At 66.7% G+C, this 57671-nt stretch carries 52 protein-coding genes and 1 tRNA gene (2 of these 53 cut by a window edge); 27 read left to right on the forward strand and 26 right to left on the reverse strand.

The window, feature by feature from the left end:
• The 9 genes from purH to AC59JP_RS07275 form a co-directional block, all read right to left on the reverse strand.
• On the reverse strand, positions 1-835 hold the 5' portion of the coding sequence (gene purH / locus AC59JP_RS07235) for a bifunctional phosphoribosylaminoimidazolecarboxamide formyltransferase/IMP cyclohydrolase (RefSeq protein WP_497325053.1). It extends 722 nt beyond the left edge of the window; only the first 835 of its 1557 coding nucleotides appear in the window; its start codon is at positions 833-835; its stop codon lies beyond the left edge, outside the window.
• Positions 828-1454: a phosphoribosylglycinamide formyltransferase gene (purN, locus tag AC59JP_RS07240; protein WP_497325719.1), complete on the reverse strand. Its 627-nt coding sequence runs from the start codon at positions 1452-1454 to the stop codon at positions 828-830. Before purN ends, purH begins: the two co-directional genes overlap by 8 nt.
• Positions 1455-1510: 56 nt before the next feature.
• Positions 1511-2911, reverse strand: coding sequence for a cell division protein PerM (locus AC59JP_RS07245; protein ID WP_497325054.1), 1401 nt, complete (start codon positions 2909-2911; stop codon positions 1511-1513).
• Between the two features lie 54 nt (positions 2912-2965).
• The gene (locus AC59JP_RS07250) at positions 2966-4108 is read right to left on the reverse strand and encodes a DUF5336 domain-containing protein (RefSeq protein ID WP_497325055.1); all 1143 of its coding nucleotides are present in this window, start codon (positions 4106-4108) and stop codon (positions 2966-2968) included.
• A 50-nt stretch (positions 4109-4158) separates the two neighbouring features.
• Positions 4159-5283 (reverse strand): dimethylsulfone monooxygenase SfnG, encoded by a 1125-nt coding sequence (gene sfnG, locus AC59JP_RS07255; RefSeq protein ID WP_497325056.1) that lies wholly within the window; start codon positions 5281-5283, stop codon positions 4159-4161.
• Positions 5284-5306: 23 nt separating this feature from the next.
• Positions 5307-6527: an acyl-CoA dehydrogenase family protein gene (locus tag AC59JP_RS07260; protein WP_497325057.1), complete on the reverse strand. Its 1221-nt coding sequence runs from the start codon at positions 6525-6527 to the stop codon at positions 5307-5309.
• Between the two features lie 234 nt (positions 6528-6761).
• Entirely contained in the window at positions 6762-7667 is a 906-nt protein-coding gene (gene sucD, locus AC59JP_RS07265) for a succinate--CoA ligase subunit alpha (RefSeq protein WP_497325058.1), read from the reverse strand.
• Positions 7668-7674: 7 nt separating this feature from the next.
• Complete coding sequence (gene sucC / locus AC59JP_RS07270) at positions 7675-8838, reverse strand: ADP-forming succinate--CoA ligase subunit beta (protein ID WP_497325060.1); 1164 nt, start codon at positions 8836-8838, stop codon at positions 7675-7677.
• A gap of 137 nt (positions 8839-8975) precedes the next feature.
• Positions 8976-10802, reverse strand: a complete 1827-nt coding sequence (locus AC59JP_RS07275; RefSeq protein ID WP_497325061.1) for a hypothetical protein — start codon at positions 10800-10802, stop codon at positions 8976-8978.
• 343 nt (positions 10803-11145) lie between these two features.
• On the opposite strand from AC59JP_RS07275, the gene AC59JP_RS07280 reads away from it, so the two are divergent.
• Complete coding sequence (locus AC59JP_RS07280) at positions 11146-12210, forward strand: M23 family metallopeptidase (RefSeq protein ID WP_497325062.1); 1065 nt, start codon at positions 11146-11148, stop codon at positions 12208-12210.
• 22 nt (positions 12211-12232) lie between these two features.
• Here the strand turns inward: AC59JP_RS07280 and pcrA are convergent, their stop codons facing one another.
• Positions 12233-14674 carry a DNA helicase PcrA gene (pcrA, locus tag AC59JP_RS07285; RefSeq protein ID WP_497325063.1) on the reverse strand — a complete coding sequence of 814 codons (2442 nt, stop codon included), beginning with the start codon at positions 14672-14674 and terminating at the stop codon, positions 12233-12235.
• Between the two features lie 373 nt (positions 14675-15047).
• Between pcrA and AC59JP_RS07290 the strand changes: the two genes are divergently transcribed.
• From AC59JP_RS07290 to AC59JP_RS07310, 5 genes are all read left to right on the forward strand, one after another.
• Positions 15048-15353: a chorismate mutase gene (locus tag AC59JP_RS07290; protein WP_497325064.1), complete on the forward strand. Its 306-nt coding sequence runs from the start codon at positions 15048-15050 to the stop codon at positions 15351-15353.
• A 132-nt stretch (positions 15354-15485) separates the two neighbouring features.
• A complete protein-coding gene (pgi, locus tag AC59JP_RS07295) occupies positions 15486-17129 on the forward strand; it encodes a glucose-6-phosphate isomerase (RefSeq protein WP_497325065.1) in 1644 nt (547 codons plus the stop codon).
• A 184-nt stretch (positions 17130-17313) separates the two neighbouring features.
• Entirely contained in the window at positions 17314-18075 is a 762-nt protein-coding gene (locus tag AC59JP_RS07300; RefSeq protein WP_497325066.1) for a crotonase/enoyl-CoA hydratase family protein, read from the forward strand.
• Complete coding sequence (locus AC59JP_RS07305) at positions 18072-19328, forward strand: condensation domain-containing protein (RefSeq protein ID WP_497325067.1); 1257 nt, start codon at positions 18072-18074, stop codon at positions 19326-19328. Before AC59JP_RS07300 ends, AC59JP_RS07305 begins: the two co-directional genes overlap by 4 nt.
• Before the next feature lie 17 nt (positions 19329-19345).
• Complete coding sequence (locus tag AC59JP_RS07310) at positions 19346-19591, forward strand: DUF2630 family protein (RefSeq protein ID WP_497325068.1); 246 nt, start codon at positions 19346-19348, stop codon at positions 19589-19591.
• 47 nt (positions 19592-19638) lie between these two features.
• On the opposite strand, the gene AC59JP_RS07315 is transcribed toward AC59JP_RS07310, so the two are convergent.
• Positions 19639-20391 carry an SDR family oxidoreductase gene (locus AC59JP_RS07315; RefSeq protein ID WP_497325070.1) on the reverse strand — a complete coding sequence of 251 codons (753 nt, stop codon included), beginning with the start codon at positions 20389-20391 and terminating at the stop codon, positions 19639-19641.
• 37 nt (positions 20392-20428) lie between these two features.
• Here AC59JP_RS07315 and AC59JP_RS07320 point away from each other — a divergent pair, with 37 nt between their 5' ends.
• The gene (locus AC59JP_RS07320; RefSeq protein ID WP_497325071.1) at positions 20429-21874 is read left to right on the forward strand and encodes a dihydrolipoyl dehydrogenase family protein; all 1446 of its coding nucleotides are present in this window, start codon (positions 20429-20431) and stop codon (positions 21872-21874) included.
• 10 nt (positions 21875-21884) lie between these two features.
• Here AC59JP_RS07320 and AC59JP_RS07325 read toward each other — a convergent pair whose 3' ends face one another.
• On the reverse strand, positions 21885-22436 hold the full coding sequence (locus tag AC59JP_RS07325) for a molybdenum cofactor biosysynthesis protein (protein ID WP_497325072.1): 552 nt from the start codon (positions 22434-22436) through the stop codon (positions 21885-21887).
• 53 nt (positions 22437-22489) lie between these two features.
• Between AC59JP_RS07325 and AC59JP_RS07330 the strand changes: the two genes are divergently transcribed.
• Complete coding sequence (locus AC59JP_RS07330) at positions 22490-24067, forward strand: carboxylesterase/lipase family protein (RefSeq protein WP_497325073.1); 1578 nt, start codon at positions 22490-22492, stop codon at positions 24065-24067.
• Between the two features lie 6 nt (positions 24068-24073).
• On the opposite strand, the gene AC59JP_RS07335 is transcribed toward AC59JP_RS07330, so the two are convergent.
• Positions 24074-24940 carry an Fpg/Nei family DNA glycosylase gene (locus AC59JP_RS07335; RefSeq protein WP_497325074.1) on the reverse strand — a complete coding sequence of 289 codons (867 nt, stop codon included), beginning with the start codon at positions 24938-24940 and terminating at the stop codon, positions 24074-24076.
• Positions 24941-24945: 5 nt separating this feature from the next.
• On the reverse strand, positions 24946-25701 hold the full coding sequence (gene cobF / locus AC59JP_RS07340; RefSeq protein ID WP_497325075.1) for a precorrin-6A synthase (deacetylating): 756 nt from the start codon (positions 25699-25701) through the stop codon (positions 24946-24948).
• A gap of 26 nt (positions 25702-25727) precedes the next feature.
• Between cobF and AC59JP_RS07345 the strand changes: the two genes are divergently transcribed.
• The 3 genes from AC59JP_RS07345 to AC59JP_RS07355 all read left to right on the forward strand — a co-directional run bounded on the left by AC59JP_RS07345 (position 25728) and on the right by AC59JP_RS07355 (position 27436).
• A complete protein-coding gene (locus tag AC59JP_RS07345; protein WP_497325076.1) occupies positions 25728-26528 on the forward strand; it encodes a thymidylate synthase in 801 nt (266 codons plus the stop codon).
• Complete coding sequence (locus tag AC59JP_RS07350; RefSeq protein ID WP_497325077.1) at positions 26525-27004, forward strand: dihydrofolate reductase; 480 nt, start codon at positions 26525-26527, stop codon at positions 27002-27004. Before AC59JP_RS07345 ends, AC59JP_RS07350 begins: the two co-directional genes overlap by 4 nt.
• 105 nt (positions 27005-27109) lie before the next feature.
• Complete coding sequence (locus AC59JP_RS07355; protein ID WP_497325078.1) at positions 27110-27436, forward strand: cupin domain-containing protein; 327 nt, start codon at positions 27110-27112, stop codon at positions 27434-27436.
• A gap of 126 nt (positions 27437-27562) precedes the next feature.
• Here the strand turns inward: AC59JP_RS07355 and AC59JP_RS07360 are convergent, their stop codons facing one another.
• The gene (locus AC59JP_RS07360) at positions 27563-28513 is read right to left on the reverse strand and encodes an acyl-ACP desaturase (RefSeq protein ID WP_497325079.1); all 951 of its coding nucleotides are present in this window, start codon (positions 28511-28513) and stop codon (positions 27563-27565) included.
• A gap of 455 nt (positions 28514-28968) precedes the next feature.
• Here AC59JP_RS07360 and AC59JP_RS07365 point away from each other — a divergent pair, with 455 nt between their 5' ends.
• From AC59JP_RS07365 to AC59JP_RS07375, 3 genes are all read left to right on the forward strand, one after another.
• Positions 28969-30168, forward strand: a complete 1200-nt coding sequence (locus AC59JP_RS07365; RefSeq protein ID WP_497325720.1) for a PucR family transcriptional regulator — start codon at positions 28969-28971, stop codon at positions 30166-30168.
• Positions 30169-30213: 45 nt separating this feature from the next.
• Positions 30214-30921 (forward strand): ABC transporter ATP-binding protein, encoded by a 708-nt coding sequence (locus AC59JP_RS07370; protein ID WP_497325721.1) that lies wholly within the window; start codon positions 30214-30216, stop codon positions 30919-30921.
• A gap of 77 nt (positions 30922-30998) precedes the next feature.
• Positions 30999-33410 (forward strand): FtsX-like permease family protein, encoded by a 2412-nt coding sequence (locus AC59JP_RS07375; RefSeq protein WP_497325080.1) that lies wholly within the window; start codon positions 30999-31001, stop codon positions 33408-33410.
• A gap of 7 nt (positions 33411-33417) precedes the next feature.
• Here the strand turns inward: AC59JP_RS07375 and AC59JP_RS07380 are convergent, their stop codons facing one another.
• The gene (locus tag AC59JP_RS07380; protein WP_497325081.1) at positions 33418-33636 is read right to left on the reverse strand and encodes a winged helix DNA-binding protein; all 219 of its coding nucleotides are present in this window, start codon (positions 33634-33636) and stop codon (positions 33418-33420) included.
• Here AC59JP_RS07380 and AC59JP_RS07385 point away from each other — a divergent pair.
• From AC59JP_RS07385 to AC59JP_RS07415, 7 genes are all read left to right on the forward strand, one after another.
• Positions 33635-34513: a phosphotransferase gene (locus AC59JP_RS07385; protein ID WP_497325082.1), complete on the forward strand. Its 879-nt coding sequence runs from the start codon at positions 33635-33637 to the stop codon at positions 34511-34513. The two genes, AC59JP_RS07380 and AC59JP_RS07385, sit on opposite strands and share 2 nt — an antisense overlap.
• A gap of 130 nt (positions 34514-34643) precedes the next feature.
• Positions 34644-34716 (forward strand) — tRNA-Arg (locus AC59JP_RS07390).
• A 108-nt stretch (positions 34717-34824) separates the two neighbouring features.
• Entirely contained in the window at positions 34825-35352 is a 528-nt protein-coding gene (locus AC59JP_RS07395) for a hypothetical protein (protein ID WP_497325083.1), read from the forward strand.
• Positions 35353-35377: 25 nt separating this feature from the next.
• The gene (locus AC59JP_RS07400; protein ID WP_497325084.1) at positions 35378-36202 is read left to right on the forward strand and encodes a class I SAM-dependent methyltransferase; all 825 of its coding nucleotides are present in this window, start codon (positions 35378-35380) and stop codon (positions 36200-36202) included.
• A gap of 220 nt (positions 36203-36422) precedes the next feature.
• Positions 36423-37025: a PadR family transcriptional regulator gene (locus AC59JP_RS07405; protein WP_497325085.1), complete on the forward strand. Its 603-nt coding sequence runs from the start codon at positions 36423-36425 to the stop codon at positions 37023-37025.
• 150 nt (positions 37026-37175) lie between these two features.
• Positions 37176-38369, forward strand: a complete 1194-nt coding sequence (locus AC59JP_RS07410) for an FAD-dependent monooxygenase (RefSeq protein ID WP_497325086.1) — start codon at positions 37176-37178, stop codon at positions 38367-38369.
• Between the two features lie 83 nt (positions 38370-38452).
• Positions 38453-39982 carry an HNH endonuclease signature motif containing protein gene (locus tag AC59JP_RS07415; protein ID WP_497325087.1) on the forward strand — a complete coding sequence of 510 codons (1530 nt, stop codon included), beginning with the start codon at positions 38453-38455 and terminating at the stop codon, positions 39980-39982.
• A 75-nt stretch (positions 39983-40057) separates the two neighbouring features.
• Here AC59JP_RS07415 and AC59JP_RS07420 read toward each other — a convergent pair whose 3' ends face one another.
• Entirely contained in the window at positions 40058-40651 is a 594-nt protein-coding gene (locus AC59JP_RS07420) for a TMEM175 family protein (protein WP_497325088.1), read from the reverse strand.
• A 33-nt stretch (positions 40652-40684) separates the two neighbouring features.
• On the opposite strand from AC59JP_RS07420, the gene AC59JP_RS07425 reads away from it, so the two are divergent.
• The 3 genes from AC59JP_RS07425 to AC59JP_RS07435 all read left to right on the forward strand — a co-directional run bounded on the left by AC59JP_RS07425 (position 40685) and on the right by AC59JP_RS07435 (position 44370).
• Positions 40685-42109 (forward strand): APC family permease, encoded by a 1425-nt coding sequence (locus AC59JP_RS07425; RefSeq protein WP_497325089.1) that lies wholly within the window; start codon positions 40685-40687, stop codon positions 42107-42109.
• A 79-nt stretch (positions 42110-42188) separates the two neighbouring features.
• Positions 42189-42722: an excalibur calcium-binding domain-containing protein gene (locus AC59JP_RS07430; protein WP_497325090.1), complete on the forward strand. Its 534-nt coding sequence runs from the start codon at positions 42189-42191 to the stop codon at positions 42720-42722.
• A 238-nt stretch (positions 42723-42960) separates the two neighbouring features.
• Positions 42961-44370: a DEAD/DEAH box helicase gene (locus AC59JP_RS07435; protein ID WP_497325091.1), complete on the forward strand. Its 1410-nt coding sequence runs from the start codon at positions 42961-42963 to the stop codon at positions 44368-44370.
• Here AC59JP_RS07435 and AC59JP_RS07440 read toward each other — a convergent pair.
• Positions 44350-45642: an MFS transporter gene (locus tag AC59JP_RS07440; protein ID WP_497325092.1), complete on the reverse strand. Its 1293-nt coding sequence runs from the start codon at positions 45640-45642 to the stop codon at positions 44350-44352. The genes AC59JP_RS07435 and AC59JP_RS07440 overlap by 21 nt on opposite strands.
• A 59-nt stretch (positions 45643-45701) precedes the next feature.
• On the opposite strand from AC59JP_RS07440, the gene AC59JP_RS07445 reads away from it, so the two are divergent.
• Genes AC59JP_RS07445 through AC59JP_RS07455 form a run of 3 tightly spaced genes read left to right on the forward strand, consistent with a single transcriptional unit; the run spans position 45702 to position 48753 of the window.
• Positions 45702-47735 carry an ABC transporter ATP-binding protein gene (locus AC59JP_RS07445; RefSeq protein WP_497325093.1) on the forward strand — a complete coding sequence of 678 codons (2034 nt, stop codon included), beginning with the start codon at positions 45702-45704 and terminating at the stop codon, positions 47733-47735.
• Positions 47732-48457 (forward strand): energy-coupling factor transporter transmembrane component T family protein, encoded by a 726-nt coding sequence (locus AC59JP_RS07450; protein WP_497325094.1) that lies wholly within the window; start codon positions 47732-47734, stop codon positions 48455-48457. The genes AC59JP_RS07445 and AC59JP_RS07450 overlap by 4 nt, the downstream gene beginning before the upstream one ends.
• A 2-nt stretch (positions 48458-48459) precedes the next feature.
• The gene (locus AC59JP_RS07455; protein ID WP_497325096.1) at positions 48460-48753 is read left to right on the forward strand and encodes a hypothetical protein; all 294 of its coding nucleotides are present in this window, start codon (positions 48460-48462) and stop codon (positions 48751-48753) included.
• On the opposite strand, the gene AC59JP_RS07460 is transcribed toward AC59JP_RS07455, so the two are convergent.
• The 8 genes from AC59JP_RS07460 to AC59JP_RS07495 form a co-directional block, all read right to left on the reverse strand.
• Positions 48750-50339 carry a substrate-binding domain-containing protein gene (locus AC59JP_RS07460; protein WP_497325097.1) on the reverse strand — a complete coding sequence of 530 codons (1590 nt, stop codon included), beginning with the start codon at positions 50337-50339 and terminating at the stop codon, positions 48750-48752. The genes AC59JP_RS07455 and AC59JP_RS07460 overlap by 4 nt on opposite strands.
• A gap of 144 nt (positions 50340-50483) precedes the next feature.
• The gene (locus tag AC59JP_RS07465) at positions 50484-52106 is read right to left on the reverse strand and encodes a substrate-binding domain-containing protein (RefSeq protein WP_497325098.1); all 1623 of its coding nucleotides are present in this window, start codon (positions 52104-52106) and stop codon (positions 50484-50486) included.
• Between the two features lie 105 nt (positions 52107-52211).
• Entirely contained in the window at positions 52212-52643 is a 432-nt protein-coding gene (locus tag AC59JP_RS07470; RefSeq protein ID WP_497325100.1) for a type II toxin-antitoxin system Rv0910 family toxin, read from the reverse strand.
• Between the two features lie 70 nt (positions 52644-52713).
• Positions 52714-54351: a monocarboxylic acid transporter gene (locus tag AC59JP_RS07475; RefSeq protein ID WP_497325101.1), complete on the reverse strand. Its 1638-nt coding sequence runs from the start codon at positions 54349-54351 to the stop codon at positions 52714-52716.
• Positions 54348-54701: a DUF485 domain-containing protein gene (locus tag AC59JP_RS07480; protein ID WP_497325102.1), complete on the reverse strand. Its 354-nt coding sequence runs from the start codon at positions 54699-54701 to the stop codon at positions 54348-54350. Before AC59JP_RS07480 ends, AC59JP_RS07475 begins: the two co-directional genes overlap by 4 nt.
• Before the next feature lie 137 nt (positions 54702-54838).
• Positions 54839-56557, reverse strand: coding sequence for a sodium/solute symporter (locus tag AC59JP_RS07485; RefSeq protein WP_497325103.1), 1719 nt, complete (start codon positions 56555-56557; stop codon positions 54839-54841).
• Between the two features lie 2 nt (positions 56558-56559).
• The gene (locus tag AC59JP_RS07490) at positions 56560-56928 is read right to left on the reverse strand and encodes a hypothetical protein (protein ID WP_497325104.1); all 369 of its coding nucleotides are present in this window, start codon (positions 56926-56928) and stop codon (positions 56560-56562) included.
• On the reverse strand, positions 56928-57671 hold the 3' portion of the coding sequence (locus tag AC59JP_RS07495) for a LytR/AlgR family response regulator transcription factor (RefSeq protein WP_497325106.1). The gene runs 42 nt beyond the window's last position; the window shows 744 of its 786 coding nt (coding positions 43-786); its start codon lies beyond the right edge, outside the window — the gene reads right to left on this strand; its stop codon occupies positions 56928-56930. The genes AC59JP_RS07490 and AC59JP_RS07495 overlap by 1 nt, the downstream gene beginning before the upstream one ends.

Consider the following 57671-nt stretch of genomic DNA (forward strand, 5'->3'; position numbering starts at 1 on the left):
TGATGATCGCGACGCAGGGTTCCTCGTGGTCGTACGCGGCGCGCCATGCGGCGTCGCCGTCGGTGAAGTTGTTGTAGGACATCTCTTTTCCGTGCAGCTGCTCGGCCTGAGCGATACCCGCCTGCGCCGTCGGGTCCACGTACAGCGCGGCGCCCTGGTGCGGATTCTCGCCGTACCGGAGCACCGATTCACGCTCCCAGGTGCCGCCCATCCACCGCGGGAACGACGCGTCGGAGGTGTCGAGGACGTTGGTCATCCAAGATGCGACGGCCACGTCGTATGCGGCCGTGTGCTGGAAAGCTGTGGCGGCGAGCGCAATCCGCTGCTCGAGGGTGAACCCTCCGCCCTCGACGGCCGCGAGTACGTCGGCGTACCGGGCCGGGTCCACCACGACCGCGACGGACGGATGATTCTTCGCGGCAGCGCGCACCATCGACGGACCGCCGATGTCGATCTGCTCGACGCACTCGTCCGGGGTCGCGCCCGACGCCACGGTCTCGGTGAACGGATAGAGGTTCACCACCACGAGTTCGAACGGTGCCACGCCCAACTCGCCGAGCTGCGTGAGGTGTTCGGGCTTCCGGGTGTCCGCCAGGATCCCCGCGTGCACGCGCGGGTGCAGAGTCTTCACACGACCGTCGAGGGTCTCCGGAAAGCCCGTGAGGTCTTCGACGCGGGTCACCGGAACACCGGCGGCGGCGATGCGGCCGGCGGTCGACCCCGTCGAGACCAATTCGATTCCGGCGGCGTGCAATCCGGCCGCCAGCTCTTCGAGCCCGGTCTTGTCGTACACACTCACCAGAGCGCGGCGAATTGCCTTCGTGTTGTCACTCACTGGGAATCTGAGCCTTTCGTCCATCGGAGATCACACCTCGGGAGGCAACGGCAGCGATCACGTCGATCAGCAGCCGCCGCTCCACCGTCTTGATTCGTTCGTGCAGAGTCGACTCGTCGTCCCCCTCGAGAACGGGAACGGCCTCCTGCGCGAGTATGGGTCCGGTGTCGACGCCCGAGTCGACGAGATGGACCGTCGTTCCGGTCACCTTCACACCGTGCGCGAGCGCGTCCGGCACCGCGTGCGCGCCCGGAAACGACGGCAGCAGAGCGGGATGCGTGTTGAGGATGCGTCCGCCGAACTCGGCGAGGAACGTCGGCCCGAGAATCCTCATGAACCCGGCCGACACGATCAGGTCGGGCCGATGCGCGAGCGTTGCGGCGGTGAGAGCGGCGTCCCACGCTGCGCGGTCGGAGTAATCGGCGACGGCGACGCAGAAGGTCTCGATACCGGATCGGGCGGCAGCACAAGCACGATCGACGCCGACCGCCACGATGCGCGCTGGATAGTCGTCGGTCGCCGCCTCGGCGAGCGAGCGGAGAAGCGTTCCGGTGCCCGACGCGAGGACGACCACGCGGGCCGGGTGCGACAGCGGGGCTAACAGCGCGCTTCTCCTGATGCGATGAGGGCGGGTGGGCCGGTCCGACCCACCCGAAACCCTAGACCGGGATCAGGTCAGCGCGTTTCGTCGGGGTCGTCGATCTCCACGACCTCGGCGTCGACCACCTTGTCGTCGTCCACGACGGACTCGTCCGATTCTTCTTCCGGGACCTCGTCCTCGACGACGACGTCCTCGGCGGCCGGAGCGGCTTCGATGGCCGCGACAGGTTCGACCGACACCGCCGGCTCGTCCGGTTCGTCGTGATGGTCGAGCCAGGCATCGGTGACCTCGTGACGGTGCAGGAGATGGCCGGCGACCGCCGCGGTGGATCCGCCGACGACAAGCGTCCAGCAGAAGGTTGCAAGACCCAGGATCGGTACGTCGACGCCCAGATCGCCGAAGGTACCCATCGCGCCGCCGGCCACGTACCCGACGATCACCGAGACAACGCCCACCAGCACCGAGGCGCCGGCGGCGGCCCGGAGTGCGTCGACGGCCGAAAGCGTGCCGGATGCGCATCCCCGTCCCAGCAGGTAGGCGGCGAGAGCGGGGACCACCAGCATCACCGGCCACCACACCTGCGCCGACGACTCCGGGAGCGCGGCCAGCACGGGCACCGCCGGGAGCGGGCCGCCCGTGGTGTCGAACAACGACACGGTGGCCGCCCCGACGTGGGCGGACGAGCCCGACACCACAGCAGCCGCACCGATCACGACGTTCGGGAGATAGAGGATCGACACGACCGTGAGGCCGAGCGCGCCGATGACGCCGTCGCCCGTCTCGAGCAAGGCACCGATGGTCGACCACGACATCACCAGCGAGGCGACGACGAGCACAGCACCGCCTGCGACCAAAGTCGCGAGCGCGCGGGCAGCGGGGACGAACGTAGCAACAGCCCACGGCGGCAAGTGGACTCGCTGCAGAACTCCGGGCCATGTGCCGGCGACGAGGCCGACACCTGCGCCCGTCGCGTGCACGGCGAGCACCCAACCGAAGGCGACGAGCGCATTCGGTGTCGAGAGCGCGATGACCGACGACGCGTCCTCGATCATCGCGAGCATCACGGCCGCGAAGAGAAGTGGAACTCCCAGTGCCGCGGCCAGTACCCAGCAGACGTCACGACGGGTGCTGGTCGGGGACACAGCACCCGCGCAGCCGCGCGCCACCGACACAATCAGCACGATGGTCGGCAGCAGCGGCAGGATTCCGAGGTCGGCTCCACCGATCCCGAGGGGGACGTGGTGGACCGCCAACCACGACCCGGCGACGGCTCCGAACGTGCCCGTCAGATCGCTGTTCGCCGAGACCAGCGTGATGACGACGACAGCGGCGACGAGAGCCAGGAGAACGCCGACGGGCCTCAGTCCGACCACTACCAGCTTCTTGGCCAGTTCCGGCGACGGTCCGGGGCCGCCGGTGTGACGGTCTCGCGGTCCCTGCGCTCTCGATGACTGGGAACTCAGGAGGGAACTCACCCGTCACAGGGTTTCACCGACGCCCCGGCCCGTCGGACAGGCGCGCCGAAGGGACTAGCGATTGTGCTCGTCGTCGGCGGCTGCCTCCGGCATTGCGGTCGTCTTGTCCTCGGCCTGCTTCGGAGCACTGGGGTAACCAGCACTGGGGTAGCTCTGGGTGGGTTCGCTCGACGGACGCGGCTCGGCGTAACCGGGGGCCGAGTAGGGCTGTGGCTGACCGGAACCGGGCTGACCGGAACCGGGCTGACCGGAACCGGGCTGACCGTAAGCGGACTGGCCGGGGTTCTGCTGGCTGGGGCCTACGGGGTAGCCCTGCGCTCCGGTGTAGTTCTGGGGCGGTGCGTAGCCCTGCGGGGCGCCGTAGTTCTGGGGTTGCCCGTAGCCCTGGGGCGCGCCATAACCCTGCGGTGCGCCGTAACCCCGGGGAGCGGCGGGCTGGCCGTATCCCTGCGGCCCCTGGGAACCCTGTGGCTGATTGCCGTACCCATAGGGCTGTCCGCCGTACGGCTGGCCACTGTAATTCTGGCCGCCGTAGTTCTGACCGCCGTAGTTCTGTCCACCGTAGTTCTGACCGCCGTAATTCTGTCCGAGGCCGCCCGGCTGCTGCGGGGCCTTCGGCTTCGGGGCGGGCGGTGTCACGACTCCCGACTCGAGCAGCAACGCGGCTACGGCGGCGGCGGTCTGAACGAAGCCCAGTACGAGCACCAGGATCGTGCCGATGCCGATGCCGGCGTCGATGGTCTGGCCGAACCCGGAGACGTCGGGCGTGATGTTGAACGACTGGAACACCAACGTCAGGAACGCGGCGACCGACAGTGCGGCGGCGACGCCGAAGTTGGCGCGCTGCTTCGGAAGCAATCCGACACCGGCCACGGCCCCTGCGGCCAGGAAGAGGGCCACGGAGGTCGGGTCGCCGCCGAAGAAGTTCTGACTGAACCCCGCCACGGTGAGCTGCGGCGCGAGGCCCAACAGGAAGTTCACGACTCCCAAGCCCACCAACACCAGCGTCGCGATCCTGACGATGCGCGCGGTGGCGGCAGCCGAGTCGGCGGGTGCGGTCTCGGATCCCGACCGGGCTTCGGCCTGCCCGCTCGACTCCGATCCTCCGGCCTGCCCGCTGAACGACGGCGTCGGGTCCGGAGCGGCAGGCTTTTCGGGCGTGCTCGGCTGGTCGGGTTCCCCTGACGAGAAGGTCATGACTACATCCTTTTCCTCGGTTCGCGGTACCCGACCAGCGTACGGAACGCTCAGCTCACCCCGACCAGCTCCCGGCTGTCGGACTGCGCCGCCTCGAGCTCACGGACCAGCGGCAGGACCTTCGCTCCGAAGTACTCGATCTCCTCCTGGAAGTGAAGGAACCCACCCAGGATCAGGTCGACGCCCCGGCTTCGGTAGGCGACGATGCGCTCGGCGACCTGTTCCGGCGTACCGATGAGCTGAGACCGGAAGCCGTCGTTGTACTGCACCAGATCCTCGAACGAGGAGTCGGCCCACATCCCCTTCTTGTCCCTCGTCGAGTTTCCGGCCTGCTGCACGGCGTCCCGAAAACCCTCCACCGCAGGCTTGTTGGCCTTCTCGACGATCTCGCGGAGGGTGTCCTTGGCTTCCGCTTCGGTGTCGCGGGCGATGATGAAGCCGTTCAGCCCGAACTTGACCTCGCGTTCGTGCTCGCGCGCGACGCGCCGAATGTTGTGCAGCTGCTCGGTCACGCCGTCGAAGTCCTTGCCGTTGGAGAAGTACCAATCGGAGTACCGGCCGGCGTTCTCCTGGGCGGCCGAGGAGTTTCCACCCTGGAACAGTTCGGGATTGGGGCGATCCGGGGTGTTGAGGGGCTTCGGCTTCAGCGTGAAATCGTGAATGCGATAGAAGTCGCCGCGGAAGTCGACGTCGTCCTCGGTCCAGATCTTGCGCAGCACCTGCAGGAATTCCGCGCTGCGACGGTACCGCTCATCGTGCTCGAGCCACGGCTCGCCCAGATGGGTGAATTCATCCTTGAACCATCCGCTCACCACGTTGACCGCGAACCGGCCGTTCGACAGATGATCGGCTGTCGCACCGAGTTTGGCGAGCACGGCCGGCTGCCACAGCCCGGGATGCACCGCGGCGATGACCTTGAGCCGCTCGGTGGCGAGGAGCAGCGCCAACGAGAAACTCGTCGACTCGTGCTGATACTCGGCGCCGTAGCTCGCCTCGTATCGGACCTGGCTCAGCGCGTATTCGAAGCCGTTGTTCTCCGCGGTCCGCGCGAGCTTCTTGTTGTACTCGTACTCCCAGCTGGTGCGCTGTTCGATCGTCGACGTCACCAGTCCCCCACTGACGTTGGGCACCCAGTAGGCGAACTTGATCTCGTCGGAAATGCGTTCGGTGGTCACAGGTTGTCTCGTTTCACGGTCGGTCAGGAATACCAGGTCGGCTCGGGCAGCTCGTCCGTCAACACCCACCGTCCGACCTCGCGGCGCTTGTAGGCGACGGGGTCGTGGAGGGTGTGGGTACGGACGTTTCGCCAGAAGCGGTCGAATCCGTACTTGCTCGCGGTGGCTCGTGCACCGAGCGCTTCGAAGATCGTCGATGTGACCTCCAGCGACACCTCGGTGGCGCGCGCCTTGACCGCCGCGACGCGCACCTCGTGCTCACCGCGCTCCTGCTCGGTGACGTTCCAGGAATTGTCGTGAATCGACTTGCCCTCCAGCGCAACGGCATCCGCCAACGCTTCGACCGCCCAGAGTTTCGCGGTCAGGTCGCCGTAGATGTCGATGATGTAGGGCTCGTCGACGGCCTTGTCGAAACCGCTGTGCAGCCACGCCCGTGTCTTGTCGCGCGAGTACGTCGCCGCCTGATCGAGTGCCCCGCGGGCAATACCGAGGTAGAAATTGACGAACACGAGCTGAATGGTCGGCACGTTCAACGTGTTGTACACACGAGGTGTGAACTTCTTGTTCACGAATCCCGCTGCGTCGCTCCAGTTCACACGAACATGGTCGATACTGACGCTGCCGCTCTCGGTCTGACGCTGACCGATGTTGTCCCAGTCGTCGTGAAAGGTGAGACCGGGCGAGTTCGACGGAACGATCGCGAAAACATGCTGACCGTCGGGCAAGGCGCCTTCGAGAACGGTGACGTCGGATACGCGGCTACCGGTCGAGAACGACTTCTCTCCGGTGAACACGATCTCGTCGCCCTCGTCGGTGACCGACACGTCGTTGTCGCGCGGATTGACTGCCCCGCCGAAGAACCAACGGTTCGTCGTCGCCGCTTCCTCGACGGCGGTGATCTGCTCCGGGGTGCCGACGAGCCGGGCCGCCCAGAACCACAGCAGGTGGTATCCGAGGAGCTGACCGATGGACCCGTCGGCCGTCGACACGGTGCGGATCACTTGGTACGCGGTGGGCCAATCTTGCCCGCCGCCACCGTGTTCCACCGGGCCGAGAAGGGTGACGAGACCGGAATCCTTGAGCAGCTGCACTTCGTGGGTCGGGGCGTCGCGCCCTTTGTCACGCTCGACCGCGTCGACCGCGAGCAGGGCAGCTACATCGGACGCACGCGCAATCCATCCCTGCGAGGTGGTGGGTGCGTCGGGCCAGTTCTGGGTGAGGGGACGGTTCTCCGTGGTGGTCATGGCTGGTGTTTCTCCTGTGCGAGTGTCGAGTGGGTGTCAGACCGATCGGCACTGGCGACAGGATGTGTGGTGCGAAGTCATGACCTCAGTAGACGATGTGGGGCTGCCCCGCGACCAGACTTCGAATCACGATGATTCGTAAGGGCGGCAAGCACTACCCCCGCACACGACTCAGGGGCACATCCGGTCGAACGAGCCGACCGAATGTGCCCCTGAGTCAGAGAAAAGCTGAAACTACTTGCGCGCGTTCAGGATCTCGCGTGCGAGTGCCGCCGTCTCGGACGGCGTCTTGCCGACCTTGACTCCGGCCGCTTCGAGCGCGTCCTTCTTGGCCTGCGCGGTACCCGAGGAGCCGGAGACGATGGCGCCGGCGTGGCCCATGGTCTTGCCCTCGGGGGCGGTGAAGCCCGCGACATAGCCGACGACGGGCTTGCTGACGTTGGCCTTGATGTAGTCGGCTGCACGCTCTTCCGCGTCGCCGCCGATCTCGCCGATCATCACGATGATCTCGGTGGCCGGGTCCTTCTCGAACGCCTCGATGGCGTCGATGTGGGTGGTGCCGATGACCGGGTCGCCGCCGATGCCGATGGCGGTGGAGAAACCGAAGTCGCGGAGCTCGAACATCATCTGGTAGGTCAGCGTGCCGCTCTTGGAGACCAGGCCGATGGGGCCGGTTCCGGAGATGTTGGCCGGGGTGATGCCGACGAGCGCCTCACCGGGGGTGATGATGCCGGGGCAGTTCGGCCCGATGATGCGGGTCTTCTTGCCCTTCTCGACGTTGTAGGCCCACGCGTATGCGCTGTCCTGCACCGGGATTCCCTCGGTGATGACGACGAGCAGCGGGATCTCGGCGTCGATGGCCTCCACGATTGCGTCCTTGGAGAACGCCGGCGGGACGAACGCGATCGAGACGTCCGCTCCGGTCTTCTCCATGGCCTCGGCGACCGAGCCGAACACGGGGAGCTCGACGTCGCTGCCGTCGGCTGCCTTGTGCGACACCGTGGTTCCGGCCTTGCGTGCGTTGACGCCGCCGACGACCTGGGTGCCGGCCTTGAGCATCAGGGCGGTGTGCTTGGTGCCCTCGCCGCCGGTGATGCCCTGGACGATGACCTTGTTGTCCTTGTTCAAGAAGATAGACATGGTTCCCTTACTTCGCAGCCAGCTCGGCGGCCTTGTCGGCGCCTTCGTCCATGGTTTCGGCCAGCGTCACCAGTGGGTGCGCAGCATCGGCGAGAATCTTGCGGCCTTCGTCGACCTTGTTGCCGTCGAGGCGAACCACGAGCGGCTTGTTGGCGTCGTCGCCCAGCTTCTTCAGTGCGCCGACGATTCCGTTGGCCACCGCGTCGCAGGCGGTGATGCCGCCGAATACGTTCACGAACACGCTCTTGACCTGATCGTCGCCGAGGATGACGTCGAGTCCGGCGGCCATGACCTCGGCCGAGGCGCCGCCGCCGATGTCGAGGAAGTTGGCGGGCTTGACTCCGCCGTGCGCCTCACCGGCGTACGCGACGACGTCGAGGGTCGACATGACCAGTCCCGCACCGTTTCCGATGATGCCGACCTGTCCGTCGAGCTTGACGTAGTTGAGGTCGTTCTCCTTGGCCTTGGCCTCGAGGGGGTCGGCCGCGTCGGCGTCCTCGAACTCTGCGTGCTCGGAGTGGCGGAAGTCGGCGTTCGCGTCCAGCGTGACCTTGCCGTCGAGCGCGAGGATCTCGTCGGAGGGAGTGCGCACCAGCGGGTTCACCTCGACGAGGAGTGCGTCTTCCTTGATGAAGACTTCCCACAGCTTCTGGATCGTGTTGGCGGCCGCGTCGAGCACCTCGGCGGGCAGCTTGCCGGCTTCGGCGATTTCACGGGCGAATGCGAGGTCGACGCCCTTGACCGCGTCGACGGGGATGCGCGCGAGTGCGTCCGGGTTCTCCTCGGCCGTCACCTCGATCTCGACGCCACCTTCGACGGAGCACATTGCGAGGTACGTGCGGTTGGTGCGATCGAGCAGGAAGGAGATGTAGTACTCCTCCGCGATGTCGGAGGCTTCTGCAACGAGAAGCTTCTTCACGACGTGGCCCTTGATGTCGAGGCCGAGAATTGCTTCGGCGTTCGCCGTGGCTTCGGCAACGTCCTTGGAGTACTTGACTCCACCGGCCTTGCCGCGGCCACCGACCTTCACCTGAGCCTTGACCATCACGGGCTTGCCGATTTCTTCGGCGATCTGTGTGGCACCGGCGACCGTGTCCGTGACACGACCGGCCGACGTCGGTACTTCGTGCTTGGCGAAAAGTTCCTTCGCCTGGTATTCGAAGAGATCCATCAGCTCACCATCTCGTCTGCGTTGACGCCCGCTCGAGGGGTAGGAGCGGGTCCGACATGCGACTTTAGCCACCGGCAAAGGGGCCTAGACGACACCCCGTGCATCTTGTGGCTCATGTCACCGATCGCCCGGCGAAGCTACTGACGAGTACGTCCACGGGCGACAGCGGCGACCACGAGAACCACCATGCCGACGGCACCCGCGAGTGCTCCGACCCCGGGACCCGCCGCGCCGCCGCGGACCTCCAGGAGTGGCCAGCCGGCGACGTAGACCGCCATCCCGGCAGCGGCGCCGAAGAGCAAGGCGGCACCGCGCGACGGGCGCGCGCGAGCGGCGACGATCACCGCGACGACCACGGCGGCGGCGAACACTGCCTGCCCCCAGGCGTCCCATCCCCACGGGAACTCGCCGAAGGTGGCGGCCGTGGACTCGCCGGACGAGTACAGCGGCGACCCGAGCGCCACAACGGAGACGAGCGCGCCGACGGCGCCGACCCACACCGTCGCGCGCGACGGAGACTCGTCGATCGAGGTGTCGACGTCGTCGCGCTCGGCCGAGCCGGCCACCCACAGCAACACACCGCTCACTCCGGTGACCACCACGCCGAGGCAGACGAGCACGGCGCCGGGTCCCATGCGCACGCTGGGAACGCCGAGCGCCAGAACCAGCGCCTGCAACACGGGCGTCGCACACATCACCGCGGCGACCCAGAAGACACCGACGGCGGGCCGGATCGACGTCGCCAACTCGGAGAACAGCAGCATGACGCTCAGCAGGACGAGAACGATCGCACCGAGCACCGCGATACGAGCCCCGAGAATGTTCGGCTCGGTCACCCCGTCCGGCACACGCAGCAGCGGGAGCAGCGCACCGGTGGCAAGCAGCACTCCCGCGACCACGCCGGTGACGCCGGCGATCGCATGCCGGCGCACGGACCGTCGGCGTGCCGCTGCCGACGCCTCGGCGGCGGCGCGATTGCGCGCGGACTTGCCCATCTTGGCCGTGGGCGCCGCGGGCCTTTCCTGTTCCACGACCGCGGGCTCGGCTGATCGGCGTGCCAACACAGGAACGGCCAGTCCGATCATCAGAAGAACAACCGCTGCCGCGGTGGCAGAGATCGAGCCGACGCCGGGATCGATTCGGTCCTGCGCGGACGCCGACACCCACCGTGTCCCGACCAGTCCGAGGGCCGCGATCGCGGTACCGATCAACGCACCCGAGGCCGCCGACGTGGACACCGAGGACAGTCCCGCGCCCACGACCGTCAATGCGGCCACCGCGATCAGCGCGGAGCCCACGGCCAGCAGCGTCGGGCCGTCGACGACCGTGTCGACGAGGAACACCGGATCCGCGGAGACGAACGGGGGCGCGAACAGCGCTCCCGCAAGGACGACTGCGGCGACGGCCGCGAGCGCGGTCGCCGGTCCCCCGATGCGGCCTGCGGCCGAGCCCGCGCCACCGTATCCGTCGAGCAGTGATGCACGGCCCACCGCGACGAGCCCACCGAAGCCGGCCAGAGCGATCAGAACGTGTCCGACGAGAACGAGGTAGGCCCCGACTCCCGGTTCGAGCACGGCGGCGCTCAGCGGTCGGAAGAGCTCGAGCCGGTTCGCGTCGATCGGGTCCGCCAGCAGCTGAGCGTCGATCACCGCGAACCCCGCAGCGACGGCGCCTGCCGCCGCCAGAAGTGCGCCACCGAATCCGACCCGGCCGCGCACGAGCGCGAGGATCGCCAGTACCGGCGCCGCGAGCGCGCACACTGCCGCCCACACCATTGCCGGTGTCGAACCGCTGCCGGCTCCCGTGGTCACACCCACCACCGGTGCGGCAGCGACCGAGATGCCTCCGACCGCGGCCAGCAGCACACCGATGCGTAGGGGCGCCCGGTGGTCGCGAAGGTCGTCGACAGCGTTCATGGGAGCGATGCGCTGCGGACGCACCGAGGGCCCGGATGGACTGCTCACGTGGACCGACGTTATCGGTTTGCGGGCTTCGGACGCGTGCAGGGACACGCGAGCCGTTGTTATACCTTCGAGCCCGGAATGGCGTTTCGCCTGCTCGCGATGTGAGCCATCCCACATATTGGGTCACAAATGGCGTTTGGCTTGCGCGCCTCGCAACCGTTTCGTTACCGTCGCCCAGTCTGGATAACGAGCAGGTCACGAATCAGGAGGACGGCAGGTCTTGCAGCACCATCGCACCCCGTTCACCTCGAGTCGATTTGCCTCCGGCTTCGTCACCGATCACACGGACCCCGCATCGCGCGCTTCCGAAGCCACCGACAACGGTGACGCGACCGTTTTCACCATGACCCAATTCTTCGACGACTCGGACGACGTCTTCCGAGATCTGCTCGATTCGCCGTGGGATCGCAATCACGAGTCCGCCGACTACCCGGCCACCGCAGCTGCCCTTCCTGCCACTGCTTCTTCGCCTGCGTCGTCTCGCCGTGAGTCCCGTCGTTCGGCAGACGCCGTTCCGGCCAGCTCCTACCTTGTGACACCCGCTGCCGAGGTCGTCGGCGGCGGTGACGTTGCACCGGTGACCGTCCGACGGTCCGGAGCACACCGCATTCCTGCCCCGCCGAACGCCCTGAAGGGCCGCGTGGCCGTCGTCGCAGTCGCAGCTGGTGCCGTCGTCGCAGCCGGGCAAGCCGCAATGAACCACAGTCCGGCCCCCGAGCAGACAGTGTCCTCGGACGTCGCACTTGCCGCCGGTGAGAGCCCCGTGACCGCGGCCAGCAACGTGGCCGCCGTCGTCGCCGATCGTGTGACCACCATCCCGACCCCGGCGGGCCTCGTTCCTGCCGCCACGTCGACCGGTGCCCCCATGGTCACGGCCTCCAACTCGGCCGCGCCGCAGATCCTCAACGTTGCATCGACCGCCGACCTCGGACAGTTCGGCGAATTGCTCGCCAAGGGCCAGCGCTACATGCAGGAGCGCGCGGCCGCCGAGGCCGAGAAGCTTCGCCCCCTGTTCGCACTTCCCGCCATCGGCACCTACACCTCCGGCTTCGGCTCGCGGTGGGGCACGCTGCACGCCGGCGTGGACATCGCAAACGCCATCGGTACCCCGATTCACGCCGTTGCGGACGGTGTCGTCATCGACTCCGGCCCGGCCGCAGGCTTCGGAATGTGGGTTCGCCTGCAGCACGCCGACGGCACGATCACTGTGTACGGCCACATCGACAGCACCGAGGTCACCGTGGGCCAGAAGGTGATGGCCGGCGACGAGATCGCCAAGATGGGCAACCGCGGCCAGTCCACCGGACCGCACCTGCATTTCGAGGTGCACCTCGCGGGCGAGAACAAGATCGACCCGCTGCCGTGGCTCGCGACCCGCGGCATCAGCCTCGGCCCCGAGCGCGACTGAGCGGCTAGTACAGCTCCGCTACCTACAGCTTCGTCATCGGTACGCCACCGATCAGCATCATCTTCACGCGGCCCGACGTGCCGAAATCCACGAGCACCATCGCGCGCTGACCGGACCCTTCGGATTCGACGACCGTTCCCAGCCCGTACTTGTCGTGGTTGACACGATCCCCCACCGCCAATACAAGGGTGTTGTTGCGCGCCCGCGCCGCACCGAAACTCGGCGTGGCCTGCTGAGTGGGTCGGGATTGCCAGTTGTCGCTGCGCACGGGTTGCGTCCAGTCGCGTTGGCGGCCGGACCCGAAGCCCCCGGACCCGAAACCACCACGTCCGACGCCGGGATCTTCACGCCGCCAGTCGATGAGCGACTGCGGAATCTCCTGCAGGAAGCGCGATTCCGGGTTGTTGATGGGCTGACCCCACGCCGATCGCATGATGGCACGCGTGACGTAGAGACGGTGTCGGGCGCGGGTGATGCCCACGTACGCCAGCCGCCTCTCCTCCGACAGCTCCGCTGGGTCACCGAGGGCGCGCATGTGCGGGAACTGCCCGTCCTCCCAGCCGGTGACGAAGACGACGGGAAATTCGAGCCCCTTCGCGGTGTGCAGGGTCATCATGGTGACCACACCGTCGCCGTTGTCCGGGAGCTGGTCGGCGTCCGCGACCAGCGAGACTCGCTCCAGGAACGACGCGAGTGAACCCGGTTCGGGGGCGCCATCGAGCTCGTCCTCGTCGGTGTCCTCGCTGATGTCCGCAGCGATGTCGACGTCGGGAATGTCCTCCGCGTTGCGGGCATCGGCACTGAATTCACGTGCGACGCTGACCAATTCGTTCAGGTTGTCCAGGCGCGCGCCGTCCTGCGGATCGGAGCTGGCTTCGAGTTCCGCGCGATATCCCGTGCGGTCCAACACGGCTTCGACGACTTCGCCGATGTCGCCGACGCTGTTCCCGTCGGTGTCGGTGGTGTTCATGACCGCCCGAAGCTCGTCGATCATCTCGACGAATGCCGCAATCATCTTCTGCGACCTGGTGTTCAGCAGCGCCACTTTCCCGTCGGCGGCGTCGTAGAGCGCTTGCGTGAAGCTGACGTTCTTGCGCTCGGCGTGGACGGCGACGCACGCCTCGGCGCGATCACCGATACCGCGACGCGGTGTGTTCAGGATGCGGCGCATACTGACCGTGTCGTCCGGGTTGGCCAGAACACGAAGGTACGCAACGATGTCGCGCACTTCCTTGCGCTCGTAGAACCGCACGCCGCCGACGACCTTGTACGGCAGGCCGAGCCTGACGAAGATCTCTTCGAGCGCACGCGAGGAGTTGTTGGTGCGGTAGAACACGGCGACGTCGGAGAACTTGATGTCGCCACCGTCGACCAGTCGATCGATCTCGGAGGCGACGAAGGAGGCTTCGTCGTGCTCGTTGTCGGCGACGTAGCCGACGATGAGCTCACCGTCGCCCGAGTCGGTCCACAGCTTCTTGTCGCGGCGGCCGATGTTGCGCGAGATCACGGCGTTGGCCGCGGAGAGGATGGTCTGCGTCGACCGGTAGTTCTGCTCGAGCAGAATGGTCCGCGCGTCCGGGTAGTCCCGCTCGAACTCCTCGATGTTGCGGATGGTGGCGCCACGGAATGCATAGATGGACTGATCGGCGTCACCGACCACACACAGTTCGCCCGGACCGATACCGTCACCGCCCTCGCCGGTGCCCACCAGTTCCCGCACCAGCATGTATTGCGCGTGGTTGGTGTCCTGGTACTCGTCGACCAGCACGTGCCGGAAGCGGCGTCGGTAGTACTCGGCGACCTGCGGGAAGTTCTGCAGGAGCGAGACGGTCTCACCGATGAGGTCGTCGAAATCGAACGCGTTGGCCGCGCGCAGCCGCTGCTGATAGTGCGAGTAGACCTTGGCCACGATGGCCGGCAGCTCGGCCGGATCCTTCTCCGCATCGGCCACGGCCTGGTCGGGATCGATCAGCTCGTTCTTGAGGTTCGAGATCTGCGTCGCCAGCAGCCGCGAGGAGTACTTCTTGGGATCGAGCTGAAGATCCTTGCCGATCATGGTGAGCAACCGCCGCGAATCGTCGGCGTCGTAGATCGAGAAATTGGAGTTGAGCCCGGGGAGCAGAGTGGCCTGGCTGCGCAGAATCCGGACGCAGCTCGAGTGGAACGTGGACACCCACATGAAGTTGGCACGGGGTCCGACGAGCGAGACGACGCGCTCGCGCATCTCCGCCGCGGCCTTGTTGGTGAACGTGATCGCGAGAACTTGGCCGGGAGTGACGTTTCTCTCGGCGAGCAGGTACGCGATGCGGCGCGTGAGCACCGCCGTCTTGCCCGATCCGGCTCCGGCGACGATCAGCAACGGCGACCCGGAATGCATGACCGCTTCGCGTTGCTGCGGGTTCAGACCCTCCAATAACGCATCGGAGGACCTGGTCACGGGGGCTACGGGAAGATCGGTGTTCATCGCCTGTACAGGTTACCGGCGGGCGCCGACATCCTTCGCCGACGCGGCAGCGGTGAAGGAATCGACCATCCGAGTAATCTCCGGCAACGCCGGGTGCGAATCACGTAGTGAACTACCCTTTCGACCCGACGAGCCGCGATGGGATTCTGTTCTCGGTCCCGGTGCCACCGAACAAGTGGCACAATGCAGGCCGTGCTCTACCGCAAGGCTGGTTTGTTTCGCCGGCGAAAGACAGCTTGATCCATGATGTGAACCGATCGGTTCCACCGTTCGCGTACGGATAGTCACGAGGCTCGTGTCGGTACGCAAGCACGTGGTCGTTGTAACAGACCACATCCGACCGACGACACACCTTTTGACCCGAGGAGTAGATATGAGCACAACATTGCAGTCCGCGTCATCATCCCAGCCCGCCGACTCCGATCTGCCGACCTCCGAGGCAGAGATCGACGAGCTCCGTAAGGAGATCGACCGCCTCGACGCTGAGATCCTGGCCGCGGTCAAGCGCCGCACCGAGGTCTCGCGCATCATCGGTCGCACCCGGATGGCATCCGGTGGCCCCCGCCTGGTGCACAGCCGCGAGATGAAGGTCCTCCAGCGCTTCAGCGATCTGGGCCAGGAAGGCCACACCCTCGCTATGCTGCTGCTGCGCCTCGGTCGCGGTCGCCTCGGTCACTGACCTTCTTCCAGAACCGACATTCGGTTCCGACCGACTCCCCTGTCACGATGGCCTCGGCGGCGCGTATGCGTCCGTCCGGGGCCATCGGTCGTAGCAGGAAATCGCACCGACCGCGCACTACTGTTGGTGTTCATGAGCGTCGACATCACGGGCACCGAAGCCTGGCAGAAACTGACCGACCACCAACGCGGCATCGCCGATCGTCACCTGCGCGAGTTCTTCGCGGACGATCCGTCGCGCGGATCGGAACTCACGCTCACCGCGGGTGAGCTCTACATCGACTACAGCAAGCACCGCATCGAGCGCGAGACGATCGAGCTGCTGCTCGACGTTGCCCGCGCCGCCGACGTCACCGGGCGCCGCGACGCGATGTTCGCCGGTGAGCACATCAACACGTCCGAGGATCGGGCCGTTCTGCACACCGCCCTGCGGTTGCCTCGCGACGCCTCCCTCGAGGTCGACGGCCAGAACGTGGTCGCCGACGTCCACGAAGTCCTGGATCGAATGGGCGATTTCGCCGATCGGGTGCGCTCGGGCGAGTGGCTCGGCGCAACCGGACAGAAGATCACCACGGTGGTCAACATCGGTATCGGCGGTTCGGACCTCGGACCGGTCATGGTCTACCAGGCTCTGCGGCACTACGCGGACGCCGGCATCTCCGCCAGATTCGTCTCGAACGTCGACCCCGCCGACATGGTCGGTGCACTGGTCGGATTGGACCCCGCCACAACTCTATTCATCGTCGCATCCAAGACGTTCTCCACCCTCGAGACGCTCACCAACGCCACGGCCGCTCGCCGCTGGCTGACGGACAGCCTGGGTGACGACGCCGTGGCGCAGCATTTCGTCGCGGTGTCCACCAACGCCGAGAAGGTGTCCGACTTCGGCATCGACACGGCCAACATGTTCGGTTTCTGGGACTGGGTCGGTGGGCGCTACTCGGTCGATTCCGCGATCGGGCTCTCGGTGATGCTCGCGATCGGCCGGGACCGGTTCGCCGAGTTCCTCGACGGGTTCCACCTGATGGATCGGCATTTCGCGACGGCGCCGCTCGAGGCCAACGCTCCTGTTCTGCTGGGCGCCATCGGCGTCTGGTACTCCAACTTCTTCGATGCCCAGTCGCGCGCTGTGCTGCCCTACTCGAACGACCTGTCGCGTTTCGCCGCGTACCTGCAGCAGCTCACGATGGAATCCAACGGCAAGTCCGTGAAGGCCGACGGCACCCCGGTGACCGTTCCGACGGGTGAGATCTTCTGGGGCGAGCCGGGAACGAACGGCCAGCACGCCTTCTACCAACTCCTGCACCAGGGAACGCGGCTGGTCCCGTCGGACTTCATCGGTTTCGCCGAGCCCGTCGACGATCTCCCGACGGCCGACGGCACGGGCAGCATGCACGACCTGTTGATGAGCAACTTCTTCGCCCAGACCAAGGTTCTGGCGTTCGGCAAGACTGCCGACGAGATCGCGGCCGAGGGCACCGCGGCGGACATCGTGCCGCACAAGGTCATGCCCGGTAACAGGCCGTCGACGTCGATCCTGGCGCCGAGACTGACGCCGTCGGTGGTGGGGCAACTGATCGCGCTGTACGAGCATCAGGTTTTCGTCGAGGGCGTCATCTTCGGTATCGACTCGTTCGATCAGTGGGGTGTCGAACTCGGAAAGACGCAAGCCCAGGAATTGACTCCCGTGCTGACAGACGCGGAAAAGCCTGCGACGGAACTGGATTCGTCGACCTCGGCACTGGTGGATTGGTACCGCACACAGCGCGGTCGGTGAGAAGAGGCGAGTCCGTGCGGCACTGCCGGGTCGGGGGTCTGACAGTGCCGCACGGACTCGACCGGTATGTCGGCGGCACCCGCCAATGCGTTACACACTTCTCACGAGAAAAATCGACGGTGTATCAGGATGTTTCACAAGGGGTACTGCGAGGTACGGTCGAAGGCATGACGGAGCTCGCGACATGACTGTCCGTGTCGAGCGTTCGGGACCGGTGTTCACGGTCGTTCTGTCGAGACCGGAATCCCGAAACGCCGTCGACGGACCCACCGCTGCAGCTTTGGTATCGGCGTTCGAGGAGTTCGACGCCGATCCCGATGCTGCCGTTGCCGTTCTGTGGGGCGAGGGCGGCACCTTCTGCGCCGGCGCCGACCTGAAGGCCCTCGGCACCGATCGGTCCAACTCGGCCACCGAGCACGGCGACGGACCCATGGGTCCGACGCGCATGCAGCTCTCCAAGCCCGTCATCGCCGCGATCTCGGGTCACGCGGTAGCGGGTGGACTCGAACTCGCCCTCTGGTGCGACCTGCGAGTCGTGGACGACGACGCGGTCATGGGCGTCTTCTGTCGACGCTGGGGGGTGCCCCTGATCGACGGCGGCACCGTGCGACTCCCGCGCCTGATCGGGCTCTCGCGCGCCATGGACCTGATACTCACCGGCCGACCCGTCGACGCAGCCGAAGCGCACGCGATCGGACTCGCCAATCGAGTGGTCCCGAGCGGGTCGGCACGCACCGCGGCAGAGGAACTCGCGCTCCAACTGGCGGCGTTCCCACAGAACTGCATGCGCGGTGACCGCCTGTCCGCTCTCGAGCAAGAGGGCAAGGACGAGGAATCGGCGATCCGAAACGAGTTCCGTCACGGAAGCACCTCGATCGTCGACGCACTCGACGGCGCCGCCCGTTTCGCCGCCGGCGCCGGCAGACACGGATCGTTCGACGAGTGAGCCGCCTGTCCATTGTGGACGAGATGTTCCTGCGAACTCATCGTGGTCTGGGGACTCCCGTTGCGCTGCAAGGGTTGTGGGTCGTCGACGACGCGGTCCCACTGCAGGTGCTCGAGGACTTCCACCGCCGCCTCGCTCTGGGGACTCTCGGTCGACAGGTCGTCACTCCCCGCCTTCCGGGGGCCCGGCGACGGTGGGTGACGTCGCAGGACACCCTGCCCTTGACGGTCGACGACACCATCGCCGACGCGGACGTCATCGCGTGGGCGGATCGGCAGGGTGACCTCGAACTCGACCCCGAGTTCGGCGTCGGCTGGAGACTGTCGACCGCTCGGATGCATAGCGGCGGAACCGTCGTCTCGCTCGTCTGCTCTCACGCACTCGCCGACGCTGCCGGCCTGGTCGACGCGGCGGACGCAGCGCTCACCGGCCGACCCGCGCCGGTCACCGACGAGGCCGACGGCACCGACCGCGCGGACGCCGTCGACCAGCTTCGCATCGTGGGGGGTGGAACCGCCCGAGCTCTGGGAACGCTGATCACCGACCCGGTTCGACGCGCCGAACTGATCGCGTACGTGCGTGGGAACCGGTCCGCGCCCGCAGGGACGCCGCCGACGGCGACCTGGACTCCCCCGTCGTTCGTCGTCGATTATTCGGCAGCGCAATGGAACTCCGTCGCCAAGGCCGGCGGCGGCACCTCCAACGTCCTGTTCGCGGCCGTCGTCGCGACCGCGACGCGCATGCTTCTCGGGCGCGATCGAGTGACCCTGAGCATCCCCGTGCGGATGGTGCGGGCCGGGTCGGCGGCGAACTCGGTGTCGATGAGCGAAGTGGTGATTCGAGAGTCCGACACCCTCGCCGCCATTCGCGTGGCAGCGAAATCGGCCTACGGTGTTCCGATCGGCGGACCGGCCGGATTCCCCGAGGAACTTCTGCAGGTGGTGTCGGACCGGGTGGCGTCCAAACTTGCGCCCATGCCGGGTCAGCGAGATGCACTGTGCTCCAACATCGGACCGCTTCCCGATACGTTGAACCTGGGGCGTGGCACCCGCATTTCGACGCGTGCCATCCACCCCGGTCTCGACGCGGCCGGGGCTCTGAAGATGCGAACGACACTGTCGGCGTACATCTCTCGGTTCCACGACCGGTTCACGATGTCGATCGTCGGGACCGATCCGCTCATGCGCGCCGACCTCGAGGACGTGCTCCGCGAAGCGTCGGCGCGGTGGAGCCTCGATCCGATGTTCTGGTGAGACTAGAGTTCGTCGGTATGAGTGATTCGGACATCCACGCACGCATCAAGGACCTGATCGACCAGGAGCACGCGCTCCGGTCCAAGACCGAGGCCGGTGACCTCGATCCCGCCGAGGAACGCTCGCAGCTCAAAGCGCTGGAAGAGTCTCTGGACCAGGCGTGGGATCTGTTGCGACGCAGACGCGCTCGCCTCGACGGAGGACTCTCACCCGATGACGCGGAGACGGCCAGCGTCGATCAGGTCGAGGGCTACCTGCAGTAGGCGTTCGCGGGAAGGCCGGAGGCCGGTCGGTTCGGTACTAGGCGCAGCTAGGCGAAGCGCTTCGTCACCTCGGTGGGGAGGAAGCGCAGCGCGGCGTCGATGCCGCGCCACTTCAGTCCCGGCAACGGCACTCGCGTCGACTCCTTCTCGATCGCCGCGACCATCGCCGACACGCCCTCGTCCAGGGTGGCCAGAAGTGGTCCGGTGTCGCCCGCGCCCGCCGACATGTCGGTTGCGATGTACCCGGGAAGCAGCGTCGTGACGGCGATCTTCGTTCCCGACAACTCGATGGCGAGCGCCTCGCCGAGCGCGGAGACCCCGGCCTTCGACGCGGAATACGCCGCTTTCGAGCCCGGGAGCCCTCGGGACGCGCTCACCGAGGACACCAGCACCAGATGCCCCGACTTCTGCGCGCGGAAGATCTCCAGAGCCGCCTCCGCCTGCGAGAGCGCGCCGACGAAGTTGGTCTGCGCCGTGGCCAGATTCGCCGCGGCCTTACCGGTGCCGATCTTCGCGCCCTTGCCGAGGCCCGCGTTCACGACGACCCGATCCAGGCCGCCGAGTTCGTCGCGCAACTCACCGAACACCCGTACCACCGCGTCGTGATCGGTGACGTCGAGCGGCGCGATCGCCACGGTGATACCGGGCGCGGATGCGCGCAGGTCGTCGCGCAGGGCCTCGAGGCGGTCGACGCGTCGAGCGCACAGTGCGAGGTCACGTCCCATCGCCGCGAATCGTCGCGCCATCTCCTCGCCGAGGCCGGAACTCGCACCGGTGATCAGGATCTTCTGCCGCTTCATGCTTCAGTACCTTAGGGCGCAGGAATACCGTGGTGCGATGCGCACTGATACCCCGTCCGAATACGACGTCATCGTGATCGGCGGCGGCCCCGTCGGTGAGAACGCCGCGAGCTACGCGATCGCGGGAAGCGACCGCACCGCCGCGATCATCGAATCCGAGCTGGTGGGCGGTGAGTGCTCGTACTGGGCGTGCATGCCCAGCAAGGCGCTGCTCGTGCCCGGATCGGTACTCGAACAGGCCCGAAACATGCCGGGCGTCAAGGAGATCGTCGGAGACCGCGAACTCGACGCGGCGGCCGTGCTGGCACGGCGGGAGAGCTACACCCACGGTCTCGACGATTCGTCGCAGGTCGACTGGGCGCAGGGAGCAGGCATCGACGTGATCCGCGGGCACGGACGTCTGTCCGGAACACGGACGGTGACCGTCGGAGATCGCACGATCACCGCACGCCATGCGGTCGTCCTCGCCACCGGCACCGTCGCCTCGGTTCCGCCCACTCCCGGCCTCCGCGAGGCGTTGCCCTGGGTGTCGCGCGACGCGACCAATCTCCACGAGATTCCCGAGCGGGTGATCGTGGTGGGCGGCGGCGTGGTGGCGTGCGAATCGGTGACCTGGTTGCTGTCCCTGGGTGCGCGCGAGATCACCATGGTGGTGCGCGGCAAGTCCCTCCTGACCGGCAACGAGCCGTTCGCCGGAGAGGCCGTCTCGCAGTCGTTGCGGGACAAGGGGGTTCGCATTCTGTTCGGCGCTACCATCGACACGGTCGAGCGGCCCGACGCCCGCGACACCGGCTACGGGCACATTCATGGCGGACCGGTGACGGTGACCGTGAACGGCGAGTCCATCACGGTCGACGAGATCGTCGTGGCTGCGGGACGCCGGCCGGCGTCGTCCGACCTCGGTCTCGACTCGGTAGGACTCGAGGGAGGGCGATCGATCGAGGTCGACGATCACCTCCAGGTTCGCGGCGTCGACGGCGAGTGGCTCTACGCAGTCGGCGACGTGAACGGGCGGGCGCTGCTCACCCACATGGGCAAGTACCAGGGTCGAGTGTGCGGCGACGTGATCGCCGCCCGCGCGACGGCCCAGCCGTTGGGCGCCTCCCGCTTGAGCGCGTCGGCCGATCACGGCCAGATCCCGCAGGTGGTGTTCACCTCGCCGGAGATCTCCGCCGTCGGCATCACCGAGGCACAGGCGCGGGCCGACGGTGTGGACGTCGAGATCGTCGAGAGCGACATCGCCGTCGCCGGATCGTCTCTGCAACAGGACAATTACGCGGGCCACGCCAAACTCGTGGTCGACAGGCGCACCGACACCATCGTCGGCGCGACCTTCGTCGGTCCGGGTGTGGCAGAGCTGGTGCATGCCGCGACCGTCGCCGTCGTCGGCAAGGTTCCGCTGGACACGCTGTGGCACGCGGTCCCGGCCTACCCGACGGTCAGCGAGATCTGGTTGCGGTTGCTCGAGTCGCGCCGGGGTTGAGTGCAGGCCCTCAGTGACCCAGCGGCTGAGCTCGTCGCACCGAGTCGGCGGCCCGCGCGGCGTCGAGTTCGACGGGTGAGATCACGACACCGGGCCCGACGCGAAGAGTTCCCGAACTGATGGGGCGAGCGCGCAACCCGCCTCGTCCGATCAGGGCCTTTCTGGTTCCGTCCACCACCATCGTGTCCATCCACGAGCACGGGTGCGCCGGTCGGCCGCCGCGGAACAGTATCGGCCCGTCACCGGTGTCGAGGACGAACTCCTCACCGCGCAGCGGGTCCAGTTCGAGCCCGCGGACCACGACGTTGCGCCGCGCCACCGCAGGGTCGACGTCGGGCGCGACGTCCTCCCAGGCCTCGGCAGCGAGAAAGGTTACCGCCGCTTCGGTGTGTGCCTTGACGCCGAAGAAGCGGTCGCCGCGTATGCCCTTTCCCGCGACGATGTCGACGTGATCGGGCAGAAAGGTGGGCACGTCACCCGGCCCGTCCTTCGCGCGGCCGAAATAGGCGTGCGCAGGTGAGACGAGCAACTGAACAATCTCGATCGGGTACTCATGTGTCACACGTTTCATTGTCCTCCGATACCCGTGCATCCGCGTTACGTATAGTCCGAAGGATGGGCAATGCAGCGCAGAAGACCGACGTCACCACAGTCGAGGGCACCCTCCGGGGTCGCAGGCAGGGCGACGTGGTCACCTGGCGCGGAATTCCCTACGCCGCTCCGCCCGTGGGACCGCTCCGCCTGCGCGCTCCGCAACCCCAGCAGCCGTGGACCGGCGTTCGCGACGCTCTCGACTGGGGCAAGGCGGCCTCACAGGGTCGGGCCGGAACGATGCTCGGGCCGGGCAAGTACCAGGAGACCAGCGAGGACTGCCTGACGCTCAACGTCGTCGCGCCGGCCACGACACCGGTGAAGCCGCGCCCGGTCATGGTGTTCATCCACGGCGGCGCCTACATTCTGGGCACGTCCGCGACCCCGCTGTACGGCGGAATATCGTTGGCGCGCAAGGGTGAAATCGTCTACGTGTCGATGAACTACCGCCTCGGTGCGCTCGGCTACCTGGACCTCTCGACGTTCTCGACGCCGGCGCGGCCCATCGACAGCAACCTCGGTGTTCGCGACCACGTTGCTGCACTGGAGTGGGTCAAGCGCAACATCGCATCGTTCGGCGGTGACCCCGAGAACGTCACCATCTTTGGTGAATCGGCCGGCGGTACGGCGGTCACCACGCTCATGGCGACCCCCGCCGCGAGGGGGCTTTTCCACAAGGTCATCGCCGAGAGCGCGGCCCCCGGCCTGGTGCTGACGTCCGCGATGGCAGCCGATTTCGCGCACGAGTACATCGAACTCCTGGGAATCGCACCGGCCGACGCCGGCGCCCAGCTCGAGGCACTGGACACCAAGACTCTCGGCAAAGCCGGCAACAAGTTGGCCAAGATCATCTCCGAGCGCACCCCGGGCCTGATGCCCTTCGGTCCCGTCATCGACGGCGACTACATCCCGGACGCCCCTCTCGCGCAGTTCGAGGACGGGGACGCCGCACGGGTGCCCCTGATCATCGGAACGAACAAGCGGGAAGGAACGCTCTTCCCGCGCTTCCTCGACGCGCTGCCGACCAACCCGGCGCGCATTCATACGCTGTTCCAGAACACCGATCCGTCTGCGGAGAAGCGCGTCACCGGGGCATACGACGGTTACCCGAAGTCCGCGGCCGCGATCGACGTCGGCGGTGACTACACGTTCTGGAAGCCCTCCGTCGAGCTGATGGAGGCGCATTCGGAGTACGCACCGACCTTCGCCTATCGCTACGACTTCGCACCGCGGTTACTGCGTCTGCTTGGACTTCACGCGACCCACGGGTCCGAGCTGTTCGCCGTGTTCGACGTCTACAGCACGCTTTTCGGAAAAATCCTCACCCTCATCGGTGATCGCAAGGGTGCCGCGAACGTCTCCGACGAGATGCAGGAGCACTGGATCTCGTTCGCGCGCAGCGGAAGTCCGCTCCCCGAGTGGCCGGCGTACGACACGACCTCGCGATCGACGCGAATACTGGACGCACGCAGCCGAATCGAGAAAGATCCCGAGTTCCGCAAGCGCATCGCGTGGGACGGTTACGTCGGGTACAACGGCGCACTCGATTCCGACACCGCAAGCCGAACGGACAGTGCAAGCCGAAAGGGCAACGTGGGCTGAGCGGCCCTACTTGACCAGACGCGACAGTCGACGGTCGGCGAGGACCTTGCCGCCGGTCTGACACGTCGGGCAGTACTGGAACGAGCGGTCGACGAAGGACACTTCGCGCACCGTGTCTCCGCACACGGGGCAGGGCAGACCGGTTCTCGCGTGCACTCGCATGCCCGAGCGCTTCTCACCCTTGAGCCGGGCGGCGTCCTGGCCGGCCGATCGATCCACGGCGTCGAGCAGCAATGTCCTCATGGCCTCGTAGAGAGTGTGAATCTGCTCGTCGCTCAACGACTTCGACGACGCGAACGGCGACAGCTTCGCAAGGTGCAGGATCTCGTCGCTGTAGGCGTTGCCGACACCGGCCAGAAGCGACTGGTCGACGATCGAGTTCTTGATCCGCGCCGTGGTGCTGCGGAGGATTTCCGCGAACTCGAGTTCGCTGACCGCCAGCGCATCGGGACCCAGGCGAGCGATACCGGGAACCTCCTGCGGATCACGCACCACCCACACGGCCAGCCGCTTCTTGGTGCCCGCCTCGGTGAGATCGAACGCCGGCGTCAGGCCTTCGGGGGTGAAGAGGTGAACCCGCAGGGCCAGTGGACCTTTGCCGGGCTTGGGCGGTGCGGCGCTGGGATTGTCCGTCCACCGCAGCCACCCGCCGCGCGAGAGATGCGTGATCATCCACAACCCGCCCGCCTGCACCGCGAGATGCTTCCCGAAGCGTGCGGCGTCGGTGATGTCCTTGCCCTGCATCGCGGTGAGGGGAGGATCGAAGGTCTTCAGGACACTCAACGCGGCGACGTCGATACGGCCGATGACGGCGCCGAGAGCGTGCTCGCGCAGAAATCCCGCGAGGGCTTCGACCTCGGGCAACTCGGGCATGGCTCCTACGATAGGCGGGAACGCCGGACGAGGTAAGTGTCCATCACCCAACCGGCCCGGCTCTTGACCTCCGCGCGCACCTGCTCGATCTCCTCGGCGACGTCCCCAACCCGCCCGGAGACCGACCGCGCGTCGGACGTGCCGAGGTTCGCGCCCCACCAGATGTCCCAGTCGGGCAATGCTGTGAAGCTGCAGTCGGAGTCGAGCATCACGACGGCGGCGTCGACGCCGTCGGGCAGGCCGACCTCGCGCAGGTTGCGCCCCGTCGTCACCTGAACCGCCTCCCCCACCCGGTTGAGCACGATGCGATGTTCGGCGGCGAGAGCCGACACGCTGGTGACGCCGGCGATCACGTCGAACTCGAAGTGCACGCGTCCGAGAGCCAGGATGCGCTCGACGACGCGAATCGTGCTGTCGTACAACGACGGGTCGCCCCACACGAGAATCGCACCGACACAGTCGTCGGGTTCGGCGGCAATGGCGTCGGAGATGCGCGCGGCACGGCGGGCGTGCCAGTCGTCGACCGCGTTTCCGTAGTCGGTGGGGGTGCGGTCGCGCGGCGGATCCTCGATCTCGACCACCCGATGTTCGCGGGTGACGTGCTCCCGCAGGATGTCCGTCCGAACGTCGACGAGGCCCTGCTTCGGGTTGCCCTTGTCGATGACCAGGAATACGTCGACCGTGTTCATCACCTTGACGGCCTGCACGGTCACCTGGTCGCGATCACCCGCGCCGATGCCGATCAGGTGCAGCACTCGCATGACGAATGAGCCTAAACTGAGCTCTCGTGAAGGTTCCCACCCCGTACGAAGATCTGCTGCGCCTCGTCCTCGAGACGGGCACCGCCAAGGCCGATCGCACCGGAACCGGCACCACCAGCCTGTTCGGACACCAGATGCGCTTCGACCTCTCGCAGGGCTTTCCCCTGGTGACCACGAAGAAGGTCCATCTGAAGTCGATCGTGTATGAGCTGCTGTGGTTTCTGCGCGGTGATTCCAACGTCGGATGGTTGCAGGAACACGGCGTCAGCATCTGGGACGAGTGGGCCGATCCGGCCGGCGAGTTGGGACCGGTCTACGGCGTGCAGTGGCGGTCGTGGCCCACCCCGTCCGGTGAGCACATCGATCAGATCACCCAGGTTCTCGCGACGCTGAAATCGGACCCCGATTCGCGCCGGATGATCGTCTCGGCGTGGAACGTGGCGGACATTCCGTCGATGGCCCTGGCGCCCTGCCACGCGTTCTTCCAGTTCTACGTTGCCGACGGCAAATTGAGCTGCCAGCTCTACCAACGCAGCGCAGACCTGTTCCTCGGCGTCCCCTTCAACATCGCGAGCTACGCACTGCTCACGCACATGGTGGCGGCGCAGGCCGGCCTCGAGGTCGGTGATTTCGTGTGGACCGGCGGGGATTGCCACATCTACGACAACCACGTCGACCAGGTGCGCGAACAGCTCTCTCGCGAGGCATTTTCCAGCCCCACTCTGCAACTGGCGCACCGAGACTCGATATTCGACTACACCTTCGACGACGTCACGATCGTCGATTACCGGCATCATGCGCCTATCAAGGCACCCGTCGCGGTATGAGTCTCGTCGGGCTCGTCTGGGCTCAGTCACGGAACGCGGTCATCGGGGCCGAGGGAGGAATCCCGTGGCGAATACCCGAGGACATGGCGCACTTTCGCGAGGTGACGTCCGGCACGCGTGTGGTCATGGGCCGCAAGACGTGGGATTCACTGCCGGCTCGTTTCCGCCCGCTACCGGGACGGACCAACGTCGTGCTGACCCGCTCGGCAACCTGGTCAGCCGAGGGCGCGCAACGCGCCGCATCGCTGGACGAGGCTCTCGACGGCGGTGACGTCTGGGTGATGGGTGGCGGTGAGATCTACCGTGCGGCATTGCCGTTCGCCACCGTGCTCGAGGTGACCGAGGTGGACGTCGACGTCGCCGGAGACACTGTCGCGCCGGAAATTCCTGCGACCTTCGTGGCGAACTTGGGTGAGTGGCGTACCAGTTCGTCCTCGGGTACGCGCTACCGCCATGTGCGATACACCAACGGGTAGGCGATTCGCCGCACCGCTTCGCCTTCGGTGAGAGATACTGCGAGCAGCAACCCTCCACAGCCCGGAGCGGTCCTGTCGAAACACGCGCAGAGGTGGACGAAAACCATGGACAAGAAATCGCTGACTGCGCTCGCGCGCCAACAGCTGAAGATGGCGCAGACCGCGACGAGCGGACGCAGCTCGCACACGGTTTACGGCGGCCACCAGCGCAAGTTGCGACAGACGGTCGTCGGTCTCGCCGCGGGCAAGTCCCTTGCGGAGCACGATTTGAGTGGTGAGTCCACGGTGCTGGTCCTCAGCGGCCAACTCAAACTGGTCAGCGGCGAGAAGTCGTGGAAGGGATCGTCCGGCGACCTTCTGGTGATCCCGGACGCGCGTCACAGCGTCGAGGCCGTGGAAGACGTGGCGTTCTTGCTGACGGTAGCCATCTGACAGCGGGGTACCCCCTTCGAACATGCGAATGCCGTTCTCTCCCGACCCACCTGACGGGAGAGAACGGCATTTCACACCAGCGGCGTCCCCGGGACTCTCTCGATCACCGGGGCCGTCGGGTGCAGATCAGACGGCGACCTGACGGTCGCGCTCGCGGGCGAGGGCACGGTCCCGAGACTCTTCGAAACGCGTTGCCTGCTTACCCATGTCGTCGAGGTACTCGGCAAGCGTGGTGCGTGCCTGCTCGCCCTCGGCTCCGAGATCGGTGCGCTCGAAGATCTTCCACTTCCGCAGAACGGGCATGAGGACCTCGTCGAGATGCTGACGCAGGTCGTAGATCCCGTACTTGGCGATCAGCACCGCATTGCGACGGAAGTTCGGCTGATTCAGACCCGGCATCTGGAAGTTCATGACGATGTCCGTGATCGACTTGACGGCCTGATCGGGCGAGAGGTCGATCGCCGCGGCACAGAGGTTGCGGTAGAAGATCATGTGCAGGTTCTCGTCCGCCGCGATGCGGGCGAGCAACTTGTCCGCGATCGGATCGTTGCAGGCGATGCCGGTGTTGCGGTGCGAGACACGCGTCGCCAGTTCCTGGAACGTCACGTAGGCGAGCCCGTGCAGAAGGTTGTTGCCTTCCATGGGCGGCGACGAGACACCTACGGTCATGTGCTCCATGCGTGCACGCTCGAGAGCGACGGGGTCGACGCTGCGGGTGACGACCAGGTAGTCGCGCATCGCGATCCCGTGCCGGTTCTCTTCCGCAGTCCACCGTCCGACCCAGGTGCCCCACGCGCTGTCCAGCGAGAAGTTCTCCGCCAGCTCGCGGTGGTACGAGGGAAGGTTGTCCTCGGTGAGCAGGTTCGTGACCATCGCCGCCTTCGCGACGGTGGTGAGGCTCGACTGCTCCGGTGACCAGTCGACGCCGCCCATGGCCGCGAAGTTCTTGCCTTCGCTCCACGGGATGTAGTCGTGCGGGTGCCATTCCTTCGCCAGGCTCAAGTGCCTGTTCAAGTTCTCTTCTGCCGCGGGCTGAAGTTCCCGCAGTAGCTCGAGCTGCGTCATCTGCTTGGCCATACAAGCCCCCTTCGGATAGCCGAGGCGGCGCGACGCACCGGCCTCGAGTACAACTCAAGACCGTTTCCGTGACACTTTCGAGACTTTCCGGTCGAATTTGGGCCAAGTCGCAATCCGACACCCTGCGCCCTGGTATTGGTCACACAGCAATTTGCAGGCATGATGTGCAAAACGCTGCTGTTGCCACTGTTTGGACCTAGTATCCGGAGTCACGCCCTGTTTTGCCGGACTTAAGAAACTCTTCACCGCGTTTCGAGCTTCCGCGCATAACTACGAACCGGTAACTTAGGCAGCGTCGGTGTACGACGAGAGGATGACCTGTGAGCGTTCACAACCTATCTACGGCCGCGAACTCGGCTTCGACGGGCAAGGCCACCGGGAAGGCCGCGGTGGGCAAGGCCACCGCGAAGGCCGGACCCGGGCTCAGCGTGGCCGGCAGGCGCGCACCCGGCCTGATGGTTGCCGGCGAGCCGGCCTCCACTCCTCTGCGTGATCTCGAATCCGTCGCACGCCGCATGGTCGGCCACTTCGCCGCCAACACCCCGTGCCACACGCTTCCCGGCGAGCAGCTGCGCGGCGACGTCACCGAGTTCACGGTCAAGTGCCTGACGCTCGCCGTCCGCCTGCTCGACGAGCGTCGCGGACCGACCGAGGCCGAAGTCACGGAACTCGGGTCCAGGGCGGCTCAGTGGGCGCGTGAAGGCGTACCGCTGCAGTCCGTACTCAGCGTCTACCACGAAGGAATCCAAATCGGGTGGGATCTCGTCGCCGAGCGCGCGGGCGCCGGCGACATCGCCGATGTGGTGGAGGCGGCCAAGGCTTTCGTCTCCCTCTCGGAGATGGTGTCGACAGCGGCGTCCACGAGCTACGTCGAAGAACTTCAGGTGGTCGCGAGCGAACACCACACGGCGGCACACACTCTCGTCACCGCGCTGCTCAGCGGACACAACGCGCGTTCGATGGCGAGGCAGTCGGGTATCGAGCTCGCCGAGACGTATCTGGTTCTCGCCCTGTCCATTCCGCCGCACCCCGACGAGTCGAACCCGGCCGTGCAGCGACCGGTCGCGGCGCGGCGCAAGCTGCGGCGCGTGCAGGCCGAACTCGCCATCGTCTGCGGCCGCACACCACTGTCCATGCTCAGTCCCGAGGGCGGAACGGTCCTGGTCCCGGGTCAGCACGACGACGCGTGGGTCGACGACCTCGTCGCACGCATCAGCGCAGCGGCCGAGGTCCCCGTCACGGTGACCGTCGAGCAGGCTGCCACCTCGGACATCCCGACCGCCGCCGACCAGGTCCACGAACTGCTCGACCTCAGCCAGCAGCTGCGGCGCGGACCGGGCGTCTACCGCATGAACGACCTCGTCCTCGAGTACCAGCTGACGCGCCCCGGACCGGGCCGCAAGTTCCTGATGAAGATTCTCGAGCCGCTCGACAACAACCCGGAGCTGTTGGACACCCTCGAGATTCATATCTCGCACGACCTCAACCGTCAGCGGTCAGCGCGCCAACTGCACCTGCACACCAACACGGTCGACTACCGACTCAAGCGGATCGCCCACCTCACCGGTTTCGACCCGACGCGTCCGTCGGGCATTCGCCACCTGCAGGCAGCGCTCGTCGCGCGTCGCCTCGAAGGGTCGTCGATCGGCGCCTGACCTGCAGTTTCGTCGCCGACCAGTAGCGTCGTCCGTATGGCCGAGTTGGAATTGACGCTCTCGAACGTCGTCAAGGAATATCGCACCGGGGCGGAACCCGTACGCGCTCTCGACGGAATCGACCTGACGCTGACGGGTGGACAATTCGTCTCCCTCGTCGCGCCGTCGGGGGCGGGCAAGAGCACCCTGCTGCACATGCTCGGCGCGCTCGACACGCCGGATTCCGGCTCCATCCTGTTCAACGGAGTCGAGGTGACGGCCCTCGGCGACAACGAACAATCCGAGTTCCGCCGACACCAAGTCGGATTCGTCTTCCAGTTCTTCAATCTCCTGCCCACCATGTCGGCGTGGGAGAACGTGGCCGTTCCCAAGCTGCTCGACGGACTGCCGATCAAGAAGGCGAAAGCCGAGGCGCTGGCACTGCTGGACATGGTCGGGTTGAGTCATCGCGCCGAGCATCGGCCGGCGCAGTTGTCGGGCGGGCAGATTCAGCGCGTGGCCATCGCTCGGTCGCTGATCATGGATCCGGCACTGCTCATCGCCGACGAGCCCACCGGCAACCTCGATTCCACGACCTCGCTCAGCGTGCTCGAGATTCTCGCCGACGTCGCGCACCGGAGCGACTCCTCACGCGCAGTGGTGATGGCGACACACGACCGCGAGGCCGCGCGCTTCACCGATCGGACCGTCAGCATGATCGACGGGCGCATCGACAGCGATGTTCTCTCCGCCTCGACCGGTTCCGGCCGTTGATCGGTCCGGTCCGCACCGCCTTCAGTAGGTTTCGAGTTCTCGGTCTACGGGACCTTCGCGCGCATTGGGTGCGCAGCGTGGTCTCGACCGCGGTGATCGCCGTTGCGGCCGGACTCCTGATCGCGGTCCTCGGGACGTACGGTTCGCTCACGGGTTCGGTCGAGCGTCTGGCGGTGTCGATCGCCGGCAATGCCGATCTCGAGATCACCGGAGTCACCGACAGCGGTTTTGCCGCAACCGAACTCGACGTGATCCGAACGGTTCCCGGTGTGCAGGCTGCGGTTCCGATGCTGCGCAGCACGGTCACCTCGAGCAGCGGCGATCTGCAGTTGTTCGGCGTGGACCCGTCCGTCACCGCGCTGGATTCCGATCTCCGAAACGGCATCACAGCCGACCCGTCCGCACTGGCGACGCCCGGCGGCGTTCTGGTCGGAAGCGCGACGGGCCTGTCGACCGGTGACACCCTCACCCTCGACGGGACACAGTCCACCGTGGTCGGCACCATCGACAGCCCGGGGGCCGAACGGATCAACGGGGGCATGTTCGTCGTCGCGCCACTTCCCGCGGCGCAGACCATCACGAACCGGGCCGGGCAGATCGACTCCGTGTTCGTCGTCGACAACGCCGGTGCCGACCCGGCGACGGTCAAGGCAGCGATCAACGACGCCGTCGCGGGCCGAGTTGCCGTCAACAACACCGACTTTCGAGCCGACCGCGCGAACGCTGCCCTCAGCCTGACCCGTAACGCGACCCTCATGGTCGCGCTCATCTCGTTCGTCGTGGCCGGGTTCCTGGTCTTCAACGTGATGAACATGACCATCGCGAAACGGCGACCCACCCTGGCTCTGCTGCGGTCGATCGGCGGGACGCGCGGCACCATCGTGCGTGATCTGCTGGGCGAAGCCGCCATCATCGGACTCATCGGTGGAGCGGTCGGGGTTCCGATCGGAATTCTGATGGGCCGTGCGGCAATCGGCAGTCTGCCGCCGTTCCTTCTCCAGTCGTTCGACGCCCGAATCGAGTACGTACTGCCGTCGTTCGCGATTCCCGTCGCGGTGATCGCGTGCGTCGCGGCGTGCGTGGCCGCGTCCGGGCTCGCAGCCGTTCAGGTGTATCGCATCTCCCCCATCGAAGCCCTGTCCGTCGGCGGCGGTGAGACACGAACCCAGCGACGGATCGGGTTCACCGTCGCCGCAGGCGTGTTCGGGGTGGCGGCAGTGATCGGGGCGTGGGTGTTCGCCCGCACCGTGGAGGGACAGCTGGCACTCGCAGCGGGAGCGGTGTTCCTGTTCGGCGTTCTCGCACTCTGCATTGCGGGCACCGAACCGATCGTGAAGCTCGCCGCCGAACTTCCTCGACAGTGGGGCGGTGCGGGCAGACTCGCGACCGCGACCATCGAACGCGCGCCCCGCCGCATCTGGGCGACGGTGATGACGATCGTGATCGCCGTCGCGGTGAGCGTCGGAGTGTCGGGCGCACTGAGTGATTTGACCAATTCCGCGACCGAGTCGTTGTCCTCGCTGAGCCGGACCGACCTCTACGTCTCACTACAGGGCCCGGACGCAGTACCCGCGGGCGACACACTCGATCCCGCTGTGGTGGAACAGGTTCGGCAGACTCCCGGGGTGTCGCGCGTCGTCGAGGGTCAGTGGGCCTACGCAACGATCGGTGATCAGTTCGTGTCCATTCAGGCCGTCGCCGACGGCAGCAACGCCGTGAGCCTGTCGGCGCTGACCCCCGACATTCGATCGCGAGTTCTCGCCGGAGACGGCGTGGCCATCTCCCGGACTCTCGGCCGGGCTCTGGGCGTATCGGCGGGCGACTACCTCGAATTGCCGACTCCGACAGGCGTTCAGCGCGTCGAAGTACTGGCGTTGGTGGACTACCTCAACGCCGCCGGCGGCACCATGGCGATCTCACCCGATTCCATGGAGCGATTCTTCGATCGGCCCGGAGCGACCTACCTGGAAGTGACCGTCGACGGCGATGTCTCCGCGGTCGACCGTGCACTCGTCTCCGAGCTTCCGCGCGAATTCAGCGTGTACACCGGTCAGGAGGCCTTGGACGGCGCGAGCGGATCCATCGCGCAGGCAGGCGCGTTGGCGGTTGCGCTGCAATGGATCGTCGGGCTCGTCGCCGCCATCGCTCTGCTCAACACCCTCATGCTCTCGGTGCTCGAGCGGCGGCGCGAACTCGGCGTGCTCCGAGCCATGGGCGGAAATCGCGGCACCCTGGCGAGAATGGTGCTCGCCGAGGCGGTCTCGGTGGGAATCGTCGGCGGGCTGTTGGGATTGGTGATCGGTGCAGCGTTGCAGTATCTGAGCACGTTCATCCTCGGCGCCAGCACCGGAATTGCGATCTCCTTCGCCCTGGGGCCGTCGGTGCTGATCTACGGGCTGATTGCTCTGGTGCTGAGCCTGCTCGGCTCCATCCCACCGGCGCTGCACGCGGCGCGGCTGGGGATCGTGGACGCGATTGCTGCGGACTGATGCCCGCCTACCGCTGCAGACGAGCCAACACGCTGCGGAACGCCGCGTAGTCGGCCTCACCCACGCGTTCGGCCCACTCGCGCTCGATCGCATCCAACGCCGCACGTACGCGCCGGACGATGTCATCGCCTCGACCCGTTCTCAGCAGAACCTTTGCTCGACCGTCGGCCGGGTAGTTTCGCGTCGTCGCGAAGATCGCACAGTCGGTCACACGCTCTCCCGTCATGGCGTCGATCCCGCCCGAGTTTCGAGAGATGGCGGCAGCCAACCTGCCGTGGCGCGTCGAGCCCGATGTCTACCGATCGGACTTGGCCTCGCACCTGCCCGACGGACTGCGAACGCCGAAGTGCCTGTGCGTGAACAGGATCGACGACGAATCGTCCGCGATCTGGATCGAAGCCGTCGACGTGACCACGACGCAGTGGACCCTCCGTTACCTTCGTGACACCGCGCGCCTGCTCGGGCGGTTCGCTGCTACAGGTGCGGTCCAGGACATCGCCGACGACATCGGTCACGTCTCCGGACCGCGACAGGCCAGGGTCTACTTTGAAGGCCGACTCCGAGCTCAGTACGTGGCGGCCTACTCCGACGGCTCGGTGTTCGACCACCCCGCCGTCGCGACGCATTTCACGCCCCAGCTACGCACCCGTCTGATGAACCTCGTGGACCACGGACCGTCTCTCATCGACGAGATCGAGGCCCTCCCGTTGCTCGCGGCGCACGGAGACGCATGCCCCAACAATCTGCTGACCGACGCCGGCGGGACGGTCGCCATCGATTGGGCTTTCTTCGGTAGGGGCAGGATCGGATTCGACCTGAGCCAGTTGCTGCTCAGCGACATCGAGCTCGGACGAATCGGCGCCGGTGATCTGCCCACGCGGCGCGACGCTGCACTCGACGGCTACCGCGCAGGCCTGGCCGACGGCGGCGTCGACATCGCGCCCGACGCACTGCGCCGCGCGCACGCCATCCAAGCGGCCATCGCCATCGGCATAGGGGCGGTACCTCTGGAGCACCTGGATGAAGCACCCGACACGCTCGACCCGTTGGTGCGCGAGCACGCCATCATGCTCGATCACCTGCTCAGTGCCATCGGGTTGTAGGAGCCGGTCGGAAGAGTGGAACATTCGTCCCGGTGAGCGAGTCGAATGTTCCACTCTTCGTCACCTGGCGGGGCTCCCCGTCCGAGAATCCCGGTAGAGTGCTCACCGTTGACCCGGCTCGCCGGGCTCGGCCCTCGTAGCTCAGGGGATAGAGCAACCCTCTCCTAAAGGGTAGGTCGCAGGTTCGAATCCTGCCGAGGGCACAACCCCCTGCGTGATCTCCTCCTGCACATTCGAACCTCGTCTGTGAGACCACACGGACTCTGCGCGAGCATGATCATGAAGCGCTGTTTCGCGGCTAGTTTCTCCGCATGTCATTGACCACCCAGCTCGAACCCATCGACAAGAAGCTCATCGGATTCGGCACCGCATACGCCCTGTCCGAGCTCAACATCATTCGCATGGTCGGCCCGTCCGCGGGCGCGGTCTACCGGGAAATCCAGACGTCGCCGTCGGCCGCGGCGTACCGCCGTTCCGTGTCGCGACTGAATCCGAAGACCAAGGCCAAGCTGCGTAGTCACTACATCCCGAACTTCGGACACCCCCTGCTGTACGCGATCGCATTGCGCACGGGCGGGCAGCGACTCGCGCAGTTGACGCCCCTCTCCCCGACCGTCGAGAAGCTTCTGACGGTCGGCCCGTGTGTCGGTGCCGCTGCCGACATCACGGAGAACCTGTTTCGACTGAAGATGCTCGACGACGACACTGCGGTCACCGACACCACCGTGCGCGCGGCGTCGGGCCTGGCCGTCGCGAAGTGGAGCCTCGCCGTCGGGCCACTGGCGTACATGACTGCCCGCTTTGTCCCGATTTGGTTGCGGGCGTTGCGCTCTCGCTGAACTGTGGGGCGCTAACGTCAACTGCGTGGACGATGCATCTCCGAGCAGCACAGCTCTCGCAACCGCACGCGCTCGCGCCTATCACCAAGTGGTCGACGAGCCGCTAATACTCGTCGACCCGGTGGTGGGGCGTCTGGTGGGTGTGCCCGAGTCGGAGGCGGAAGCGGCGTGCGACCGCCCCCGACGGCTGTTCTTCGCCGCCCGAGCACGATTCGCCGAGGACCGTATCGCCGACTCTGCGGCGGCCGGCGTCGGTCAGGTCGTCGTTCTCGGGGCCGGCATGGACACCTTTGCCGATCGAAATCCTCACCCCGGCGTCCGAGTGTTCGAGGTGGATCACCCGGCCACCCAGGCGTGGAAGCGTCGACGGCTCTCCGAAGCGGGTATCGCGGAGGCGGCGACGTTCGTGCCCATGGACTTCGAAAAGGATTCGCTGGCAGAGTCTTTGGCCGCCGCCGGATTCGATCGCGAGCGTCCCGCAGTGTTCACGTGGCTCGGTGTCGTGTACTACCTGACGTCGGACGCCCTCCGCGCCACTCTGGACTACATCGCCGGACAGGCCCCACCGTCCACTGTTGTCTTCGACTACCTGACGCAGCCCGACACCGAGCCCGATCGAGCTGACTTGCAACGTCGGGCAGACCGTCTCGCCGCGGCCGGTGAACCGTGGAACGGATTGCTGACTCCCGATTCCGTGGCAGCCGAACTGCGAGATCACGGCTTCTCCGACCTCGACGACCGTTCGGCGGTCGCCGTCGTCGGCGAATACTGCGACGGTCCATCCGATGTCGAGGTCCTCCGACCCAGCCGCATCGTGGCGGCGACGGTCAGCGGTCCGCGAGCGCGATGATCTCCTCGATCACTCTGTCCCACAACGGTTGCGGTGGGTACTGGTGACCGCATCCGGGTAGCGGGACCAAGCGCGCACCGTCGATCTCCGTGGCCATGACCACCGTCGTGCACAGCCGCGCGCACCCGACCCTTCTCGGATAGCCCGATCATCCCAGAATGAAGTCTTGCCGGTCTTTATTCGTGCGCGTATATTCGTCGACAAATAAAGGATGGCGACGATGCAGAAGCGCAAGGTGGACAACCTGACGGCCCTCGCCGTCCTGTCCGTCGTTCAGGAACGGCCGATGCACCGCTACGAGATGGCCAAGGTCATGCGCGAACGCAGCAAAGACCAGGACATGGCAGTCAAGTGGGGATCGCTGTACACCGTCGTGCAGAACATGGAGAAGCACGGCCTGCTCGAAGCGACGGGTGTCGACCGCCAGGGCTCGCGGCCGGAACGCACCATCTACCGCATCACCGACGCCGGGCGTCGCGAGATGATCGAGTGGACAGAGGAATTGGTGTCGACACCGCACCACGAACGCCCGAAATTCGCGGCCGGACTCTCCATGCTCGCCGCCCTGGGACCCGACGACGCAACGGCCGCGCTGACCCGTCGGCTTGACGCTCTCGAGCAGCAAGCGGCCATGTCGTCTCACACGTCGCCGGACATCCCGCGCCTGTTCCTGATCGAGGACGAATACGCGACCGCGCTTCTTCAGGCCGAAATCTTGTGGGTGCGTTCCCTGTTGACCGAACTCACCGACGGAACTCTCCCCGGCCTCGACGCGTGGGCGGCCTACTACGAAGAGCGGGGGCGCCCGACGGCAGAAGACTGACCCGGCCCCGGAGCGGTGCGGCAACACCGCGTCCGGGACCTTTCCTCGAACCCACGCCCGTGCAAGACGAACCCGGACCCGAGGCGGCACTCTCACCATATCCGGATTCGTGATGCGGGCGACTCGTCTCCCCATGAACGGAGTACTCGCATGACCGGAATCAACACAGCAGTGGTGATCGGCGGCGGCATCGCCGGCCCCGTCACCGCGACCGCATTACGCAAGGCAGGCATCGACGCGGCGGTGTACGAGGCATACGGCGAACAATCGAACGGCATCGGCAGCGCGCTGGCGCTGGCTCCCAACGGGCTCGCAGCTCTCGACGTGACCGGGGTCGGCAATGCCGTTCGCGGCGTTGGCTTTCCGATCGCCACGACCACGATGAAAGTGGGCAACAAGGACCTCGGACCGCTGCCCTCGCTCGACGGGGTCGAGCCGATGTACATGCTCGACCGCACAGATCTGCATCGTGTACTTCGAGACCACGCGGCGGCCTCCGGTGTTCGGTTCGAGTACGGCAAGCGATTGACGGTCGTGCACGAGGCAGCCGACGGGATCACCGCGGTGTTCGACGACGGCAGCACCGCCAGTACCGACGTCCTCGTCGGTGCCGACGGTGTCCGGTCGACGGTCCGCGCGCTCATCGATCCGCACGCACCCGCAGCACAGTTCACGGGGCTGCTCGGATTCGGCGGCATCGTGGACGCCGGCATCGACCTGCAACCGTCGACCATGACCTTCGCTTTCGGTCGGCGTGCCTACTACCTGTACTGGTCGATGCCGGACGGCCGAGTGGCGTGGGGCGCCAATCTTCCATCGAAGCACTACATGTCGCTGACCGAGGCGCGTCGTGTGCCCTCCGACGACTGGGTCGACACTCTGCGCGAAACCTACGCCGGCGACGACCCGGGTGAGGCACTGGCGCATAACACCACAGCGAGTTCCCTCGAGGTACTCGGAGCCATCCACATCATGCCGCCTGTGCCCCACTGGTTTCGGGGGCGCATGGTGCTTATTGGCGACGCCGTGCACGCACCGTCGAACAGCACCGGCCAGGGTGCATCACTGGCCATCGAGAGTGCGGTGGAGCTGGCTCGGTGTGTTCGCGACACCGCCGATCCCGAAACAGCATTCCGGACGTACGAAGCGCTGCGGCGACGGCGGGTCGAAACCATTGCGAAACGTGGCGCCCGGATCAACCACTCGAAGACCCCGGGCCCGATCGGTCGGAAGATCATGACGGCGCTGATGCCGCTCGGCATGAAGCTCATGAACGTCGAGAAGCAGATGGGACCCGAGCAGCGGTACGTCATCGACTGGGACGAGCGGCTCGAAGTCAACTGAGAGATAACTGCACATGTCGCTCGCAATCAGAGTCGTTCGCACACCTGTTCGAAAATTGTCGGTGGTGGGCGTTACTGTGCGGCATGGTTTCGGGGGGAACAGCAGATGAGGTCGGCGACGTCGTGTTTGCCGATCTGCTTGCTGCCGCGCAGAAGTCGGTGCTCGCACTGACCGATGCGCAATCGTCGATGCTGGATACGGAGGATCTGCAGAAGGTCTGGGCGGAAGCCGTTCGTCTGGGCCGCGTGTTGGAGGGGGCATCGAACACTTGGTTGGCGCAGATCCTCGACACCGGTGGGTTCGTGGGGGTGTCGGGATCCACCCCGCACACCATCGGGACGTGGTTGAACTGCTCCACCTCGGCGGCATCCAAGCGGATCAAGGCCGCGCAGAGGGTGGCACCTCGGACGCTGCCGTCCGGGGAGACGACCGAGCCGTTGTTTCCGGAGACGGCGGCGGCAGTGCGCGACGGTGTGATCGGCGACGAGCACGTGTCGATCGTGGCGGGGTTCTTCTCCGAGCTGTCCGACGAGGTCGACCCGCAGACCCGTGTCGACGCGGAGGCGCAGTTGGGTGCCTTGTCGCGATCGTTGCGGCCGCGGGAGTTCGGTGTTGCGGCAGATCGACTGGCGCGGTTGATCGATGAGGACGGCCAGGCGCCCGAGGACCGCCCGGAGAAGAAGCGGACGCCGTTCGTGTTCTACGGCAAGCAGGGTAAAGACGGTTTGACGCCGGGGAAGTTTCTGCTCGATTCGGAGGCGCTCGCGATGGCCGAGGCGATGGGCGCGAAGCTCGGGAAGCCGGGGGCGGGGACGGGGACGGAGGCTGGCGTTGACGAGGAGCCTCGGCCGGACGCGGACGACCGATTGGACTTGGACCTGGGCCATTCTGGCCTCGACGACACCGAGGCTGACGACACCGAGGCTGACGTGACCGGCGCAGACCCCGCCGACACCTCCCGCACCAATGCCACACCACCGCACTGGGATCTGCGGTCCGCCGGTGAGCGTCGCCACGACGCGCTGAAGGTGATTCTGCGGTCGTACCTCGCTTCGGGGCAGGCCGGTACGCACCGTGGTGTGCGTTGCGTGCCGATCGTGACGATGACTCTCGATCAGCTCGAAAAGGCATCCGGGGTGGCGCTCACGGCAACCGGATCGACTATTCCGGTGCGTGATGCGCTGCGGATGGCATCCGGCCAGCACGCGTTCCTACTGCTACTCGATGAGCACGAGCGGCCGCTCTACTTCGGGCGGACCAAGCGATTGGGATCCGAGGATCAGCGGATGGTCCTCTACGCCACCGAACGCGGGTGCACGTTTCCCGGGTGTTCGAAACCGGGGGTGTGGTGCCAGGTGCACCACACCGACGAATGGGTGGTCGACGACGGGATGACCGACATCGACACGCTGACGTTGGCGTGCGAGGAGCATCACCGCATCGTGGGGCCGGGCGACAACGACTGGGCCACAACGATTGCCGGCGACAATCATCCCTATCCGGGGAGAACGTTGTGGCACCCACCGACAGCATGGGACAGGTCTCGAACGGGACGGGTGAACCACTTCCACCACCCACAAGAACTGTTGTACCCACCGGAAGAGCAAGTTTGACAACAACTCCCGAGGGAGAAGTCTGTCCTCTTGTTCGTGATGCACCGGGCGAGCAAGCTCGAAGGCGTGGCGTTCCTACCGACGAATCGACTGAGCGACCAGGGTCGCCGGCCTTTCCAGGAACAACGCAACGAGAGAGAACAGGCCGACGGGAGTGAACGACACCGCGAAGGCGACGAGCATGAGAAGGAAGGTGACCACGGCGCGTCCCACCGACACCGACCCCCGCTCCTCCTCAGCCTCGAGTTCGGGGGTGCGCCTGACGATGACGCGGGCCAGCAGCGACGCACCGGTGGCCAGAGCGATCGTGCCGACGTAGATGCTGGCGGAGCCCGGAAACTCTTCGCTGCCCTTGGCGATCAGCTTGCTCGGAAACGGAAGGAAGACAACAGAAAGCAACCACAGAAAGTTCACCGCGACGAGCGCGCCGGTGTAGCCGACGAGAGTACGGAAGACGCGGTGCTGCACCACCCACAGCCGGCAGATCACGGCGAAGGTCAACACGAATGCCCACACTTCGTCGTTGTGGTCGCGCAACAGGGCAAACACACTCTGCCCGCTCTCGGGGGTGGCGATATCCACCAAAGGCAAAATGAGCAGTGTTGCCGCGATCGCGACCACTGCATCGCTGAAGTTGACGACTCGATCGAAGCCGCGGTGATAAACCATGCGGCCATTGTCCGTCAAGGTAGCTTGCAGAGTATGACCAGTACGCAGGGCGATCGACGAACATTGACGACGGGCCGCGTCGTCTTCCTCGTCATCGCTGCGGCCGCACCCATGGCCGCCATGATCGGCAACGTTCCCCTCGCCCTCATCCGCGGGAACGGCGCCGGCTTGCCTGCGGCGTTCCTTCTGAGTTCGGTTGTACTGCTGTGCTTCTCGGTCGGCTTCTCGGCGATCAGCCAACAGGTGTTCAACACCGGCGCCTTCTACACGTATGTCGGGCTGGCGCTCGGCAAACCCCCCGCGGTCGCAGCGGCCTACGTCGCGGTCGTCGCCTACATCTCTCTTGCGTGTGGCCTTTCTGCCGCATTCGGGTATTTCACCCGATTGGTCCTGTTGGACTCGGGAATAGACATTCCCTGGTACGTCTTCACTGCCGTTGCCATTGCCATCGTCGCAACGCTCGGCTTTCGCAATGCAGACCTCTCCGCCAAAGTGCTCGGCGTTCTGATGGCACTGGAATTCGCATTTCTGACGGTGTTCGATCTGCTGGTGGTCTCGGACAAGGGACCTGCCGCCCTACCGCTCGAGTCCTTCACACCCAGTCAGGTGTTCAGCGGATCCCTTGGTATTGCAATGATGTTCGCGTTCTCGAGCTTCATCGGCTTCGAATCCGCTGCACTGTACGGGGAGGAAACGAAGGACCCGAGGCGCAGTATTCCCCGTGCGACCTACATCGCCGTCTCGGTCATCGCCGTGTTCTACGTGGTGACGAGCTGGATCATCGTCGGCGCCGCGGGTGGAGCCGGCGCGTCCGACCTGGCGCGCACCGAACTGGGCAATCTGTTGTTCACCCTCGCCCGGGAGTACGGCGGGGTCGTCCTCTACGACGGAACCGCAATTCTGTTGTGCACCAGCGTTCTTGCGTCCTACCTCGCTCTACACAACGCGGCGAGCCGCTACCTGTTCGCCATGGGGTACGAGCGGGTGCTGCCGTCGACTCTCGGCCGCTTTCACCCGAAGCACTTCAGCCCGCACATCGGCAGCATGACGGTCAGCACCATCACCGCGGTGGTGATCGTCGTGTTCGCGGTGGCGGGATCGGACCCGTACCTGGTGGTCGCGGCCGGCGCCATCGGTCTGGGAACGCTGGGGATCATCGCGCTCCAAGCTTCGACCGCTCTGTCGGTGGTGGTCTTCTTCTGGAATCGCGACGACGGATCGCTGTGGCGCACGAAGATTGCGCCCACGATCGGGTTCGTCGGGCTCGGCTCCGGACTGGTGCTCGCCGGAATTCACTACAGCACCCTCACCGGTTCCGACTCCGCGGTCGTCAACGCGATTCCGGTGGTGCTCATTCTGGTTGCGCTGGCAGGGGTCGGTGTCGCGCTGCGCATCCGTCGCGTCTCACCGGAGCGATACAAGAACGTGGCGGCAGCGACGTTGAGGACCGAGACGTAACGATCGGTCTGTTCTGTGCGACACTTCTCGCGACACATCACCCGCGGGGGTCGGTGACACTTCGACGAAAGCACGCACCGTGAACCTCCGCGCCCTTGTTCTGTCCTGCACAGCCGTCACCGGCGCCCTGCTCGTTCTCTCGGGTTGCGGCGCCACCGATACGTCCCAACCGGCGGCCCCCAGCGTCGCCCCGCTGCCGACGGTCACATCCACGACGACCGCAACCACGACAAAGCCGACCACGACAAAGCCGACCACGACCAGCCGGACCACGACACCTGCTCCGACCACGACCACTCCTGTCACCACGACCTCGACCGAGGTGATCGTCGTGCCGCCGGCGGTGGACTCCGACGTCGACCTGGACAGGCCCTACGTCCCGGCGCCGGTCCCGTTCGTTGCACCGGCGCCGGTCCCGTTCGTTGCACCGGCGCCGGTTGCTCCAGCTCCCGCTCCCGCTCCCGTCGCTCCGGCGCCCGTTGCGCCCTCGTCGGTGTTCTACGGCAGCTGCGCAGAGGTGCGGGCGGCGGGCGCGGCTCCCATCTACGCGGGCGAACCCGGCTACTCCACCAAACTCGACCGCGACAAGGACGGCGTGGCCTGCGAGACCTAGGCCCGGTGAGCAGCACCACTCCCCCGACCTGTCAGACAACTGGCGTTCGGCGGGTATAGTCAACTGTGTCGCGCCACGGTGCGCGGCCAACGTCGTGGAAACGCATCCCTACGGGGACGATTCGGTTACTCACCGCACGAGCTCTTCTTACGGCGATCGGAACTGCCCACCGGCAGTCTCGCCAGTTGCGCGCTCGAAGTCGGGCGCGCCGATGCCCCGAAAGGCACTCGAACTCTTCATGACTTCTGTTTCAAGCCCTACCTTTGCGTCCCTCGGTGTCAGCGAACGTCTCGTTCGTGCGCTGTCCTCCGCCGGAATCAAGGAACCCTTCCCCATCCAGGCCGACACCCTTCCCGACACGCTCGCAGGCCGCGACGTGCTGGGACGCGGAAAGACCGGCAGCGGAAAGACTCTCGCGTTCGCCATCCCGATGATTTCTCGACTCGGTGACAGCGCCAAGGGAGTTCGGCCCGCCGGTCGTCCCCGCGGACTGATCCTGGCCCCCACCCGCGAGTTGGCGACTCAGATCGCTGCCGCTCTCGAACCTCTCGCGATGGCAGCGAACCTGCGCGTCACGACCATCTTCGGTGGTGTGTCGCAGGCTCGGCAGACGACGGCATTGAGCCGCGGAGTCGACATCGTCGTCGCCTGCCCCGGTCGTCTCGAAGACCTCATGCAGCAGCGCTTCGTCAACCTCGACGACGTGGAGATCACCGTGCTGGACGAGGCCGACCACATGGCCGACCTCGGCTTCCTGCCCGGCGTCACGCGCATCATGACTGCAACGCCGTCGCACGGTCAGCGTCTGCTGTTCTCGGCGACCTTGGACAACGGCGTCGACAAGCTGGTCAAGCGCTTCCTCGACAACCCGGTTCAGCACTCGGTCGACGACGAGAACTCGCCCGTCGCGGCCATGACCCACCACATCTTCGAGGTCGGCGGCGTCGACTCGAAGAAGGCTCTGGTGCAGCGCCTGGCGTCGGGCAACGGCCGCCGCATCCTGTTCATGCGCACCAAGCACCAAGCCAAGAAGCTCGCCCGGCAGCTCACCGAGGCCGGCATTCCGTCGGTCGACCTGCACGGAAACCTGTCGCAGGCCGCACGTGACCGCAACCTCCTCGCCTTCTCCAACGGCGACGCGCGGGTTCTCGTCGCCACCGACGTGGCGGCTCGCGGTGTGCACGTGGACAACGTCGAACTGGTCGTGCACGTCGACCCACCCGCCGAGCACAAGGCCTACCTGCACCGCAGCGGGCGCACAGCGCGCGCGGGCAGCGCCGGAGACGTCGTCACCGTCGTGTTGCCGGAGCAGCGTCGCGACCTGAACCTGCTGATGCGCAAGGCGAAGATCGACGTGGCGCCCACTCGGGTCACCGCGGAATCCGACCAGGTCACCACCTTGGTCGGCGAAGAAGCCGCTTACGTCAAGCCGGCCCCGAAGGCTCCCGCTCAGCCGCAGAAGCAGGGCGCGGGACGCGGACGTTCCGGCGGAAGCCGCGGAGGTGCGCGCGCCGCGACCGGCGGTGGCGCCGGAGGTTCCACGGGCGGCCGTCGTCGTCGCCCCGCAGGAAGCTCGGGTGGACGGTCGGGTTCCGGTGGCTCGAGCCAGCCTTATGGACGGAGCGAGTCAGCCGGGTACCGGGGCTGATTCGTCGGCGTCGGAATCACTCGGTCGACGGGCGATTCCGACGCTGATCACCGCGGCGACCGCGCACAGCGCCGCCGCACCGAACCACGCGTAGGTGTAGTGGCCGGTGGCGTCTCGGACGACGCCGGCCGCCACCGATGCGACGCCGGCGCCGATCTGGTGCGCCGCGAACACCCAGCCGAACACCAAGGGACCGCTGGCCCCGAAGACTTCGCGACACAGTGCGATCGTCGGCGGAACCGTGGCCACCCAATCCAGGCCGTAGACCACGACGAACAACGCGATGCTCGGGTGCAGCGAGTCGGACAGCAGCGCCGGCAGGAACAGCAGGGCTGCGCCACGGAACGCGTAGTACGCGCCGAGCAGGATCCGCGGGTCGAAGCGATCGGTGAGCCACCCCGACGCGATCGTCCCGACGATGTCGAACACCCCCACCACCGCGAGCAGCCCTGCCGCGGTGGTTTGTGGCATGCCGTGATCGTGTGCCGACGGGATGAAGTGGACGCCGATGAGTCCGTTGGTCGTCGCGCCGCAGATCGCGAATCCGGCGACGAGCGCCCAGAACGTTCGGACGCGGCTTGCGTCGAGTAGAGCCGATATGGCGCGTCGAGCAGGATTTCCCTGTGTCACGGGCTTGTCGGGCGCCGAGGTTGCGCCGTACGGCAGCAGGCCGACGTCTGCAGGAGAGTCGCGTAGGAACGCCAGGACGAAGGGGACGACGACCAACGCTCCGGCCGCGACGACCAGCGACGCGACTCGCCATCCGACGTTCGTGGCGAGTTCGGCGATGACCGGCAGGAAGATCAGCTGGCCCGTCGCACTGCCTGCCGTGAGAATTCCGGAGACCAACCCGCGGCGACGCACGAACCACCGATCGGTGATCATCGCGGCGAACACCAGCGCCATCGAGCCGGTTCCCAGGCCGATCAGGATGCCCCACGTCAGCACGATCTGCCATTGCGCCGTGACCAGCGTGCTCGCTCCGCTTCCCACCGCGACCACGGTGAGCGCGCACGCGGTGACGGTGCGAATTCCGAACCGTTCCATCAGTGCGGCGGCGAACGGGGCGGTCAGGCCGAACAGCAGCAGGTTGATGCCGACGGCGGTGGACAGCACCCCGCGGGACCATCCGAACTCGTCCTGAATCGGCACCATCAGAACGCTGGGCGCGGCGCGGAAACCCGCGGCGCCCACGAGCGCAAGGAACGCCACCGCAGCGACGATCCATGCACGGTGAAATCGTGGTGGATCGTCGGCCCGTAGCTGTGACATCAGACGGGGAGTCTAGCGCCGGGCGTGCGGTTCCACCCGGCGGTGGCACACTCGATGTCGTGACACGCAATGCCTCGAACGACGCAAAACGGACGGCGTTGCGTCCCGCCGAACTTGCCACCGGTTCGGTGATGGCCGCGCTTGCGGTGGCCTTCTCGGTGGTCGGCGAGCTGGTTCCCGCCGCGGGTGCACTGCAATTCATCGCGATCGTTCCGCTCGCCGTGATCGCGCAACGTCACCGTCTCCGCGCGCTGACCGTGGCGGCGACGGGCGCCGTGGTGGTTGCCTTCGTCGCCTCCGGTACCGGGGCCGTGATCTCGATGGTCATCACCGCCGTCATCGGCGGCATCGTCGGCCGCACGAAACGACGCGGTGGCAGCATCGTTGCCGTTCTCGCGCAGTCGGTTCTGGCGGGGGTGGCGTTCGGCGCTCTGACCACCGGTCTGTTGTTTCTGCTGGAACCTCTCCGCACGCTGATCATCAGCGTCATCGACAATTCGATCCGCGGTCTGTCCGAGTTGTTGGCCCGGTTCAGCGCACTTGCCGAGGTAGCCACCGCCTTCGCCGACGGCGCGTCGACCGTTCTGCGCTTTTGGTGGATTGCGGTCTTCGCCTCGACGTTCGTGGGAACCGTCATCAGTGCCGTCTTCGCCTGGTACGTCCTGTCCGCCATTCTCGATCGACTCGACGGGCTCGAGCAGGTCGACTCGCTCGGCCCGGCTACCGACGGTCCCGTCGGTCCCCTTCCGGTGCGGCTGCGCGGCGTGTCCTACCGCTACCCCGGTGCGCGCGCCGACGCCCTCGACCACGTCGACCTCGAGATCCGCGATCGAGAGTTCGTGGCGGTCGTCGGCGCCAACGGGTCCGGAAAGTCGACGCTGGCGCGCCTTCTCGTCGGCACGGAACCGACCGCGGGCACGGTCGAGCGTCCCGGCGCTCCCGGCCTCGGTCTGCGAGGAGGCACGGCGTTGATCCTGCAGCACCCGGAAACCCAGGTGCTGGGATCGCGCGTCGCCGACGACGTGGTGTGGGGCCTGCCGATCGACGAACAGCCCGACGCCGACGGGGTCGAGGAGTTGCTCGCCGAAGTCGGACTCGCCGGGTATTCCGCCCGCGAGACGTCGGGGCTCTCCGGCGGCGAACTGCAGCGTCTCGCCGTCGCCGCAGCACTGGCGCGTCGGCCGCGACTGCTCGTGGCCGACGAAGCCACCGCCATGATCGACCCGGCCGGGCAGCGCCACCTGGTCGACGTGCTCGCCGGTCTGCCGAGGCGACACGAGATGTCCGTCGTGCTCATCACCCACCGCATTGCCGAGACCGAGCGGGCCGATCGGGTCGTGCGCCTCGACGGTGGCCGGGTGGTGGATCATCGCAGTGACTGGATGGCACCGGCGCCGATGCATCCGCCTCTCGCCGAGACTCCCGGGCGCGGCCCGATCGTCCTCGAACTGCGCGGGGTGGGACACGTGTATGCCCGCCGAACACCGTGGGCGACAAGGGCGTTGACGTCGGTCGACCTCGCCGTCCATCGCGGCGAGGGAGTCCTGATCGTCGGCGGAAATGGTTCCGGCAAGTCGACACTCGCGTGGATCATGGCCGGCCTCGTCACCCCGTCGGAGGGGACGGCGACCGTCGACGGCGCCCGAATCTCCGCGAAGGTCGGCACGGTGGCCCTGTCGTTCCAACACGCGCGTCTGCAGCTGCAGCGACGGACGGTCGGCGAGGACATCGCCGCAGCGGGTGGCCCCGAAGTGGGCTCGCGCGACGTCTCGCATGCACTCGATTCCGTCGGTCTGGATCGCATGATCGCCGGGAGGCGCATCGATCAACTGAGCGGCGGCCAGATGAGGCGAGTCGCGTTGGCGGGGCTGTTGATCAGACGGCCGACGGTCCTGATCCTCGACGAACCGTTGGCCGGACTCGATCCTCCGGGTCGACGTGAAATCACCGGCCTGCTGGCCGATCTCCGACGGTCCGGACTGACCCTCGTCGTCATCTCGCACGACCTCGACGGCATGGAGTCGGTGCGAACACGAACCGTCACGCTCGAGGCCGGTTCGTTGGTCGGGACACCCGAGGGGGTCACCGCATGAAAGGCACCCTGCTGCGCGAAGTTCCGGGCACCAGCGTGGTCCACCGACTCTGGGCGGGCACGAAGCTGGTGTCCGTCGCCGCGATCAGCGTCTCGCTTCTCCTTCAGCCCTCGTGGTCGATGCTGGCCGCAGTCGCAGCACTGCTGCTGATCTGCATGACCGTAGCCCGGATCACTCCCCTGGCACTCCCGCGACCTCCCTGGTGGTTGTGGGCGCTGGTGGCGTTCGGCGGTGCGATCAACCTCGTTCTCGGTCTCGACGCTCTCGCCACCTACGGCCGCGGTCTGCTCTTCACGTTCGTCATCCTGTGGGCGTCGATCACCGTCGCCTGGACCACACCGGTGGCCGAGGTGGCACCGGCCGTCGCGCGACTGGCGTCTCCCCTGCGCCGACTCGGCGCCCCCGTCGACGAATGGGCGGCCTCGCTCACGCTGTGCCTGCGCGCCCTGCCGCTGCTCGTCGACGAGATCTACACACTTTTTGCCGCACGCCGGTTGCGGCGCAACACGTTCCGCAACGTCGACTCGCTTCTCGTCGACGCCCTCACCGCCGTCGTGTCCACAGCGATTCGGCGCTCCACGGAGATGGCCGAGGCGATCGAGGTGCGCGGCGGGTCCGGGCGAATCACGAGGGACCGGCGCCGACCCGAAGCTGCCGACGCCGCCGCACTGGTCCTGGTGCTGGGCATGTGCGCACTCGGCTTCCTCGGGGCTAGTTTGTGAACATGGCTCCAAAACCCCGACCGGCCGACCCCCAGAGTTACTCCTCCGGCGAGCGCGTCTTCGGCCCGCCCAACGGCACGTTCGACCCCGACTGGGCCGCGACGGCTCTGCGGTCGAATCGCCCCGAACTCGACTTCCCCACGTCCGTCCGACTCGTGGAGCAGGCATGGGAACTGCTGCGTACACGTGATCTTCGGGGAAGCGCTCTGGCGGACGCACTCGACCTCGAACCGGGACTCGCGTCGGCCGTCGCGGCCGTCGCGACCGAGACAGCGCAGTTCTACCTCGACCGTTAGAGGCGGGACTTCCGCGCGCTCAACGCCTCGACGAAGATGTTCGAGATGTCCCGCGGGTCCTGTGCGATCCAGCTGGTGCCGCCCGTTGCCGCCGAAATCTGCTGCAGCGCGCCGGCATCGGCGTCGCCGGTGATTCCGACGGTCACGATGACGACCGGACGCAACGGGTCCTGCTCCCGCTCGAGTGTGGCGACGAGGTCGGGCAGGCTGATGCTGCCCGGATCCTCGTTGGCGCCGTCGGTCATCAAGATGATGCTGTTAACGAAATTCGGGTCGTACCCCGCCTTGACCGTGCGGAAGGCGGCAAGCGTCGAGTCGTACAAGCCGGTGTCACCGCCGACCAGCGACGGCAGCGTCCGCACGGCGTCGAGGATGGCTTGCCGCTGCGGCTTGCCGTCGTAGAACGCGGTGACGCCCTGCAGCGGAACCAGTTCGCGCCAGTCCTGCCCGTCCGGCCCCTGATCGGTGGAGAACGCCCACATCCCCATCTGCGTGCGGTCGTTGAACAGCGAGTCCGCCGACAAGCTCGCGTCGACGGTCAGTTGCACGCGCGTCGAGTCGGCGAACGGCGCGGCCATCGAACCCGACACGTCCTCGAGCACGAGCGTGCGGAGGGGCAGAGCCAACACGGCCCAGTCGCGGAGAATCTCTTCGAGCGCACCGGGATCGCGTACCTGCAGCGCCGTGACGGCGCCGACGCCTCCGGACCTCAAGGCAACGGCGCTGGACGGGCGAAACCCGCTCGCCGACAGCGTTTTCTGCGCCACGTCGCCGGCCAGAAGCGAGGCCAGCGAGCGTCCGGCGCGCGCCGTGTCCGCATACTCGGGACCCGGGGCTGCGGTCACGGCCAACGGGTAGTCGAGGAAGTAGGCGCCCGTGACGGGCACCGATTGCCACAGCGGCGCAGCCGGATTCGAGGCCGTGTAGTCGACCATCGCCTGCTCGGTCACGACTCCGGTGCCACCGGACGAGACGACCTTGCCGAGGATGTCGGGTATGTCGTGGGCGTCGTTCTCCGGCAGCGCAAACGCCTGTGCCAATGGAACGAGAGAGTCGGCCACCGCGCTCGTACCGGCGTTCGATACTTCCGTCTCCGCCAGAGCGGACAGGATGGCGGCGTCGGCGGGACTGGCGGTGAGGGGATCGCCGATGCGTTGGCCCGGCGCACGCAGCACGTCCTGCCACGTCGCGAAGCTCTGCGGTTGATCGGTCCGGCCGATCACCACGGGCACGGTGCTGACCACGGACGAGGTGGCAATTTCGGGAAGAGTTCCCGTCGAGCGCAGCGTCCGCAGGAGCCACAGCGACGAATCCGGAAGCCACAGATCGGGTTTCGCACCCGCGGGGTCGGCCAGTGCGGTCGCAGTGTCGGACGGAGCCTGCGCCGAGATCGAGTAGTCGACGCAGTCGCGGTCGATCGCGGCGGTGGACTCGACCACGGTGCTCAGCGCAGCAGCCACCGTCGGGTCGGCAGCCACCGTCACGGAGGTAGTGGAGTCACAGGTCGGCACTCGCGACCCCGCCCACGCGCGGTACCCGACGACACCGCCCGCGACCAGGAGCAACAGCACTGCGGCAACGGACACGGCACGCCGGACGGGGCGTCGACCGGATCCCGAGCGCCGCTCGCGCTCCCTCGGACGTTGCTCTGCCGATCGTCGACGCCCACCGTCACTGTGTCTACCCGACACACCATCACCCCCCCGAGTTGACCGGAATGCTAACCGACGTCAGCTACCGCCCCGGCTTTTCACCGCGTTAACGAAGACATTGGGTATCTCGGCCGGATTTCGCGCGACGAAGCTGGTGCCCCCGGTGGCGTCGGAAAGCTGTTGCAGGCTACCGGCATCGGCGTCGTCCGTGATCCCGATGGTGACGATGGCGACCGGCTTGGACGGGTCCTGCTCGCTTGCGAGAATCTGTAGCAAGGTATCGAGGTCGATGCTGTTCTGGTCCTCGTTCGCGCCGTCGGTGAGCACGATGACGCTGTTGAATGCGGTGGGGTCGTACTCTTCCTTCATGCGCCGCCACGCCGCGAGGGTGGTGTCGTAGAGTCCGGTACCGCCGCCGACGAGTGTCGGCAGCGTACCGATCGCATTCGTGAGCGCCTGTCGACCGGTCGCCCCGTCGACCACCTGGTTCAGGGTCCGCAGGGGCACCAACTCTCGCCAGTCCTGAGTGCCGCCGCCCAGCCCGATGGAGTACGCCCACAGGCCGAGCGACGCGTTGTCGGGAAAGAGGCCGATGCCGGTGGTGCTCGCCTTGACCGTCAACCCGATCCGGGTGTCACCGCCGACCGGATCGGCCATCGACCCCGACACGTCCTCGAGCACGATGGCGCGGGTGGGCAGGGCGAGAGCGGAGAATCGGCGCAGGGCCGAGTCGAGTGCGCCGCGGTCACTGGGCACCAGAGCGTCCACGTCGCCGACGCCGCGACCGTCCCGGAGCGCGGACATGTCGGACGGCCGAAAGCCGTTGTCGAGAAGTGCCGCGCGCGCGGCGTCGCTCTGCATCGCCTCGGCGAGCGCCACACCGGCGGCCTTGGCCGCATCGCGCTGCGGTCCCACCGGCGCCGTCACGGCGATCGGGTAGTCGAGAACGACGGCGCCCGTGTTGGGCGCGGTGGCCGCCATCGGGACACCCGTCCACGACGCCACCTGTTGCTCCGAGACGACCGCGACGCCACCGTCGTCGGCCACCTCGGTGAGCCGAGCGGCGGAATCACCCTGCATCCGTCCGGCCATCGCCTGCGCGATGGGGACCAGAGCAGTGGACACCGCGTCGACACCACCCGGCTTGCCGTTCGCCTCGGCCAGCGCAGCCTCCACGGGCGCGCGAGAGACACTGTTGGACAACGGGTTACCGAGTCGCAACGTCGTCAGCTGCAAGGCGGTGAGCCACGAATCGAAGAACGGCAACTCGCCCTCGCGTGAGGCGATGACGACGGGCGACGCGGCAATGGACTGGCTCGCGATGTTCACCAACTGACCGGTCGACGTCGCGACCGACCCGAGCACCTCGGACGAGTCAGGGATCCACAGCGCCGGACCGTCACCTCTTGCCACGGCCGCGGAGGTCACGTCGGCGTCGTCGTCCACGATCGTGAGCTGCGCGCACCCGAGGTCCTCGGGCGATGTCGTCGAGACGACGGATCGAAGGACCGGAACCAGGGCCGGGTCGGCCGACACGGTGAGGGTGTCGGTGCGGTCGCACCCCGCCGAAGCGAGAACGCGTTGGGCCGCGAACGTGCCACCGGCGATCACGATCAGGGCGACCCCCAGCACGGCCAGATAGCGCAGCGGCACTCTGCTCGCGGCGCCCCTCGCATCCGGCGCGCTGTGTCGACCCGGCATACGTTCGATCCCCCAGAGCCGGGGGAATTCCCCCGTTTGGCCGCAACCCCCGCTACGGCTAGTTCGTTTCGATCGACGAATACTAGCCCGACTGCCCGCTTTCGGTCAGGAGTACAGCTCGACGAACTTCTTCAGCGACTTCTCGATGTCACCCTTGAGCGCGCGGGCGACACCCGATCCGATGGGGCCGAAGAGGGGCGCACCACCCATGTCGACGTCCAGCTTCAGCTCGGACTCGTCGCCCTTGGCGGTGACCGTCACCAGCAGTTTGATCTTGACGCCACCCTTGCCGTCGCCCTTGAGCTGCAGCTTCTTCGGGGGCTCGTACTTCAGCAGGGTCCACTTGACGCGGTTGCGCATCCCCTTGACGGCCACGACGGAACTGACTTCGATGCCTTCGGTCAGCTCGTCGGGAATGGGGCTTCGCCATCCGTCGTGAATGCTGAGCCACTTGTCGTAATCCTGCAGATTCGACGCATTCTTCCACGTCGTTTCCGGGTCCAGCGGAACAGCGATCGATACATCGAGTTTGGCCACGACGACACATTAGCCCGACGCACACCGGTGAGGTGTGCGTCGGGCCATTGTCAGGGATTTGTCCCAAACGCTAGTGCTTGACTGCCTTTTCCGCTCCGACGCCGGTCAGCGAGCGAACTTCCATCTCGGCCGCCTTTTCGGTGTTCTCGTTGTCCTTGGACGTGAGCGTTCCGACGATGCCGAGCAGGAATGCCAGCGGAATGGAGACGATTCCGGGGTTGGACAGCGGGAACCAGGCGAAGTCGCTGCCCGGAATCATCGCGGTCTTCGACCCGGACACCGCCGGCGAGAAGACGATCAACACGAGGGTGGAGATCAGACCGCCGTACATGCTCCAGAGCGCGCCACGCGTGGTGAAACGTCGCCAGAAGAGCGAGTACAGAATGGTCGGCAGGTTGGCTGCCGCTGCGATGGCGAATGCCAGGGCCACGAGGAACGCGATGTTCTGACCGTTGGCCAGAATGCCGAGCCCGATCGCGAGCAGACCGATCACGACCGCGGTGATGCGGGAAACCTTGACCTGCTTGATTTCGTCGACCTGGCCCTTCTTGATGACGCTCGCGTAGATGTCGTGAGCGAAGGACGCCGACGCGGTGATGGTCAGTCCGGCGACCACCGCGAGGATCGTCGCGAAGGCGACCGCAGAGATCACGCCGAGCAGGATCACGCCACCGAGTTCGAAGGCGAGCAGCGGCGCAGCCGAGTTCTGGCCGCCGGCAGCAGCCAGAATGCGGTCCGGTCCGACGATGGCCGCGGCGCCGTAGCCGAGCACCAGGGTGAAGAGGTAGAACGCACCGATGAGCGCGATGGCCCACACGACGCTGCGACGAGCTTCCTTGGCGGTGGGCACCGTGTAGAAGCGCATCAACACGTGCGGCAGACCCGCCGTGCCGAGCACCAGCGCGATGCCGAGCGAGACGAAGTTGATCTTCGAGGTGGTCGAGCCGCCGTACTGGGCACCGGGAGCCAACACGTCGCGGGCTGCCGTCGCTTCGGTGGCCGACCCCGACACCGTCTCCTGCGCGCTGCCGAGGATCTCGGAGAGGTTGAACCCGAACTTCGCCAGCACCAGGATGGTCATCAATCCCGCACCGGCGATGAGCAGCGCCGCCTTGATGATCTGGACCCAGGTGGTGCCCTTCATTCCGCCGACGAGAACGTAGACGATCATCAACACGCCGACGACGGCGATGACGATGGACTGACCGGTGCGATCGGAGATGTCGAGCAGAAGCGCGACGAGACCGCCGGCTCCGGCCATCTGAGCGAGAAGGTAGAACAGCGACACGGTCAGCGTCGAGATGGCTGCTGCGGTGCGAACCGGGCCCTGCTTGAGGCGGAAGCTCAGCACGTCCGCCATCGTGAACTTGCCTGTGTTACGGAGCATCTCGGCCACGAGGAGCAGAGCGACGAGCCACGCGACGAGGAAGCCGATGGAGTAGAGGAAGCCGTCGTATCCGTAGACCGCGATAGCGCCCGCGATGCCGAGAAAGCTTGCCGCCGAGAGGTAGTCACCGGCGATGGCGACGCCGTTCTGCGGACCGGAGAATCCGCCGCCGGCGGTGAAGAAGTCGGCGGCGGTCTTGTTGTTCCGGCTGGCGCGGATCACGACGATCATCGTGATGATCACGAACGCCGCGAAAATGGAGATGTTGACGAGCGGGTTGCCGACGGTCTCGGCCTTCGCCGCTTGAGCGAGGAGTGTCATGCGATCGGCCCTTCGAGCTCTTCACGGATCTTGGCGGCGCGGGGATCGAGCTCGCGGTTGGCGAACTTCACGTAGATCCCGGTGATGACGAACGTGGTGACGAACTGAGCCAGGCCCAGGAGCAGGCCGACGTTGATGTTGCCGAACACCTTCGTGCCCATGAAGTCGTGTGCGTAGGCGCCGAGCAGCACGAAGCCGATGTACCAGAGCAGGAAGAAGGCGGCCATCGGGAAGACGAACCGGCGCAGGCGGCGCTTGAGGTCTTGGAACTCGGGGCTCGCCTGCATGTCGACGAATTCCTGCGGCTCAGGTACTCGGCGCTCGCCGGGGCCGGCGTTGGCTGTGGTCACTGGTTGTCCTCTCGAAAACGGCTGATGGCGAAACCGTAGTGAGAGCGCGATCACATCGGACGGCTATGGCGGGGGTCACACGCCGAGGTGCGCGTCGGTGCGACGAGCGGTCTGCGTCGACCGACGAGCGGGCAGGCTCACAAACGTTCTTTGCTCATCCCGAGCCGCTCGGGGGCATGCATTCGGGTCATGATCCGACCGATGTCGGCCGGGATTCCGCCGCGCGTGACGAGGCTGACTCCGACCATCAGTGCGAACGCCAGCGGCACGCTCACTGCCGCCGGGTAACCGACGATGGTGGCCGGCCATCCACCGAGCAGCGTGGTCGGAAGTCCGCCGAGGACGGCGATCGTCGCGGCGCCGCCGGACACGACTCCCCCGCCGATCAGCCCGGCTGCTGCGCCGGCTGCGGTGAGTCCGCGCCACCAGATACCCAGCACGAGAAGCGGGCACAGAGTCGAGGCGGCGACGGCGAACACCAGCCCGACCGTGCGCGAGAGGTCGAGCGAGACGAGCCCCACCGACAGCGCGAGCGGCACGGCTCCCGCGAGCACCGCGGCGATGCGGAAGTCTCGGACGCGTCCGCGGAGAACGTCGGTGCTCAGCACACCGGCGATCGACACGAGGAGTCCGGACGACGTCGAGAGGAATGCGGCGATGGCCCCTGCCGCCACCAGCGCGGCGAGCAACTGACCGCCGATCCCACCGATCGCGGACGCGGGCAGCAGCAACACGGCGGCGTCGGACGCTCCCGTGATGAGCAACTGCGGGACGTAGAGCCGCGCGAAGACACCCAGCAGAGTGGGAAACAGGTAGAAGGTGGACAGCAGCGCGACCACGGCGAGTGCCGTTTTGCGCGCCGCCGGGCCGTCGGGGTTGGTGTAGAAGCGCACCAGCACGTGCGGCAGCCCCATCGTGCCGAGGAACGTGGCAAGGATCAGCGAATACACCTGGAACATGGGAAACGGCCCGCCCAGGCCTCCGCCCGGCGACACCCACTCGTCGCCGTTCACCGGCGCACCCGCCACCACGGGGACCGCTGCGCCCGCCGGCAGGTCGAGCACCGTGCCCGAGTTCAGCCGGTGGTCTCCCGCTCCGAGTTCGTACGGGCCGTCCACCGGAGAACCGTCGACGACTCCGCGGATCACCACCTGGACCGGGTCCGTCACCTGCACGACGACGTCGGTGGTGATGTCGACCGACGTGGCCCGGTCGACGGTCGGCGGGGCGGAGGTGCCGATGGTGCGATCGTCCGCGGCGAAGTGCATGGCCAGCACCACGGCGGGCACGGCGACCGCGGTGAGCTTGAGCCAGTACTGAAACGCCTGGACGAACGTGATGGAGCGCATTCCGCCGCCGACCACGTTGACGATCACGATGATTCCGGTGATCAGCGCACCCATCCATCCCGGCACGCCGAGAAGGATGTCGAGCGTCAATCCCGCCCCTTGGAACTGCGGAACCAGGTACAGCGCACAGATTCCCGCGACCACGAGCATCGCGAGGGTGCGCAGTCTCGCCGAGCCCAATCGGAACTCGGCGAAGTCGGGGACGGTATAGGCGCCGGACCGGCGCAGCGGTGCCGACACGAACAGCAGCAGTCCGAGGTATCCCGCGGTGAAACCGATGGGGTACCACAGAGCATCCGCGCCGTATTTCGCGATCAGCCCCACCACGCCGAGAAACGATGCTGCAGAGAGATATTCACCGGAGATGGCGGCCGCGTTCCAGCGCGGCCCGACGCTGCGCGAGGCCACCAGGAAGTCGGACGTGGTGCGCGCCAACCGAACCCCGTAGGCGCCGACGGCAATCGTCGCGACGGCCGAGGCGAGGACCGCGAGCAGTGTGTACGTCATCGTCAGTCCTCGACGAGCTCGGTGAATTCCCGCTCGTTGCGCTCGGCCGCGCGGACGAACAACCATCCCGCGCCGAGCAGAACCGGGTACACGACAACACCCAGCACCAGCCACGGCAACCGAACACCGGCGACGGTCAGCTCGCCCACCTCCGGAAGCAGCGCCATGAACACGGGGAACGAACACAGCAGGATCACCACGACCACCGCGGTGCGGACCGCAACCGCCAGCTGGGCACGGATCAAGCCACGCATCATGGCGTCGCCCACCTCGGTCTGTTCCTGCACCTCGACCCGCGTGCGCACGATGCGGGCACCGCGTCGTTGCGCGAGAACCACTCGCTCACGCGGCCGGGACTCGCCGTCGGCCATCACGCACGCGCCCGCCGCGGCCCGCGGACCAACCGATCACGCAGTTCGCGGGTGTGGCGGCGGCTGACGGGGAGTTCGACGGCGGGAGCGCCGCCGAACCCGCGCAGGCACACCACGAGTCCCGATCCGACCGTCTTGATGCCGGTCACCAATCCGAGCGAGACGAGGTAGGAGCGGTGCACGCGCAGGAACCCGTGCTGGGCCCAGCGAGTCTCCAGTGTGGACAACGGAATCCGAACGAGGTGGTTGCCTTCGCTGGTGTGCAGTCGTGCGTAGTCGCCCTCGGCTTCGACCCACGCGACGGAACTGCGCTGGACCAGTGTGGTCACGCCGCCCAACTCGACGGGAATGACCTCGCCTCGGTCGTCGTCGCTCTCGGGCGGGTTGGTCGACCGCCGTTCGGACGCCCGCCGTTCCGAGACCCTGCGGACGGCGTCGGCCAGGCGCTCGTCGCGAATCGGCTTGAGGAGGTAGTCGACGGCGCCGATCTCGAACGCGGCCACGGCGCGGTCGTCGTGCGCGGTCACGAACACCACCGCGGGCGGTGTCGCGAAGTTGGCGAGAACGCCCGCGAGTTCGAGCCCGTCGAGACCGGGCATGTCGATGTCGAGGAACACGCCGTCGACGTCGGAGTCACGCAGCAGTCGCAGTGCGGTGGTCGCGTCGCGCGCAGCTGCCACGGATGCGACCTCGGCGCGTGCGCGCAGCAGGAACACCAGCTCGTCGAGCGCAGGTTGTTCGTC

It is taken from the genome of Rhodococcus sp. 320_ES (genome assembly GCF_059691855.1).

What these genes read in the sequence shown, in the direction of transcription:
- AC59JP_RS07360 (WP_497325079.1), bottom strand. Translation starts at nt 28,513, where the DNA reads ATGGCCAAGCAGATGACGCAGCTCGAGCTACTGCGGGAACTTCAGCCC.
- AC59JP_RS07410 (WP_497325086.1), top strand. Translation starts at nt 37,176, where the DNA reads ATGACCGGAATCAACACAGCAGTGGTGATCGGCGGCGGCATCGCCGGC.
- AC59JP_RS07485 (WP_497325103.1), bottom strand. Translation starts at nt 56,557, where the DNA reads ATGACGTACACACTGCTCGCGGTCCTCGCCTCGGCCGTCGCGACGATT.
- AC59JP_RS07260 (WP_497325057.1), bottom strand. Translation starts at nt 6,527, where the DNA reads ATGACCACCACGGAGAACCGTCCCCTCACCCAGAACTGGCCCGACGCA.
- AC59JP_RS07365 (WP_497325720.1), top strand. Translation starts at nt 28,969, where the DNA reads ATGGTTGCCGGCGAGCCGGCCTCCACTCCTCTGCGTGATCTCGAATCC.
- AC59JP_RS07415 (WP_497325087.1), top strand. Translation starts at nt 38,453, where the DNA reads ATGGTTTCGGGGGGAACAGCAGATGAGGTCGGCGACGTCGTGTTTGCC.
- AC59JP_RS07405 (WP_497325085.1), top strand. Translation starts at nt 36,423, where the DNA reads ATGCAGAAGCGCAAGGTGGACAACCTGACGGCCCTCGCCGTCCTGTCC.
- AC59JP_RS07450 (WP_497325094.1), top strand. Translation starts at nt 47,732, where the DNA reads ATGAAAGGCACCCTGCTGCGCGAAGTTCCGGGCACCAGCGTGGTCCAC.
- AC59JP_RS07490 (WP_497325104.1), bottom strand. Translation starts at nt 56,928, where the DNA reads ATGGCCGACGGCGAGTCCCGGCCGCGTGAGCGAGTGGTTCTCGCGCAA.
- pcrA (WP_497325063.1), bottom strand. Translation starts at nt 14,674, where the DNA reads ATGAACACCGATCTTCCCGTAGCCCCCGTGACCAGGTCCTCCGATGCG.
- AC59JP_RS07475 (WP_497325101.1), bottom strand. Translation starts at nt 54,351, where the DNA reads ATGACACTCCTCGCTCAAGCGGCGAAGGCCGAGACCGTCGGCAACCCG.
- AC59JP_RS07350 (WP_497325077.1), top strand. Translation starts at nt 26,525, where the DNA reads ATGAGTCTCGTCGGGCTCGTCTGGGCTCAGTCACGGAACGCGGTCATC.
- AC59JP_RS07320 (WP_497325071.1), top strand. Translation starts at nt 20,429, where the DNA reads ATGCGCACTGATACCCCGTCCGAATACGACGTCATCGTGATCGGCGGC.
- AC59JP_RS07290 (WP_497325064.1), top strand. Translation starts at nt 15,048, where the DNA reads ATGAGCACAACATTGCAGTCCGCGTCATCATCCCAGCCCGCCGACTCC.
- AC59JP_RS07380 (WP_497325081.1), bottom strand. Translation starts at nt 33,636, where the DNA reads ATGACGGGAGAGCGTGTGACCGACTGTGCGATCTTCGCGACGACGCGA.
- AC59JP_RS07465 (WP_497325098.1), bottom strand. Translation starts at nt 52,106, where the DNA reads ATGCCGGGTCGACACAGCGCGCCGGATGCGAGGGGCGCCGCGAGCAGA.
- AC59JP_RS07330 (WP_497325073.1), top strand. Translation starts at nt 22,490, where the DNA reads ATGGGCAATGCAGCGCAGAAGACCGACGTCACCACAGTCGAGGGCACC.
- AC59JP_RS07395 (WP_497325083.1), top strand. Translation starts at nt 34,825, where the DNA reads ATGTCATTGACCACCCAGCTCGAACCCATCGACAAGAAGCTCATCGGA.
- AC59JP_RS07420 (WP_497325088.1), bottom strand. Translation starts at nt 40,651, where the DNA reads ATGGTTTATCACCGCGGCTTCGATCGAGTCGTCAACTTCAGCGATGCA.
- pgi (WP_497325065.1), top strand. Translation starts at nt 15,486, where the DNA reads ATGAGCGTCGACATCACGGGCACCGAAGCCTGGCAGAAACTGACCGAC.
- AC59JP_RS07455 (WP_497325096.1), top strand. Translation starts at nt 48,460, where the DNA reads ATGGCTCCAAAACCCCGACCGGCCGACCCCCAGAGTTACTCCTCCGGC.
- cobF (WP_497325075.1), bottom strand. Translation starts at nt 25,701, where the DNA reads ATGCGAGTGCTGCACCTGATCGGCATCGGCGCGGGTGATCGCGACCAG.
- AC59JP_RS07315 (WP_497325070.1), bottom strand. Translation starts at nt 20,391, where the DNA reads ATGAAGCGGCAGAAGATCCTGATCACCGGTGCGAGTTCCGGCCTCGGC.
- AC59JP_RS07355 (WP_497325078.1), top strand. Translation starts at nt 27,110, where the DNA reads ATGGACAAGAAATCGCTGACTGCGCTCGCGCGCCAACAGCTGAAGATG.
- AC59JP_RS07300 (WP_497325066.1), top strand. Translation starts at nt 17,314, where the DNA reads ATGACTGTCCGTGTCGAGCGTTCGGGACCGGTGTTCACGGTCGTTCTG.
- AC59JP_RS07385 (WP_497325082.1), top strand. Translation starts at nt 33,635, where the DNA reads ATGGCGTCGATCCCGCCCGAGTTTCGAGAGATGGCGGCAGCCAACCTG.
- AC59JP_RS07280 (WP_497325062.1), top strand. Translation starts at nt 11,146, where the DNA reads ATGACCCAATTCTTCGACGACTCGGACGACGTCTTCCGAGATCTGCTC.
- AC59JP_RS07250 (WP_497325055.1), bottom strand. Translation starts at nt 4,108, where the DNA reads ATGACCTTCTCGTCAGGGGAACCCGACCAGCCGAGCACGCCCGAAAAG.
- sucC (WP_497325060.1), bottom strand. Translation starts at nt 8,838, where the DNA reads ATGGATCTCTTCGAATACCAGGCGAAGGAACTTTTCGCCAAGCACGAA.
- sucD (WP_497325058.1), bottom strand. Translation starts at nt 7,667, where the DNA reads ATGTCTATCTTCTTGAACAAGGACAACAAGGTCATCGTCCAGGGCATC.
- AC59JP_RS07435 (WP_497325091.1), top strand. Translation starts at nt 42,961, where the DNA reads ATGACTTCTGTTTCAAGCCCTACCTTTGCGTCCCTCGGTGTCAGCGAA.
- AC59JP_RS07310 (WP_497325068.1), top strand. Translation starts at nt 19,346, where the DNA reads ATGAGTGATTCGGACATCCACGCACGCATCAAGGACCTGATCGACCAG.
- AC59JP_RS07335 (WP_497325074.1), bottom strand. Translation starts at nt 24,940, where the DNA reads ATGCCCGAGTTGCCCGAGGTCGAAGCCCTCGCGGGATTTCTGCGCGAG.
- AC59JP_RS07425 (WP_497325089.1), top strand. Translation starts at nt 40,685, where the DNA reads ATGACCAGTACGCAGGGCGATCGACGAACATTGACGACGGGCCGCGTC.
- AC59JP_RS07440 (WP_497325092.1), bottom strand. Translation starts at nt 45,642, where the DNA reads ATGTCACAGCTACGGGCCGACGATCCACCACGATTTCACCGTGCATGG.